Source organism: Bacillus sp. CH140a_4T (genome assembly GCF_008923725.1).
In the GTDB taxonomy this organism is placed as follows: Bacteria; Bacillota; Bacilli; order Bacillales; family Bacillaceae_G; genus Bacillus_A.
The window spans coordinates 8,481-66,151 of record NZ_WBPF01000023.1; the positions used below are offsets into that span (position 1 = coordinate 8,481).

58 protein-coding genes and 1 pseudogene (1 of these 59 only partly in view) are annotated in these 57,671 nt (G+C 35.8%); 19 read left to right on the forward strand and 40 right to left on the reverse strand.

Features of this window, described 5'->3' with window-relative positions:
- The first annotated feature begins 595 nt into the window (after positions 1-595).
- The gene (locus F8162_RS27925; RefSeq protein ID WP_151631816.1) at positions 596-952 is read left to right on the forward strand and encodes a YgzB family protein; all 357 of its coding nucleotides are present in this window, start codon (positions 596-598) and stop codon (positions 950-952) included.
- A 204-nt stretch (positions 953-1,156) separates the two neighbouring features.
- Here F8162_RS27925 and perR read toward each other — a convergent pair whose 3' ends face one another.
- The 6 genes from perR to F8162_RS27955 all read right to left on the reverse strand — a co-directional run bounded on the left by perR (position 1,157) and on the right by F8162_RS27955 (position 5,447).
- Positions 1,157-1,585, reverse strand: coding sequence for a peroxide-responsive transcriptional repressor PerR (gene perR / locus F8162_RS27930; RefSeq protein WP_000237831.1), 429 nt, complete (start codon positions 1,583-1,585; stop codon positions 1,157-1,159).
- 297 nt (positions 1,586-1,882) lie between these two features.
- Positions 1,883-2,338 carry a thioredoxin-dependent thiol peroxidase gene (gene bcp / locus F8162_RS27935; RefSeq protein WP_151631818.1) on the reverse strand — a complete coding sequence of 152 codons (456 nt, stop codon included), beginning with the start codon at positions 2,336-2,338 and terminating at the stop codon, positions 1,883-1,885.
- A 44-nt stretch (positions 2,339-2,382) separates the two neighbouring features.
- A complete protein-coding gene (locus F8162_RS27940; protein ID WP_151631820.1) occupies positions 2,383-2,787 on the reverse strand; it encodes a potassium channel family protein in 405 nt (134 codons plus the stop codon).
- A gap of 72 nt (positions 2,788-2,859) precedes the next feature.
- Positions 2,860-3,645: an ABC transporter permease gene (locus tag F8162_RS27945; RefSeq protein WP_151631822.1), complete on the reverse strand. Its 786-nt coding sequence runs from the start codon at positions 3,643-3,645 to the stop codon at positions 2,860-2,862.
- 4 nt (positions 3,646-3,649) lie between these two features.
- Positions 3,650-4,441 (reverse strand): ABC transporter permease, encoded by a 792-nt coding sequence (locus F8162_RS27950; protein WP_000521523.1) that lies wholly within the window; start codon positions 4,439-4,441, stop codon positions 3,650-3,652.
- Complete coding sequence (locus tag F8162_RS27955) at positions 4,434-5,447, reverse strand: ATP-binding cassette domain-containing protein (RefSeq protein ID WP_144615649.1); 1,014 nt, start codon at positions 5,445-5,447, stop codon at positions 4,434-4,436. The genes F8162_RS27950 and F8162_RS27955 overlap by 8 nt, the downstream gene beginning before the upstream one ends.
- Before the next feature lie 121 nt (positions 5,448-5,568).
- Between F8162_RS27955 and hemL the strand changes: the two genes are divergently transcribed.
- From hemL to F8162_RS27970, 3 genes are all read left to right on the forward strand, one after another.
- Positions 5,569-6,873: a glutamate-1-semialdehyde-2,1-aminomutase gene (gene hemL, locus F8162_RS27960; protein WP_151631824.1), complete on the forward strand. Its 1,305-nt coding sequence runs from the start codon at positions 5,569-5,571 to the stop codon at positions 6,871-6,873.
- A gap of 198 nt (positions 6,874-7,071) precedes the next feature.
- The gene (locus F8162_RS27965) at positions 7,072-11,508 is read left to right on the forward strand and encodes a glutamate synthase-related protein (protein WP_151631826.1); all 4,437 of its coding nucleotides are present in this window, start codon (positions 7,072-7,074) and stop codon (positions 11,506-11,508) included.
- 258 nt (positions 11,509-11,766) lie between these two features.
- Positions 11,767-12,855, forward strand: coding sequence for an aromatic acid exporter family protein (locus F8162_RS27970; protein WP_151631828.1), 1,089 nt, complete (start codon positions 11,767-11,769; stop codon positions 12,853-12,855).
- A gap of 15 nt (positions 12,856-12,870) precedes the next feature.
- Here F8162_RS27970 and F8162_RS27975 read toward each other — a convergent pair whose 3' ends face one another.
- The 4 genes from F8162_RS27975 to F8162_RS27990 all read right to left on the reverse strand — a co-directional run bounded on the left by F8162_RS27975 (position 12,871) and on the right by F8162_RS27990 (position 16,197).
- The gene (locus tag F8162_RS27975; RefSeq protein WP_151631830.1) at positions 12,871-14,631 is read right to left on the reverse strand and encodes an ABC transporter ATP-binding protein; all 1,761 of its coding nucleotides are present in this window, start codon (positions 14,629-14,631) and stop codon (positions 12,871-12,873) included.
- 54 nt (positions 14,632-14,685) lie between these two features.
- Complete coding sequence (locus F8162_RS27980; RefSeq protein WP_000506626.1) at positions 14,686-15,216, reverse strand: DUF402 domain-containing protein; 531 nt, start codon at positions 15,214-15,216, stop codon at positions 14,686-14,688.
- Between the two features lie 250 nt (positions 15,217-15,466).
- Positions 15,467-15,727: a YgaB family protein gene (locus tag F8162_RS27985; RefSeq protein WP_000997582.1), complete on the reverse strand. Its 261-nt coding sequence runs from the start codon at positions 15,725-15,727 to the stop codon at positions 15,467-15,469.
- Between the two features lie 188 nt (positions 15,728-15,915).
- On the reverse strand, positions 15,916-16,197 hold the full coding sequence (locus tag F8162_RS27990; protein WP_000039038.1) for a gamma-type small acid-soluble spore protein: 282 nt from the start codon (positions 16,195-16,197) through the stop codon (positions 15,916-15,918).
- Positions 16,198-16,322: 125 nt separating this feature from the next.
- Between F8162_RS27990 and F8162_RS27995 the strand changes: the two genes are divergently transcribed.
- Positions 16,323-16,547 carry a hypothetical protein gene (locus tag F8162_RS27995; protein WP_151631832.1) on the forward strand — a complete coding sequence of 75 codons (225 nt, stop codon included), beginning with the start codon at positions 16,323-16,325 and terminating at the stop codon, positions 16,545-16,547.
- A 34-nt stretch (positions 16,548-16,581) separates the two neighbouring features.
- Here F8162_RS27995 and mutY read toward each other — a convergent pair whose 3' ends face one another.
- Positions 16,582-17,679: an A/G-specific adenine glycosylase gene (mutY, locus tag F8162_RS28000; protein ID WP_151631834.1), complete on the reverse strand. Its 1,098-nt coding sequence runs from the start codon at positions 17,677-17,679 to the stop codon at positions 16,582-16,584.
- 149 nt (positions 17,680-17,828) lie between these two features.
- Here mutY and F8162_RS28005 point away from each other — a divergent pair, with 149 nt between their 5' ends.
- On the forward strand, positions 17,829-18,809 hold the full coding sequence (locus tag F8162_RS28005) for a metal-dependent hydrolase (RefSeq protein ID WP_151631836.1): 981 nt from the start codon (positions 17,829-17,831) through the stop codon (positions 18,807-18,809).
- A gap of 24 nt (positions 18,810-18,833) precedes the next feature.
- Here F8162_RS28005 and F8162_RS28010 read toward each other — a convergent pair whose 3' ends face one another.
- On the reverse strand, positions 18,834-19,100 hold the full coding sequence (locus F8162_RS28010) for a YfhJ family protein (RefSeq protein ID WP_151631838.1): 267 nt from the start codon (positions 19,098-19,100) through the stop codon (positions 18,834-18,836).
- A 123-nt stretch (positions 19,101-19,223) separates the two neighbouring features.
- On the opposite strand from F8162_RS28010, the gene F8162_RS28015 reads away from it, so the two are divergent.
- Positions 19,224-19,382, forward strand: coding sequence for a small, acid-soluble spore protein K (locus F8162_RS28015; protein ID WP_000517891.1), 159 nt, complete (start codon positions 19,224-19,226; stop codon positions 19,380-19,382).
- A 46-nt stretch (positions 19,383-19,428) separates the two neighbouring features.
- Complete coding sequence (locus tag F8162_RS28020; protein WP_000122093.1) at positions 19,429-19,581, forward strand: YpzG family protein; 153 nt, start codon at positions 19,429-19,431, stop codon at positions 19,579-19,581.
- A gap of 64 nt (positions 19,582-19,645) precedes the next feature.
- Here the strand turns inward: F8162_RS28020 and F8162_RS28025 are convergent, their stop codons facing one another.
- Positions 19,646-19,963 carry a YfhH family protein gene (locus F8162_RS28025; RefSeq protein WP_120341220.1) on the reverse strand — a complete coding sequence of 106 codons (318 nt, stop codon included), beginning with the start codon at positions 19,961-19,963 and terminating at the stop codon, positions 19,646-19,648.
- A 10-nt stretch (positions 19,964-19,973) separates the two neighbouring features.
- Positions 19,974-20,786, reverse strand: a complete 813-nt coding sequence (gene recX, locus F8162_RS28030; protein ID WP_151631840.1) for a recombination regulator RecX — start codon at positions 20,784-20,786, stop codon at positions 19,974-19,976.
- 81 nt (positions 20,787-20,867) lie between these two features.
- On the opposite strand from recX, the gene F8162_RS28035 reads away from it, so the two are divergent.
- From F8162_RS28035 to F8162_RS28050, 4 genes are all read left to right on the forward strand, one after another.
- A complete protein-coding gene (locus F8162_RS28035; RefSeq protein WP_151631842.1) occupies positions 20,868-21,773 on the forward strand; it encodes a TIGR01777 family oxidoreductase in 906 nt (301 codons plus the stop codon).
- Between the two features lie 139 nt (positions 21,774-21,912).
- On the forward strand, positions 21,913-23,043 hold the full coding sequence (locus F8162_RS28040; protein ID WP_151631843.1) for an amidohydrolase: 1,131 nt from the start codon (positions 21,913-21,915) through the stop codon (positions 23,041-23,043).
- Between the two features lie 241 nt (positions 23,044-23,284).
- Positions 23,285-23,842, forward strand: a complete 558-nt coding sequence (locus F8162_RS28045) for a GNAT family N-acetyltransferase (RefSeq protein WP_151631845.1) — start codon at positions 23,285-23,287, stop codon at positions 23,840-23,842.
- A 109-nt stretch (positions 23,843-23,951) separates the two neighbouring features.
- On the forward strand, positions 23,952-24,071 hold the full coding sequence (locus F8162_RS28050; RefSeq protein ID WP_000358484.1) for a YfhE family protein: 120 nt from the start codon (positions 23,952-23,954) through the stop codon (positions 24,069-24,071).
- A 369-nt stretch (positions 24,072-24,440) separates the two neighbouring features.
- On the opposite strand, the gene F8162_RS28055 is transcribed toward F8162_RS28050, so the two are convergent.
- From F8162_RS28055 to F8162_RS29530, 13 genes and pseudogenes are all read right to left on the reverse strand, one after another.
- Positions 24,441-25,607 (reverse strand): diglucosyl diacylglycerol synthase, encoded by a 1,167-nt coding sequence (locus F8162_RS28055; RefSeq protein WP_151631847.1) that lies wholly within the window; start codon positions 25,605-25,607, stop codon positions 24,441-24,443.
- A 412-nt stretch (positions 25,608-26,019) separates the two neighbouring features.
- On the reverse strand, positions 26,020-26,751 hold the full coding sequence (gene pflA / locus F8162_RS28060; protein ID WP_151631849.1) for a pyruvate formate-lyase-activating protein: 732 nt from the start codon (positions 26,749-26,751) through the stop codon (positions 26,020-26,022).
- Between the two features lie 69 nt (positions 26,752-26,820).
- Positions 26,821-29,070, reverse strand: coding sequence for a formate C-acetyltransferase (gene pflB, locus F8162_RS28065; protein ID WP_087979337.1), 2,250 nt, complete (start codon positions 29,068-29,070; stop codon positions 26,821-26,823).
- Between the two features lie 339 nt (positions 29,071-29,409).
- Positions 29,410-30,957 (reverse strand): glycosyltransferase family 2 protein, encoded by a 1,548-nt coding sequence (locus F8162_RS28070; RefSeq protein ID WP_151631918.1) that lies wholly within the window; start codon positions 30,955-30,957, stop codon positions 29,410-29,412.
- Entirely contained in the window at positions 30,950-31,915 is a 966-nt protein-coding gene (locus F8162_RS28075) for an NAD-dependent epimerase/dehydratase family protein (RefSeq protein ID WP_151631851.1), read from the reverse strand. Before F8162_RS28075 ends, F8162_RS28070 begins: the two co-directional genes overlap by 8 nt.
- Positions 31,912-33,156, reverse strand: coding sequence for a nucleotide sugar dehydrogenase (locus F8162_RS28080; RefSeq protein ID WP_151631853.1), 1,245 nt, complete (start codon positions 33,154-33,156; stop codon positions 31,912-31,914). The genes F8162_RS28075 and F8162_RS28080 overlap by 4 nt, the downstream gene beginning before the upstream one ends.
- Positions 33,146-34,693, reverse strand: a complete 1,548-nt coding sequence (locus F8162_RS28085) for a glycosyltransferase family 2 protein (protein ID WP_151631855.1) — start codon at positions 34,691-34,693, stop codon at positions 33,146-33,148. The genes F8162_RS28080 and F8162_RS28085 overlap by 11 nt, the downstream gene beginning before the upstream one ends.
- Positions 34,694-34,706: 13 nt before the next feature.
- Positions 34,707-34,901: a hypothetical protein gene (locus F8162_RS28090; RefSeq protein WP_061685930.1), complete on the reverse strand. Its 195-nt coding sequence runs from the start codon at positions 34,899-34,901 to the stop codon at positions 34,707-34,709.
- Between the two features lie 16 nt (positions 34,902-34,917).
- Positions 34,918-35,319 carry a DUF2642 domain-containing protein gene (locus tag F8162_RS28095; protein WP_151631857.1) on the reverse strand — a complete coding sequence of 134 codons (402 nt, stop codon included), beginning with the start codon at positions 35,317-35,319 and terminating at the stop codon, positions 34,918-34,920.
- Positions 35,320-35,488: 169 nt separating this feature from the next.
- On the reverse strand, positions 35,489-36,304 hold the full coding sequence (locus tag F8162_RS28100) for a sugar ABC transporter ATP-binding protein (protein ID WP_151631859.1): 816 nt from the start codon (positions 36,302-36,304) through the stop codon (positions 35,489-35,491).
- 83 nt (positions 36,305-36,387) lie between these two features.
- Complete coding sequence (locus F8162_RS28105) at positions 36,388-37,629, reverse strand: serine hydrolase domain-containing protein (RefSeq protein ID WP_151631860.1); 1,242 nt, start codon at positions 37,627-37,629, stop codon at positions 36,388-36,390.
- Positions 37,630-37,881: 252 nt separating this feature from the next.
- Positions 37,882-39,384: an N-acetylglucosamine-specific PTS transporter subunit IIBC gene (gene nagE / locus F8162_RS28110; protein WP_151631862.1), complete on the reverse strand. Its 1,503-nt coding sequence runs from the start codon at positions 39,382-39,384 to the stop codon at positions 37,882-37,884.
- Positions 39,385-39,525: 141 nt separating this feature from the next.
- Positions 39,526-39,638, reverse strand: a pseudogene (locus F8162_RS29530) (transcriptional regulator).
- A gap of 69 nt (positions 39,639-39,707) precedes the next feature.
- Here F8162_RS29530 and glsA point away from each other — a divergent pair.
- Both glsA and F8162_RS28125 read left to right on the forward strand, forming a co-directional pair.
- Positions 39,708-40,637, forward strand: a complete 930-nt coding sequence (gene glsA, locus F8162_RS28120) for a glutaminase A (RefSeq protein ID WP_151631864.1) — start codon at positions 39,708-39,710, stop codon at positions 40,635-40,637.
- A gap of 175 nt (positions 40,638-40,812) precedes the next feature.
- Positions 40,813-41,154, forward strand: a complete 342-nt coding sequence (locus tag F8162_RS28125; protein ID WP_000766603.1) for a DUF3969 family protein — start codon at positions 40,813-40,815, stop codon at positions 41,152-41,154.
- A 21-nt stretch (positions 41,155-41,175) separates the two neighbouring features.
- On the opposite strand, the gene F8162_RS28955 is transcribed toward F8162_RS28125, so the two are convergent.
- On the reverse strand, positions 41,176-41,334 hold the full coding sequence (locus F8162_RS28955; protein ID WP_192797682.1) for a hypothetical protein: 159 nt from the start codon (positions 41,332-41,334) through the stop codon (positions 41,176-41,178).
- 115 nt (positions 41,335-41,449) lie between these two features.
- Positions 41,450-42,061 carry a manganese efflux pump gene (locus tag F8162_RS28130; protein WP_151631866.1) on the reverse strand — a complete coding sequence of 204 codons (612 nt, stop codon included), beginning with the start codon at positions 42,059-42,061 and terminating at the stop codon, positions 41,450-41,452.
- 130 nt (positions 42,062-42,191) lie between these two features.
- Here F8162_RS28130 and F8162_RS28135 point away from each other — a divergent pair, with 130 nt between their 5' ends.
- Positions 42,192-42,845: a helix-turn-helix domain-containing protein gene (locus F8162_RS28135; RefSeq protein ID WP_151631867.1), complete on the forward strand. Its 654-nt coding sequence runs from the start codon at positions 42,192-42,194 to the stop codon at positions 42,843-42,845.
- A 99-nt stretch (positions 42,846-42,944) separates the two neighbouring features.
- Here the strand turns inward: F8162_RS28135 and F8162_RS28140 are convergent, their stop codons facing one another.
- The 3 genes from F8162_RS28140 to F8162_RS28150 form a co-directional block, all read right to left on the reverse strand.
- Entirely contained in the window at positions 42,945-44,219 is a 1,275-nt protein-coding gene (locus F8162_RS28140; protein WP_151631869.1) for an acetylornithine deacetylase, read from the reverse strand.
- 108 nt (positions 44,220-44,327) lie between these two features.
- Positions 44,328-45,749 carry an amino acid permease gene (locus F8162_RS28145; protein ID WP_151631871.1) on the reverse strand — a complete coding sequence of 474 codons (1,422 nt, stop codon included), beginning with the start codon at positions 45,747-45,749 and terminating at the stop codon, positions 44,328-44,330.
- A 251-nt stretch (positions 45,750-46,000) separates the two neighbouring features.
- Positions 46,001-46,255 (reverse strand): biotin/lipoyl-containing protein, encoded by a 255-nt coding sequence (locus F8162_RS28150; protein WP_000859483.1) that lies wholly within the window; start codon positions 46,253-46,255, stop codon positions 46,001-46,003.
- Between the two features lie 273 nt (positions 46,256-46,528).
- On the opposite strand from F8162_RS28150, the gene F8162_RS28155 reads away from it, so the two are divergent.
- The 3 genes from F8162_RS28155 to F8162_RS28165 all read left to right on the forward strand — a co-directional run bounded on the left by F8162_RS28155 (position 46,529) and on the right by F8162_RS28165 (position 48,930).
- Positions 46,529-47,932: a sigma-54 interaction domain-containing protein gene (locus tag F8162_RS28155; protein ID WP_151631872.1), complete on the forward strand. Its 1,404-nt coding sequence runs from the start codon at positions 46,529-46,531 to the stop codon at positions 47,930-47,932.
- A gap of 158 nt (positions 47,933-48,090) precedes the next feature.
- The gene (locus F8162_RS28160) at positions 48,091-48,288 is read left to right on the forward strand and encodes a hypothetical protein (RefSeq protein WP_048527886.1); all 198 of its coding nucleotides are present in this window, start codon (positions 48,091-48,093) and stop codon (positions 48,286-48,288) included.
- 297 nt (positions 48,289-48,585) lie between these two features.
- Entirely contained in the window at positions 48,586-48,930 is a 345-nt protein-coding gene (locus tag F8162_RS28165; protein WP_151631874.1) for a DUF4064 domain-containing protein, read from the forward strand.
- A 42-nt stretch (positions 48,931-48,972) separates the two neighbouring features.
- On the opposite strand, the gene truA is transcribed toward F8162_RS28165, so the two are convergent.
- The 6 genes from truA to F8162_RS28195 all read right to left on the reverse strand — a co-directional run bounded on the left by truA (position 48,973) and on the right by F8162_RS28195 (position 54,896).
- Positions 48,973-49,710 carry a tRNA pseudouridine(38-40) synthase TruA gene (gene truA, locus F8162_RS28170; RefSeq protein ID WP_151631876.1) on the reverse strand — a complete coding sequence of 246 codons (738 nt, stop codon included), beginning with the start codon at positions 49,708-49,710 and terminating at the stop codon, positions 48,973-48,975.
- A gap of 56 nt (positions 49,711-49,766) precedes the next feature.
- On the reverse strand, positions 49,767-51,146 hold the full coding sequence (gene rlmD / locus F8162_RS28175; protein WP_151631878.1) for a 23S rRNA (uracil(1939)-C(5))-methyltransferase RlmD: 1,380 nt from the start codon (positions 51,144-51,146) through the stop codon (positions 49,767-49,769).
- A 10-nt stretch (positions 51,147-51,156) separates the two neighbouring features.
- On the reverse strand, positions 51,157-52,020 hold the full coding sequence (locus tag F8162_RS28180) for a DNA-3-methyladenine glycosylase family protein (RefSeq protein WP_151631880.1): 864 nt from the start codon (positions 52,018-52,020) through the stop codon (positions 51,157-51,159).
- 59 nt (positions 52,021-52,079) lie between these two features.
- Positions 52,080-52,862, reverse strand: a complete 783-nt coding sequence (gene pdaA / locus F8162_RS28185) for a delta-lactam-biosynthetic de-N-acetylase (RefSeq protein ID WP_151631882.1) — start codon at positions 52,860-52,862, stop codon at positions 52,080-52,082.
- Between the two features lie 126 nt (positions 52,863-52,988).
- Positions 52,989-54,509, reverse strand: a complete 1,521-nt coding sequence (gene fumA / locus F8162_RS28190) for a class I fumarate hydratase (protein WP_192797683.1) — start codon at positions 54,507-54,509, stop codon at positions 52,989-52,991.
- A gap of 204 nt (positions 54,510-54,713) precedes the next feature.
- Positions 54,714-54,896, reverse strand: a complete 183-nt coding sequence (locus F8162_RS28195) for an SE1561 family protein (RefSeq protein ID WP_000513547.1) — start codon at positions 54,894-54,896, stop codon at positions 54,714-54,716.
- Between the two features lie 214 nt (positions 54,897-55,110).
- Here F8162_RS28195 and yfkAB point away from each other — a divergent pair, with 214 nt between their 5' ends.
- Complete coding sequence (yfkAB, locus tag F8162_RS28200) at positions 55,111-56,238, forward strand: radical SAM/CxCxxxxC motif protein YfkAB (protein WP_151631886.1); 1,128 nt, start codon at positions 55,111-55,113, stop codon at positions 56,236-56,238.
- A 37-nt stretch (positions 56,239-56,275) separates the two neighbouring features.
- On the opposite strand, the gene F8162_RS28205 is transcribed toward yfkAB, so the two are convergent.
- Together F8162_RS28205 and cax are read right to left on the reverse strand one after the other, a co-directional pair.
- Positions 56,276-57,073, reverse strand: coding sequence for a YfkD famly protein (locus F8162_RS28205; RefSeq protein ID WP_151631888.1), 798 nt, complete (start codon positions 57,071-57,073; stop codon positions 56,276-56,278).
- A gap of 81 nt (positions 57,074-57,154) precedes the next feature.
- A protein-coding gene (cax, locus tag F8162_RS28210) for a calcium/proton exchanger (RefSeq protein WP_000482144.1) crosses the window boundary here: on the reverse strand, positions 57,155-57,671 show its final stretch. It continues 539 nt past the right edge of the window; only the last 517 of its 1,056 coding nucleotides appear in the window; its start codon lies off the right edge, out of view; the stop codon is at positions 57,155-57,157.

Genomic DNA, 57,671 nt, shown 5'->3' on the forward strand with positions numbered 1-57,671 from the left:
TAGTTCAAAATGTTATCCGGTATTAGCCCCGGTTTCCCGGAGTTATCCCAGTCTTATGGGCAGGTTACCCACGTGTTACTCACCCGTCCGCCGCTAACTTCTTGAGAGCAAGCTCTCAATCCATTCGCTCGACTTGCATGTATTAGGCACGCCGCCAGCGTTCATCCTGAGCCAGGATCAAACTCTCCAATAAAGTTAGTTTGTCTAGCATCTAAAAATAAAAATTGACGTTTCACGTTGTTTGTTTCGTTCAGTTTTCAAAGAACTACTTGGCCGCTCATTTGCGACTCCCTTATGTTAACATCTTCGTTTTTCGATGTCAACTAAGTTTTTCAATTTCTTTTTTGTCGTTTTCTGCATTTCTGCATCAGCGACGGTTATTAATATATCATGCAGTACATAAAGGGTCAATACTTTTCACAAAAAAAATTTCACATCCCGTTAAATCCTTATAAACATGTTCCAAAAAATCATTATAGTCTCCCTTCATTCTTCATCACACTCCGCATTTCATATCTTATCACTTTATCATGTTTCCGAACGAGTGAAAATTCTAAATTTTATGTTATATTATTGTTATAGGAGCGTGGTGAGAATGAGCATTAAGTATTCAAACAAAATCAATAAAATCCGGACCTTTGCATTAAGTTTAGTATTTATCGGCCTCTTCATTGCATACTTAGGTGTCTTTTTCCGTGAAAACATTATTATTATGACAACATTTATGATGATTGGCTTTTTAGCTGTTATCGCTAGTACTGTTGTTTACTTTTGGATTGGTATGTTATCCACTAAAACTGTACAAATTATTTGTCCAAGCTGCGATAAGCCAACCAAAATGCTCGGTCGTGTCGACGCATGTATGCATTGCAACCAACCTTTAACAACGGATCGAAGTTTAGAAGGAAAAGAATTTGATGAGAAATATAATAAGAAAAGCTATAAATCATAGGTATATATATGTCTACAATGTAACCTTACAAAACTAAACATGAAAAGGTGATTTCTTAACCAAGAAATCACCTTTTCATGTTTACCCTTAATTAAATTAGGTTCCTCACCGAACATTTTAAATCCCCCTGAACCTAACGTAATTCCCATATATAATAAAGAAAGAGGTTGACGTAAAGCCGTCAGCCTCTTTCTTTATTATATATTACGCCTTATGACACTCTGGACAAACGCCATAAATTTCTAAGCGATGACTATTAATAACGAAGCCTGTCGTTTTCGCAGCTTCTTCTTCAAGCTGTTCCAAACCCCCATAAGGAAAATCAACAATTTTACCACATTTTTCGCAAATCACATGATAATGTTGACTTGTAACATAATCAAATCTACTTGAAGCGTCTCCATAAGTTAATTCCTTTACAAGTCCAACCTCTTTAAATACACGTAAGTTATTATAGACAGTTGCAACACTCATATTTGGAAACTTACCTTCTAATGCTTTATAAATGTCATCCGCTGTTGGGTGCGTCATTGATTCCACAAGGTACTCTAAAATAGCATGACGCTGTGGAGTAATGCGTACACCCGTATTTTTCAGCATTTCTAGCGCTTCTTTTAATTCTTCTTTGACCACCGTCATGCACCCCGATTCTATACGGATTATTATTTTATAATTCTTATAAAGAGTGTACTCCTTTTCTTATAAATCGTCAATATTTCTACTATAAGTATGTGGTTTATTTTTGTATATAGCCTTATTCTTATATATCCTTCCCCATTTTCTATACATTTACATAGAAAAAAAGTGCGACATAATCGCACTTGGAATACTATCATCTGAGGAGGTATGCCCTACACTTCACTTTATGTAAGACGATAAAATATGTATAGACACTCGCCTTACTTATATATATTTATCTCCACAATGCATTTACTTTATATAAGAAAGAACATCTTCAATATGTCCCTTCACTTTCACTTTACGCCATTCTTTTACAAGCTCACCGTCTTTATTAATAAGGAATGTAGAACGTTCGATTCCCATATACTCTTTCCCAAAGTTCTTTTTCAATTTCCAAACATCGTACAATTCTGCCACCTTATGATCTTCATCTACTAAAAGTACAAATGGAAGCTCATGCTTCTCAATAAATTTCAGATGTCTGTTCGCTGAATCAGGGCTTACACCAAGAATAACTGTATCTTTCTCTTGAAATAATCCATATGCATCTCGAAAATCACACGCTTCAGTTGTACACCCTGGAGTCATATCTTTCGGATAAAAATATAGAACTACATTTTTACCACGAAAATCAGCTAAGCGAATTTGTTCCCCGCTACTTCCCTCTAATGTAAATTCTGGAGCCATTTCTCCTACTGTGATCATTGTTATCACTCCTACTCTTTTCTTTTACTATATCAAATGCTATCTTATTTTTCATTGTCTATTACAGACCTCATTACAAAAGCAAACGGCAATGTATATCCAATTAACGCTTCTGCAATCGCAATCCATCTCCCTATTCCAATCGGAGCTATATCACCGTACCCAACGGACAATAAAGTAACTGCGCTAAAATATAAGCAAATTTCTACAAGTTGAAAAGATTGAGCATGCAAGCTTTCTCCATCTTCTTTCAAAACTACAAAGCCCATTTCTTCTAATACAACATAACTTAACCCAAACGCAATCAGTACCGTTGTATAAATTAAAAATAAGGAGGCTAAATTATACAACGAAAAGAAACGCCTAGAATCTGAATATGAACTCCATAACAATTGGACACTTCTCAAAATAGCAACTGCTGCAATTAATAGAATAAATCCCCATAACATGTCCTCCACCTCATTTTATATGTATGAGATGGCCATTGGATTTATCCCTTAGAAACAAACAAGCTTCTATAATTAATTCCCAGCACCACGGTACCTTTTTACCCCTTGATTCCAAAGAGTGATTGCAATCGTAAAACAGATAACACCAACGAATGGTGTTGCAAACGCATAGCTATTCCACTCTGTTTTCCTTAAAAAGTATGCTGCCGGATACACTCCGACAAACGCAAATGGTAAAACAAACGTTAAAATGAAGCGAATCACACGGTTATAAATATTAACAGGATAGCGACCATAGTTACCTATGTTATACATTAGCGGCATAATTGAACTTTTTGCATCCGACCAAAAACCAAGGCTCGCAAGCGTAACAAATATCCCTCCATATACAAGTGCTCCTCCTCCTACCATCAGTAAGAATAAGAAGAAATCGTACCAGTAAAAAGATAATTGTAGCTCCACTGCTGCATATCCCATTACAATCATTCCTGTAATCGCTCCAATTAAAGATTCGAGTTCCATTCTTTCTAATATAATTTGAAATAAACTATGAATCGGTCTCGTTAATATACGATCCATTTCCCCTTTAATAATGTAACGATCATTAAAATCCCATATGTTAAAGAAAGCTGAGAAAATGGCAAACGGCACTAAAAAGAAACCATAAATAAAGATGACTTCTTCTCGACTCCAGCCTTTTAATGCTTGCGTATGCCCAAACACAACGAGAATAAAGATTAAATTAACAGCCTGCAGTGCTAAATCAGAAAGTAATCCAACGATAAAATCGCCCCGATACTCCAATTTTGTTTTTATATATTGGCTTGCATATTGCAAAAATAGGTTTATATATATCATCTCATCATCCCCCTTGTACAATTAGACGTTTTCTCGCCGTTCTCCACATGAGTACAATTGGAATAATAAGTACAATTGCCCAAATTACTTGGAATAATAATGCCTCATACAATTTACTTCCTTGTATACCTTCTGAAAAAATCATACTCGGAATATAACTAATGGCCTGAAACGGTAAAAATACCATTGCCTTCTGAGCCCATAACGGATAAAAACTAATTGGTAATAATAGACCTGAAAATAAATCAATAACAACACGTTTTGCATACATAATTCCACTATTATTAAATAGGAAGAACGTGAGCATTCCCGTCATTAAATTAATTTGTGTATTAATAATAAAACTAAATATTAAAGATAAGAAGAAATATAACCACGTTTGAAAATTCGTTGTAATTTGCAATGAAAATAATAAGGTAACGATAACCATACCTGGAATTGAAAAGAAAGCAAAACGAAATATTCCTTCACCGAGACCTTGCATCACTTTCATCCCTAAATAGTTATATGGACGAATCAGTTCTACCGCTACACGTCCTTCTTGAATTTCCATCGCAATTTCCCTGTCAATATTATTAAAATAAAAGGCACGTGCCATCCACGCAATTGCGATATACGTAGTCATTTGCGAAATAGATAAACTTTCAATATTCTCTTTTCCGCTATAAATTGCTTGCCATAAAAAATAATACGCACCGATATTAATCGTATAAATTAAAATCCCGCTATAATAGTTTGTACGATACGCAAGCATCATTAAAAAGCGAATCCGAATCATTTCAATGTACTTACCCATGTTTAATACCTTCTTCATAAATGTTACGAATAATTTCCTCTGTAGACACTTCGTTAATTTTTAAATCTTTAATTTGAAAGGCTTGTACTACTTTAGAAATAAGCATTGAAATGATAACTTCTTCATTCGGTATTTTTGCAACCCACGCGTTTTCCTCTTTCGCTTTCGACCAAACAACATGACTATCTGGCATAACCATTGATAAAGCCTGATAGGAAACTGGTGCAATAAATTGAAAATGTATTTCCTTCTCTGCTCCCCACTGCGTACGAAGATTATTTAAAGAACCGTCATACATAATATTTCCTTCATCCAGCATGATAACACGCTCGCATAAAGCTTCAATATCCGTAATATCATGGGTTGTTAATAAAATTGTTGTTTTATAACGTTCATTCATTTCTTTTAAAAATTCACGTATTTTCAATTTCACAAGAACATCTAGCCCAATTGTTGGCTCATCTAAAAATAATAACGGCGGATTATGAATTAATGCTGCCGCTAATTCACAACGCATTCTTTGACCAAGAGATAGCTTTCGAACTGGCTTATCTAATAAAGGACCAATATCTAACGTTTCAATCACGTGCTCCATATGCTCTTTATACTGAGCGTCTGATACACCGTACACTTTTTTTAATAAACGAAACGATTCTTGCACAGCAATGTCCCACCAAAGCTGTGAGCGTTGACCGAAAACAACACCAATTGTTCTTACAAATTCTTCTCTCTGCTTATGTGGGTTCATCCCATTTACTAAAATGTCTCCTGATGTCGGAGTCAAAATCCCCGTAAGCATTTTAATTGTTGTTGATTTACCGGCACCGTTCTCACCAATATACCCAACCATTTCACCTTGTTTCACAGTAAAAGATACGTCATTTACTGCTGGTACTATTTTATAATTACGATTTAATAAATCGCGAAATGCACCCTTTAAACCCGGACGACTTGAATAGGCTGTAAATTCTTTACGTAACCCTTGTACCTCAATTACCGATTTCATAACCGGACCCCCTTCCTAAATGTCACAACGAATAGTTTACCCAACTGCCTTCTCTATCACAAACAATACGTCTTTTCGAAAAACATGTTAGAATAATACATAGATTTTTGTAAGGAGATGAATGGTAGTGAAATTCACAAAGTCAGAAGCATTACATAAAGAAGCTTTAGAACATATCGTTGGCGGCGTTAATAGTCCTTCTCGTTCTTTCAAAGCAGTTGGCGGCGGCGCTCCTGTTGCTATGGAACGTGGAAAAGGTGCTTATTTCTGGGATGTAGACGGAAATAAATATATCGATTATTTAGCAGCATACGGTCCTATTATTACTGGACATGCTCACCCGCACATTACAAAAGCAATTACAACAGCTGCTGAAAATGGTGTACTTTACGGAACACCAACAGCACTAGAAGTAAAATTTGCAAAAATGTTAAAAGAAGCAATGCCTGCATTAGATAAAGTCCGTTTCGTAAACTCTGGTACTGAAGCAGTAATGACAACAATTCGTGTCGCTCGCGCTTACACAGGCCGCACAAAAATTATGAAATTTGCTGGTTGTTACCACGGTCATTCTGATTTAGTACTTGTAGCTGCTGGATCTGGTCCTTCTACTCTAGGAATTCCTGACTCAGCTGGTGTACCACAAAGTATCGCACAAGAAGTTATTACCGTTCCATTTAATAATGTAGAAACTTTAAAAGAAGCATTAGATAAATGGGGACATGAAGTAGCAGCTATCCTTGTAGAACCGATTGTTGGAAACTTCGGTATTGTAGAGCCAAAACCTGGCTTCCTTGAGAAAGTAAATGAACTTGTTCATGAAGCTGGCGCACTAGTAATTTATGATGAAGTTATTACTGCTTTCCGCTTCATGTACGGCGGTGCTCAAGACTTACTTGGCGTAACACCAGACTTAACAGCGCTTGGTAAAGTTATTGGCGGCGGACTTCCAATCGGTGCTTATGGTGGTAAAAAAGAAATTATGGAACAAGTTGCCCCACTCGGACCTGCATATCAAGCTGGTACAATGGCAGGAAATCCTGCTTCTATGGCATCTGGTATTGCTTGTCTAGAAGTTCTTCAACAAGAAGGGCTTTATGAGAAATTAGATGACCTTGGTGCAATGCTTGAAAAAGGAATTTTAGAGCAAGCAGCAAAACATAATATCGATATTACATTAAACCGTCTAAAAGGTGCTTTAACTGTATACTTCACAACAAATACAATTGAAGATTACGATGCAGCACAAGATACAGATGGTGAAATGTTCGGTAAATTCTTCAAGCTTATGCTTCAAGAAGGAGTTAACTTAGCACCTTCTAAATACGAAGCATGGTTCTTAACGACAGAACATACAAAAGAAGATATTGAATATACAATCGAAGCTGTAGGCAGAGCATTTGCTGCTTTAGCAGACAATAAATAATCTCGTCATTAAAAGGAAAAAAGAAAGCACATCTTTCTTTTTTCCTTTTTTCTATTTCATAAATTCCTTATTAATAGTATAATTATTCATAATTATCTGTTTAATTTTCTTTTATATCCTTACTATCTTTGTATACAAGGCTGCTCACACCTTAAATAGTAAGATTATTCAAACTTCAATAAGAGGGGGGATTGACGGATGCTCAATAAAACAAATACATGGACACCGTCTTTATTTCGAGATTACAGAAATGCAGAACATGATGCGTGTGGAATCGTTTCCGTTATGGAGAAACGAAAAATTCCTACAAAAGAAAACATTGACCTTTGCATACAATCACTCGTCAAAATGAACCATAGAGCTGGTTTCATTAATGGTGAAGGGGATGGAATCGGCATTCACATTGATGTACCAAAAGCACTTTGGAGTGAAAAACTAAAAAGTAGCGGATATAATCCAACGATCGTGGATCATCCCCACTTTATCGTTGGACATTTTTTTCTAAACAAAAACGCAAATGTAGTTAATTTAAAAAATCATATTCGTACACAACTAAACAACGAAAACTTTGCAATTCTTTTCGAAAGTGACAATGTAATAAACTCCGATGCACTCGGTCCACTTGGTAAACAAGAAGAGCCTTTATTTTGGCAAGTTGCCCTTATCGCTGAAAATGCACTTAAAAATATTGAGCAAACATTATTTTCAGTAACGATAAAAATAGAGGAAAACGAAGCGATTCATGTTGCCTCCTTAAGTCGTGATCATGTTGTATATAAAGTTCTAGGTGCTGGTGATACGCTTGTTGCCTATTACAATGATTTACAACATCCGCTGATCGCTTCAACTATGACACTAGGACATAATCGCTATTCTACTAATACATTATCTAATTTTTTTCGTGTACAACCATTTAGCATTCTCGGACATAATGGTGAAATTAACACAATTGCAAAATTACGCGATCAAGCTAACATGATCCATGTTCCACTTACTGCTGGGGGCAGCGACTCCCAAGATTTAAACCGCACCTTAGAAACTCTACTTGTTCAATACGACTACAGTTTATTTGAAGCAATGGATATACTATTCCCACCAATTATTAATGAAATTAAACTTTATGAACCACATTTACAAGATTTATATATGTATATACGTGAGGCATGGGGCCATTTTGCACAAGGTCCAGCTGGTATTATTTCACGTTATAAAGATGAAGCTGTTTTCAGCGTTGATTCTCTTGGACTACGACCAGTATGGAAAGTAGAGACAGCGAGTTCTTATGTTTTCTCTTCTGAACCTGGAGTTGTATCACCAACTGAATATGTAGCAGAACCGAAACCACTCGCTCCTGGAGAAAAGGTCGGATTAAAATGGAATGAACAAGATGAACTTGTTCTTTATGAATATGACAAATACCAAACCCAAGTATACGAACGTTTTAAAAAGCGAGTTGATACTAAAGATTATCATTTAAACTTATCTATCCCTGAAACGAAAGAAGTCCCAGGATTATGTAATTCTATGCAAGTTGAAACGAAGCAATACGTTGCTTTTGGATGGGACCGAGAACATATTCAGCTTCTTGAACAGATGGCAACAAAAGGCGTTGAGCCCATTCGCTCACTTGGGCATGACTCACCACTTGCCGCACTGGATACCGATAGACGAAATATCGCTGACTTCATTAAGGAAAGTGTAGCTGTTGTTACAAATCCAGCAATCGATCGCGATCGAGAGGTCGAACACTTCTCCACACGAACGATACTTGGAGAACGCCCAAGTTTATTAAGTGGTGCTAAACAACCATTTGTAGTTGAGATGCTGTCCCCAATTATTTTAGAAGGAAGTGTAGCACAATCTATTGCAGAGGAATTACACACAATTACGTACGAACAACTTATAGAGCTATTCAATACTCATAGCGCTATCGCTACAATCTCTGCTACATTCAGTCCGGCTGAAACTCTACAACACGCCTTAAATCGAATTAGTTCTGAAGCGATAACAGCCGTGAACGATGGAGCTTCCCTATTATTAATAGACGATGCCAATGCTCATCTAAATGGACAGTTATGGATTGATCCGCATTTAGTTACCGCTAAAGTACATCAAGTATTAAGTGAAAATAAATTACGCCGAAACTGCTCTCTCGTTATACGTTCCGGTGCCCTTCGCTCCTTACATGATATCGTCACACTGTATGGATTAGGAGCAGATAGTATGAATCCATATTTATTATTTGCAACCGTAAATGATGGGACAAAAACACCCATTACGAATTTATATCATGCACTTAATAAAGGACTAGAGAAAGTCATTTCAACAATTGGAATTCATGAATTACGCGGTTACGGTCGCCTCTATTCTTCTATCGGATTACATGAGGAAATCGCAAATATATTACAAATTACGAATTTCTTCGGTTCAAATAATTTAGCTTTCTCTCTCGAGTCACTTGCTGAAGACGCAAAAATACGAGCAGATGATTATAACAACCCTAAAGTTAGAATGCGAAAATCTTTTCATATATTCCCGCGAATTTGGAAAGCAATCGGTGATGTCGCAAAAGGAAACGCTTATGATGATTACCGTGACAAGTTAAGTGAACTAGAAGAAAATAACCCGATCGCAATTAGACACCTTGTTCAAACGAAACAAACAAAACATGTAGTTCCCGCTGAAGAAGTGTCCATCAGCATTCAAAATCATGATTTACCATTTATTATTAGCTCTATGTCATTCGGTTCTCAAAATGAAATTGCCTTTCGTTCATATGCAGAAGCGGCCGATCAGCTAAATATGATTAGCTTGAACGGTGAAGGCGGCGAAATTAAAGATATGATCGGAAAATATCCACATACACGTGGACAACAAGTTGCATCTGGGCGATTTGGCGTAAACGCCGAACTACTAAATTCATCAAACTTAATTGAAATAAAAATCGGGCAAGGAGCAAAGCCTGGTGAAGGCGGACATTTGCCAGGCTCAAAAGTAACAGCAAAAATAGCTGAAGCACGTAATGCTACAATTGGCTCAGATCTAATTTCACCTTCTAACAATCATGATATTTATTCCATTGAAGATTTGGCTCAAATGATTACAGAAATTAAAACGGCTAATCGACTTGCGAAAGTAGCTGTAAAAGTCCCTGTCGTCCCTAACATTGGAACAATTGCTGTCGGTATCGCAAAAGCTGGTGCTGATTTTATTAACATTAGCGGCTTTGATGGTGGTACAGGAGCTGCACGTATTCACGCCTTGCAACATGTAGGGCTTCCTGTAGAGATTGGCGTGAAAGCCGCTCACAATGCTTTATTAGAAGCAAATATGAGACATAAAGTAGAGATTTGGGCTGACGGTGGTATTCGAAGTGTGAATGATGCCTTAAAAATCATGCTTCTTGGGGCAAATCGTATTGGATTTGGTACATTATCCATGATTGCAATCGGCTGTACAACTTGCCGCGGATGTCATCTAGATACTTGTCACGTTGGAATTGCAACACAAATTGAGTCTGAAGCTCAGGCGAAAGAACACGGATTACGCCGCTTCGTCCCGCGCGAATTAGAAAGCGCCGTTGCTGGATTATTACATTTATTCACCACTTTTGGCGTAGAACTAAAACGATTAACAGGAAATCTTGGTTATACAAATTTACAAGAAATTGTCGGACATTCCGATTTATTAGAACAAGTTCGAGGCGAAAATTTATTAGACTTATGTAATTTACTACAAACGATAGAACATCCATCTGTTCCAAAAACGGAACAGATGCCGGAAAAACAATTTGAAACAGCTCATTCCCCTCATTCAAAAGAATTAGTAGGCGTTGGCGTAGAGCAACGCGTTATGGGTGGTCTAGAATCTTGCTATCGCGTTCGTAGTAAATTATATGAAGATACAAAGCTTGAACCACTTACATTAAAGTATATGAATGGCTCTATTCCTGGAAATGGATTAGGCGCTTACAATAGTGAGAACTTATTTATACACGTAAATGGCGGCGCACAAGATGGTATTGGTAAAACCTCCTTTGGTGGTGGTATTTATATAACGAAAACAAAAGGAAAAGACGGCATATATTATAACGGTTCTGTCGGAAAAGGTTTTGGATATGGTGCACAAAAAGGAGCGCTATACGTTCAAGGTAACGCCGATGCTCGCGCTGGCATTCGCCTCTCTGGAGCAGACATGATAATTGGAGGACGCATGACAAAGCCACTCCGTGAAAAAGAACAAGGAAATATAGGTGCATACTCTAATATTAAAGGTTTCGCTTTTGAATATATGACAAATGGGCGAGCGCTTGTTTTAGGGGATCCTGGTCCATGGATTTGTGCTGGTATGACTGGCGGTGTTGTTTATTTACGTCATGATGCAAACTCGGGTTTAACAGAACAGGCCTTAAAAAGAAGAATCGCAAAAGGGGCAAATGTTACATTACAACCAATTAGGAAAAACGGCGTGCAAGATGTGACTGAGTTATTGCTAGATTATATTCGTGTATTAAATGAACATGAGCAATACGAGGAAGTTGCTTTAATAACACCGTTACTCGATGATATGCAGCACCAGTTTTTTGAAATTATCCCGAAAAAAGAGCAAGCTGACCCATCTATCTCAACAGAGTGATATACCTAACTTTCATTTTCAAGAATAAATTGACGAAGTACACTTCTCATAGTAATCTATAGTAACAATTTGAAACCTGCTGAAATTCAGCAGGTTTTTTTACTAAAAATTGATGTTTAAAAAGAATTAGGAAAAAGTATAAATGAATCTTAATTTCTTATTAACGTCACTAAAATATCACTTGCTAACATATTGTAATGAATGTATAGTATCATGTTGTACATTCACTATGACAAGAGAAAGGATCTTATTAAGGGTATGAAACTTGGTGCTCGCATTTTAAAAACGGGTATTGCCATCACATTAGCTTTATTTGCTTGTATTTTACTTCAATTACCGAGTCCGGTATTTGCGGGAATCTCAGCTATCTTCGCTGTTCAACCGTCTGTATACCGCTCGTATTTAACTGCACTTGAACAAATTCAAGCAAACGTCATTGGCGCGGTATTCGCTATCGTATTTGCTACTGCTTTTGGACATAATCCTTTTATTATTGGATTAACATGTATATTAGTAATCGCACTTACACTGCAATTACGATTAGAAAACACAATATCAATTGCTTTAGTAACAGTTATCGCCATTATGGAGTATCAGGGCGAAGATTTCTTTAGTTTTGCCTTACTTCGCTTTGCGACGATTATGATTGGAATTATTGCGGCTTCACTTGTAAATTTAGTGTTTATGCCGCCAAAATACGAAACAAAACTATATCATCGTATCGTTGATAACACAGAAGAAATTGTAAAATGGATTCGAATGAATAGTAGGCAAGCTTCTGATTTTACAACGCTAAAAACTGATATTGATCGTATGAAAGAAAAAATGATCAAATTAAACCATTACTATTTGCTGTATAAAGAAGAAAGAAGCTACACGAAAAAAGTAAAATTCGCAAAAATTCGTAAGCTCGTTTTATTCAGACAAATGTTAGCGACGACAAGCCGTGCTTTAAGTACGTTAAAATCATTACATCGTACTGAAAATGAACTGCGCTATATGCCAGAAGAATTTCAGGAATCTATCCAAAACGAACTTGATTCATTAACCCATTATCATGAACAAGTTTTATTAAAATTTATTGGTAAAGCAAAAAAACAACAATCCGTTGAAATGCTTGATGAAGTTGAAACAGGTAAACAAGAATTAATTGATATCTTTATGGATTATCAAAACAAGGACGATGAGGAAGCGTATAAAACATGGCTACACCTCTTCCCTCTTATTTCTGCCATTATTAACTATAGTGAAGAAGTAGAGCATTTAGATTTACTTGTGGATAGCTTCTACACATACCATAAACCAGAAGCAGAACTCCAAATCGAAGATAAAAAAGAAGACGAATAAAGAAAACAGCTCCTTTTACGCTAAAGGAGCTGTTTCTGTTATATGTTGAAGTTGATATAAATTGTAATAAAACCCTCTTTTTTTCATTAATTCTTCATGAGAACCTGTTTCTTTAATTTCACCATCTTCAATGTAAATAATTGTATCCACATGCGTAATCGTCGCCAATCGATGTGCGATTATGATCGTCGTTCGATCAGCAGCTAACGTCTGAAGTGCCTGCTGAATATACCGTTCATTTTCTAAATCTAAAGCGGAAGTCGCCTCATCTAATATAAGTAACGATGGATTCTTTAGAAACACTCGCGCAATCGCTACACGTTGCCTTTGCCCACCAGATAACTTCACACCGCGTTCCCCAACGACAGTATCATAACCATCAGGTAACTCTATAATAAAATCATGAATTTGCGCAGCTTTAGCAGCTGAAATCACTTCTTCCTCTGTAGCTTTCGGATTTCCATATAAAATATTTGCCCCGATTGTATCACTAAATAACAAATTATCTTGCAGTACAATTCCAATATGACTACGTAAATTTCTCATATTGTACTTTCTGACATCTATCCCATCTACATAAACTGTGCCTGAAGAAACATCATAAAAACGCGGAATTAAACTAGCAAGAGATGACTTCCCTCCCCCACTCGCTCCTACAAGTGCTACCTTCTCTCCCGGCAACATAGTTAACGAAAGGTTATGTAATATTTCTTTTTCATTCGAATTGTAACGAAAAGATACATTATCAAATATCACTTCACCATTTAATTTTGTCGTTTGTACCGCACTTGGTACATTCACAATATCGTATTTCTCATCTAACAATTCAAACACTCGATCCATCGATGCGAAAGACTGTGTTAATGTTGTAGAGGAATTAACAAGGCGACGAAGTGGACTATACAAACTATCCATATATCCAACAAAGGCAACCATAGTCCCTAACGTTAACTGCCCCTGAATCACTTCATATGCTGCAAAACCGATCACAAGTAACGGACCTAAGTCTGTTAACGTATTTACTGCCGAAAACGTCCTTGCAGTCCAACTCGTATGCGTTAACGCTTTCGTTAAAAATTCATTATTTCTTTTTTCAAACTGCTTACCCTCATACTCTTCTAATGCAAAACTACGTGTCACCTGCATTCCTTGAATACGTTCATGTAAATACCCTTGCATCGTTGCTAACGCTTGTGAACGCTCTTTCGTCAATTTTCGAAGACGCCCGAAAAAATATTTCACTGCCACTACATAAATAGGTAAAATTAATAGCGCAACAAATGTCAATTTTACATTCATAGAAAACATAACAATAATAGCGATAGCAATTGTTGCCGTATCTAACCAAACATTCATCAAACCAGTAATTACAAAATCCTTCGTTTGTTCTACATCATGGATTACACGTGAAATAATTTCCCCTGTTTTTGTGTTCGAATAATAGCGTAAACTCAACTTTTGCAAATGACCAAAAATATGTTTTCTCAAATCATATAGTATTGTATTTGCGATACGCTGCGCGAAATATTGACGATAATATTCAATTGGCGGTCTTATTACTGCAAAAATAAAAAAGGCAATCCCAACGGCTGTTACTAATTGGGATGTTTTATCTTGAAGTGATCCTCCACCTTGAATTACATCATCGATAATATATTTTAATAACCACGGCATAATAAGCGGAATGCCGAATTTAACTAGACCAATCATAATCGTAATAGCAATAAGCCATCGATATGGTTTAACAAATTGCAAATATCTTTTTATACCTTGCACATAATCCCCCCTCTAATAGGACAAACCTGCCGGGAAATCCCCTGCAGGTTTGTTTTAATTTCTGTACATTAAATATCTTTCATACCACATATCTACAAAATCTGGCGCGAATGGCCCTTTTCTTTGATGAATCCATTGTGTTAATTGTGCTACATTTCGTTTTAAAATAGTATCAATAACAGGTGGATACTGCATAATTTGACTATGCTTTTCATACTCATCTTCATCTAAAAGCGTATATGTCATATCTGGATATACTTTAATATCTAAATCATAATCAATGTACTTCAATGCTTCAGAATCATATGCAAAAGGTGAGCCTAAATTACAATAATAATATACTCCCTCTTCCCTTAGCATCCCAATCACATTGAACCAATAGTTTGCATGAAAATAACAAATTGCTGGTTCACGAGTAATCCATGTTCGGCCATCTGATTCTGTCACTACTGTACGATCATTTGCTCCGATTACAAGACTCTGTGTCCCTTTTAAAATTGTTGTCTCTTCCCACATTCTATGAATGGAGCCATTATGTTTATAACTATGTATTTGTACTTTTTCTCCTTCTTTGGGAAATCCCATATATGCTCCCTTCTTTCAACTGCAAATGCCCTTTGAGCTGCATTCACTTTTTTTCTATTATAACTTTTTTGTCGAAATTTTAAAACTAAAGCGACAAGACTCTATTTTTCACACTGAATACTATATCCCTAATCTTCTTAGGAGACGGGGCCTTCGCTGAATGATTTACAAACGAGGAAATGGGAATAGAAAAAGCCCTTCCTTATTTCTATCTAAAGAAGGGCCTTTCACCGGAAGGTAACAATATGCGTTACCCTAAATTCGAAATCATTTTTTCAGTTTCAAAAGATTGAATCACACTATTTGTTTGCTCTTCAAATTTCTCATGCAACAGTTTTAACGCTAATTCTGTTCTATATATTTCTTGGCGGATAAAATGTAATTCCTTTTTATCGCACGTATCCTTTTCGCTCATTTCAATTTGCTGATATTTCTCTAGATGAGCTTGTAACTTTAACAACTCATCCATCGTTTCCAATTGCTCTCCTACCAACTTATCAAAATCGTTCATTACTTACCCCCTTTTAGATTTATTCATCAGTTATTATTTCTAATTACATATTTCTAATCTTTAACTTCCTTCTCCTTTGACTACATTTGTTGACTTATTAGAAGTTATGTCGTTCGCTTTCTTTTCATTACAATGACCCGCACACAAAGAAAACACTTCTCTCGAATTGGAGAAGTGTTTTTCTTTCATTACTCGTTTGAACTAGAAGATTGTGATTGTTTTGCAGCTGATTGTGCATTTTGTTTTTTCACAGCATGCACGTCTGTTTCAGTTGCAAATTCTGTACCATAACTAGCGTTTGCACTTTGTGCACCAGAAGCTTGTGCTTTCTTTGCTTCTGATTGTGCGTTCGCTTGTTTTACTGCTTGTACATTTGTTTCAGTCGCAAACTCTGTACCATAACTAGCATTTGTACTTTGAATGCTAGCACCAGAAGTTGCCTTGTTATAACCTTGTTGTTTTTTACTCATCTTTCTCACCTCCACAACCAATAATGTAACCAATTCACTTAGAAACTATCCGTAATTTTCTTTTTAAAAATTTTCGCATATATCTCTCATCACTCATTAAAACTATAGAACATGGAGGTGGAAATATGTATATAGGACGCGACATGACTGAACTAACGATGGTTTCAAAAAATGAGTGGAAAGAAGATGAATTAGCTTATTTTCATCATTCATTACAACAGATTCTGCCTTATTTAAACGCAGAAGGTCAAAGTATTTACAAAGAAATTGTAATAGAAATTGAAACAAGAGGCGGCTTACAAGAAGGTGAGGCTAGTTGGACTCATGGGACAAAAATTTCTTACGATTAAAAAAGTGTTCCCAATCTAGGGAACACTTTTTTATTTATTGCATTGTAATTTTCTCAACGCATTTCTCATAAATCGTACGATGCGATTTCGAGAAAGGTAACTGCTCAAATACTTCTTTCGATACAAATTTCAATGTATCTGTTTCAACAATATCACCAGTTACTTTTCCGTAAAAGACGAATATATCCCAAGTGCGATGTGTAAACGTATGTTGCACATTCATTGCGTATTCTTCAATAGAAATCGAGAGCTCAAATTTTTCTTTCATATAATCTGTAAGCTGCTCTTTTTGATTCCGAATCCCTTCCCCAAGTTCAGTATTTGGAAACTCCCACATGTTAGCTAACAATCCGGTACTTGGACGTTTATTAATGACGTAACGACCATCCTCTGTTTGAAGTACCCCCGCAACAATTGGTACCATTGTAGGAGCCTTCGCTTTACTTTTTACTGGTAACTCCTTTTGAACACCTTCAGCATATCCCCTGCAATGCTCACGTACAGGACAAAGTAAGCATGCTGGATTTTTTGGAATACAAATTAGTGCACCTAATTCCATCAAACCTTGATTAAAATAAGATGGATTTTCAGCCGAAATAATTTCACGCACAATCTCTTCAAACACTTTCCTAGTTTTCGGTTTTGCAATATCATCCCATACTGATAAAATGCGAGATAATACACGCATAACATTTCCATCAACTGCTGGCTCTGGTATACCATATGCGATACTTAAAATAGCACCTTTTGTATAGGGTCCGACTCCTTTTAATTTTTCAATTTTTTTTACATCACTCGGTACTATCCCGCCGTATACTTCTTTCACTTCTTTTACGGCCGCATGTAAATTTCGTGCTCTAGAATAATACCCTAAACCTTCCCATGCTTTTAACACTTCTTCATCATCAGCATTTGCCAAAGCTTCTAAAGTAGGAAACTTCTCCATAAAATTCGCGTAATATGGTTTTACAGCTTCTACCCTCGTTTGCTGCAACATAATTTCTGAAACCCAGACACGGTATGGATCTTTATTTTTACGCCACGGTAAGTCGCGTTGTTCTTTTTCAAACCAACCAATTAAATCATTTTGAAACTGCTCTATGTTAAAATTATTTAATATTTCAAGTGTCAAACTTGATCCCCCTCATTTTTTTGCATATAAGTACTATTATAAAGATTTTAGGAAAAAATTTAAGTAAGATGACATAGGAAATAGAAGGCAAAGGACTTGAGGTATCGAATAAAAAGAGTTACATTAATAAAAAACGGAGGTGTATTTCTATGGACACAGCCACTCACCTTGTTATGGGCGTTACTCTAGGCAGTTTGGCCACGTTAGATCCAGCCATAGCACAAAGTGATATTGGGCCACAAGCAGTTATGCTCGCTACAATTGCCGGTTCCAATATTCCTGACATCGATACAGTTTTAAAATTGCGTAATAACGCTAAATATATAAGAAATCATCGCGGGATTACTCATTCCATTCCTGCAGTGATTCTTTGGTCATTCCTTATAAGTGGTATCTCTTTCGCCTTCTTTTCAGACGCTCCATATTTGCATCTACTACTTTGGTCATTTATTGCCGTCTTTCTTCATGTCTTTGTAGATATTTTCAATGCCTACGGTACACAGGCATTACGGCCCTTCACAAAAAAATGGGTAGCACTCGGCATCATTAATACATTTGATACCGTCATTTTCTTTATCCACCTACTCGCGATTGCTTGTATGCTCGTAGGTTCCCATAAAGGGTATACTGCCTTAGCAGCGTATATATTGATGATTGTTTACTATATCGGACGGATTATGATGCATAGAAACATACGTAGTGTCGTATATAAACGTTTCAATCATGTGGAGAAGATAATCATTTCCCCTTCTTACAGATTTTATCATTATCATTTAGCAATCGTTACAACTGATTATTACTACGTCGCTAGATGGCATCGTGGTAATATCATGATATATGATAAGTTCGACCGTATACCGTTCCCAAATAATGCTATTATGCGCGCAGCTAAACAAGATGAAAACATCTCAGCATTTCTATCTTTCTCCCCTGTATATCGCTGGGACATTTTCGATTATGATCATTATTACGAAGTTCGCTTCATTGATTTGCGCTATCGCAGTAAAGATTATTATCCATTCGTTGCAATCGTTCAACTCGACCACAATTTAAATATTATTAATTCCTATACAGGATGGATTTTTAGTGAAGAAAAACTTCGAAAAAAGCTGGAATTACTTCCACATTAAAAAAAGCGACTTAAGTCGCTTTTTTTAATGTTTCAAATGGTCTTCTTGATTGATCAAATGGCTATATTTTGGATTATTTGTACGCATTTCATGAAGGCGACCTCCATGATTATTAATCCATGTTCGTACCACTTGTTCAGTCATTTCATCACCTTGATAACGACCTGATTTAGCATAAGTTGTTTGAAAGTCTTCCCACAATAATTCAACCCACGCACGAGCTTGTGCGTAAGAAAGTTTTTCATTTTTGCCTAATAATTCTTTTGTTAATGTTTCGTGAATATCATTCATGTTCTATTCTCCTTTTACCTATTTATTCCCTTAATTTCTAAAGGATAGTTTCTTCTATTTTGCACATTCTATAAGTGATACTTCTTAAAGAGGTATCAACTGATGATGAGGAGGGCGTTCGCAATGGGTAAACAAGCCGAATTTTGGTCTGAGTCAAAAAACAACAGCAAAATCGATGGTCAGCCGAAAGCGAAATCACGCTTCGCTTCGAAACGACCTAACGGCACAATTAACACGCACCCACAAGAACGTATGCGTGCTGCAAACCAGCAGGAAGAATAGTACAGGTACAACCTAAAAAATTAACTTCCTACACGAGGTGATAAAGATGAGCTACCGTGATCGCTTAGATAGTCGTTCTGAATTATTTAACCATACGTGGACTCGTCCGAAACATGCAAAAGCGCAAGTTAACGGACAGACGCAACAAACCCAGTCTCTCATTATATTGGCGAATGAATGTAAAAAACGCCAATTTTAAAATTTCCTATCTCCTGTAACGCCTACCAAAGATGAAAACCAGAGAGATATTCGCTCTCTGGTTTTTATTTTTCTTGCAATAAGGAAATCGGTATTCCAATCTCTTCATTATCATTTTGCTTATGTCCCCAAGCAAATACCCCATTGAAATACGTAATTTCAAATAATATACCAGGTTCTTCTACCAATTCATATGTCTCACCAATATGGAATTTGTTTATGTCAGTCATATAAGCGCGAGCCATTGCCATCTTTCGCATTAATACATCGAACTCATTTACAATTCCAAGTTGCTCAGCTTTTATTGCTTGCTCTTTCAAAGTCCCAATTTCTTCCCTCAGCTCATATGGTGTCATTTCACTGTAGCGCTTTGGCATATTCATCTTATTCCCCTCATCCCTCTTCGCGTTTCATCTGCAAAAATATCTCTATCTCATCCATAGAGAATCCTTTGCGATATAACGCTTGTTTCATCTTATTTTCGAATGTCCATCCATCATACTTCTTATATTTCTCATAATATTTATTCCCATGATAGTGTAACGCTTCTTGTTGCTTTTCGTCATCTTTTTCGTCTTTCAATTCTTCCAAACAAATTTGAATCACATCTCTAGAATATCCTTTACGAATAAGCATTTCGTCTAACTTTAGCTTCATTTGTAAAAAGGAATGCTTTTGATAAGACCTTTTCTTCTTTTCTATAAGAAGTAAAGCATTCTCAATTTGCTTTTCCTTCGGATATTCTTCTAAACTATGCGTAATAATTAGATCCTGTACACCTTTATTTAACAACTCTCTTTTAATAACAGTGGGACCCTTTCGATTCACATTACTTTGCGTTCTCGTATATAAAACAGCGTACTCTTTATCATTAATATACCGGTCATGTAATAATTTCGAAACGACTTCAGAGATGATGGCCTGTCCCACTTCTTTTTTTCGTAAAAAATCTTCTATTTCTTGTTTCGTTCTCATTTGATAGGATAAATAGGAGATTGCTTGTAAATATGCTTTTTGTACCTCTTCATTGTACAAAATATTTCCTAACGCTATTTCATCAATTTCTAAGCCCTTTTGTAATCCATGTTTTATTAAGATTACTTCATTCACACTAAATCCGTACTCTTCACCTTGACCTTTATCAATATAAATATTAAATCGTTCTTTCGATCGTTTTTGCACTTCTATTTTTGTAATGACAGCCATACTCTCACCTCTCTATTATTTTAACATAGTCAAAGAACGTTTTTGCTTTTCAAGAATATATATAATGAGGAGGAAATAATTTTGAGAATCGCAATTTCTGGTGGTACCGGCTTTATCGGTAAATACCTTTCTACTTTTTTTATTCAAAAAGGATATAATGTTTACATTCTTACTCGAAACAAAACTATTGAAACTTCCCACCCTAACCTTCAATACGTACAATGGACACCAGATTTACAAACATTCCCCCTCTCCTCTATTGATGTAGTTATTAATCTAGCTGGAGAGTCTATTAATAGTAGATGGACAAAGAAACAAAAAGCCTCCATTTTAAACAGTAGAATTCAAACAACAAAAGGACTCATTAAACAATTGCAAACACTCCATGCAAAACCAAACACATTTATTAACGCAAGTGCTATTGGATACTATGGAACGTCTGAAACCGAGTCTTTTACAGAACAGCATGAGATTCCTGGAAATGACTTTTTAGCAAATACAGTATATTCATGGGAACAAGAAGCATCTAAAGCACGTTCTCTCGGAATACGAACAATCTACGCAAGATTTGGAGTCGTATTAGGTGCAGATGGAGGAGCTCTTCCAAAAATGCTACTCCCCTATCAATTCTATATCGGAGGTACAATTGGCTCTGGAAACCAATGGTTATCATGGATTCATATAGACGATGTCGTTCGCCTGATTGATTTCATCATACACAAAAAAGAAATTGATGGACCGCTTAACATTACAGCTCCCCTCCCTATAAGAATGAAAGAATTTGGAGAAACCATTGCAACTATAATGAAAAAACCTCATTGGTTACCTGTCCCTTCATTTATGCTTCACACTTTACTTGGTGAGATGAGCATACTTGTACTAGAAGGGCAACATGTATTACCTAGTAAAGCAATTGAGCATGGGTATGAATACACATTTTCGGCAATAGACCATGCATTACAAAATATACTTTTGCATACAATGTAGTACTTCTAAAACACAGTTTTACAGGGGCCCTTTCAAAACTTTTATTTTCTAGAATCCGGAGCATTATTACACAAATAATCTTTCAGTTACTTTCCCTTAAATTCCATTAACATTATAAAGTAACAGAAATGAGGTACCTATGAAAATATTGCTCAAGCAAGCCATTGTCTATCCTATTACATCCCCAAAATTTCAAGGGGATGTACTCGTTATAGGGGAACGAATTGCCGAGGTCAAGCCTACCATTCAACCTACTCAAGATATGACAGTTATAGACGCGCGTGCTCTTCATCTCTTACCCGGATTTATTGATGTCCATACTCATCTTGGTCTCTATGATGAAGGTACTGGTTGGGCTGGCAATGATGCAAATGAAACATCTGAAGTTTCAACACCACATATCCGTTCTTTGGACGGAATCCACCCTTTTGATATTGCATTTCAAGATGCTGTACAAAATGGCATCACAACTGTTCACGTTATGCCAGGAAGTCAAAACATTATCGGTGGTACGACTTGTGTAATAAAAACAGCTGGAACTTGCATTGATCATATGATTATTCAAGAGCCTGCTGGCTTAAAAATTGCCTTTGGAGAAAATCCTAAAAAAGTCCATAGTAATGGAACAAAAGAATCCATAACACGTATGGGAATTATGGGATTACTTCGGGAATCATTCTATGAGGCACAGCATTACGGACATGAAGCTGATTTTCGAATGCTTCCTATCTTAAAAGCATTACGCCGCGAAATACCCGTACGTATCCACGCTCACCGAGCAGATGATATTAGTTCTGCTCTACGCTTTGCAACAGAATTCAATCTCGATTTACGTATTGAACATTGTACAGAAGGACACTTTATTGTTGAAGAACTTTCGAAACACAATTTGAAGGTTTCAATTGGCCCCACTCTTACACGCCGTTCTAAAATCGAACTAAAAAACAAAACATGGGATACTTACCATATATTATCGAAAAATGGAGTAGAAGTTTCTATAACAACCGATCACCCTTATACACCAATTCAATATTTAAATGTTTGTGCTTCTGTCGCAGTAAGAGAAGGATTAGACGAAAAAACGGCACTAGAAGGAATCACTATATTTCCAGCACGAAATTTACGTTTAGAGGATAGAATTGGAAGCATTGAGGTTGGAAAAGACGCTGATCTCGTGTTATGGACTCATCATCCTTTCCATTATTTAGCCAAGCCTGTACTAACCATGATTGACGGAAAAATAATTTACAAAAAAAATAAAAAAAACTAGTTTATTTTTTTGACTAGATAAAGTATTATACGATTATAAACTGAATGAAACCATAATCAATTTGTGTCGTGATTATCATTTTCAAATTGATGAATGGGGAAGGCAAATGGTGCGCCACCAGCGTTAGAAACTGGTTCTAGTGGGTTCGATTCCCACCCCGAAATTTTTTAAAGATTGATATAAAAATTTCGAGGGTGGGGTGTTTTTTCGTCATGCTACCCTCGTGTGAGGAGGAGTTAGTATGTTAAAAAAACGCGACTTACACGACAGCCACGTTCTATACGAGTTAATGGTGGATCCAGCTGTCTTCCCTTTTGTTCGTCAAAAGGCTTATTCATATGAGGAATATTTATTTTTAACAAAGCAAACGATTGAAGCTGAGGAGCGTGGGGAATTAATTTCACGCACAATTTTAGATGAGTGGGGTAACCCTATCGGAACAATTACTTTATTTGATGTGCAAGAAAAAGCCGGATTCCTTGGAACATGGCTTGGCAAACCTTATCATGGAAAAGGCTATAATAAATTGGCAAAAGATTCATTTTTTAGTGAACTTTTCTATGAATTATATATTGAAACGATCTTTATGCGTATTCGCAAAATAAATATTCGCTCTATTAAAGCTGCAGAAAAATTACAATACGTAAATCTAGCAAACGAAACAAGAAAAGCCGTTTATGATGAAATTAACGCAAATGAAGAAGTCTATAACTTATATGAAATCCCAAAAGATCAATATACACTTGCTACAATGCGAGATACAACGTTCCAAGATGCTCATCAATTAAAAGAAGCGTAATCTAAATTTTTAGAAAAAATAATTAATCATTGACATTTTGCATATACGTATATCACCCCATGTCTTTGGAAACGATAGATAGTGACTTTAGAACACGAGGTGATTTGTAATGGATAAAAAGAAACGTGACAAAGCAAAAAACACATTATCTAGTACACAAGAGGTTCTCTACCAACGAGAATTTCGCAAAGCAGATCGCGCAGCGGGTTATCGCTCGAAAAGTATTTAAAGTGAGAATGAATAATTAGAAGTTTTCCCCCCTAATTATTCATTCTCATTACATATTTTTTCTACGTGATAGAATAGACAAAAAAGTTCCTTATAAAAAAGGAACCTTTTTTGTGTGGATAATGTTATCCACACAATTTATAGAATTGTGAATAAATTCAACGAATCCTTCACAAGTTTATATGTTGTAACGCATAGTAAATGTTAGAATTGTGGATAGTTTTCTAAAAATTGTGGACAATGTGGATATAGTTGTTAATATTTCGACTTTACTGTTTAATGCAAGCGCAATCTTCATGTGGATAAGTTATTACTTTATCTTATAAAACAATAAAGAACCCTCTTTAAACATATAAAAGAGGGTTTCATATTAAGTAAATAATTGTGCAAGAGCAGGTGATTTAATAGGTATATGATTCGGTTCTACATGATTTTCTGCCAAAATTGTATCCACAATATGACCAGCTGGCTCCGGACGATAAATGCTTTTCATCGCTTCTTTCATTTGAAGAAGCTTCATATCATCTTGTAATAACGCCTCTGTTTTTGCAAAAACCTCACTATCATCACGAATGACAACTGCAGCTCCTTTTCTTTCAAAGTACATCGCATTTTCATTTTCTTGTCCTGGAACAGGCTTATATAAAATGACAGGTACTTGCAATGCTGCCGCTTCACTTAACGTAATACCGCCTGGCTTCGTAATCATACAAGAAGTAACACGGAATAATTCATCAATATGTTCAACATAACCAAATACTTTTAATGCATCAGGATTTTTTTCCTGTACCCCTAATAATTCCTGTTTTAACGCTTCATTTTTCCCACAAACGACAACTACTTGTAAATCCGGTACTGACATAAATGATTGGCATAGTTCTTTTACACTTCCTAATACCCCATGAGCACCTGCTACAATTAGTAAAATCTTTTTATTCTTACATAACTGATATTTATTATATATAATGTCTGGATTTATCTTCAGCTCAAAACTACTACGAATCGGAATTCCAGTTTCAACAATTTGCTCCGCATGCACACCAATATCAATCATAATTTTTTTCACGTGATCAGTTGCTACAAAATAACGATCTACTTCCCGATGAATCCATATTTTGTGCACACAAAAATCCGTTAATACATTATACACAGGAATTGAAATACCTGTTTGCTTTTTTAACTCTGGTACAGCTATGATCGGAAAAGTATTAATAACAATATCCGGTTTCTCCGCTTGTAAAAGTAATTTCAAACGTTTTCTTCCAAAGTTCGCATACCAAGATGCTATTTTTTTATCATAAATTTTTTCTACGCCATAATAAAACAAGCGGTATAATTCTTTTCCTATTGTATAACTTTTTAAATATAAATATTTTGTAATATCGGTTATAACTGGATGTGATTCTCCGAACAAATCGCATACAATTACATCTTTAATTCCTTTTTGGCGAAATGTTTGTTCTAATGTTTTCGCTACTTGCACATGACCATTACCGTAATGTGCAGTTAATATTAAAACCTTGGGGTTTTTTATCAAACAAATCCACTCCTAGCTTATTGTTTCTCCATATTGCATATACGACAATAGGAAAAACATTTTCCTTAAAAATTACATAAACAGATTCTAATACTTCTCTTTCAGCTATGTACCTGTCGTGGATATGCAAAGCATATAAGATTGACCCCTTAATCCTATCTGTGCTCATATCTTTACATTATACTTTCCTATAAGAGCTTTCGCAATAACTTACAAATGTTCTCTATTCCATGATACTCACTCTTTTACTTCTTAATTCTTTTTACTATTTTGATTTCCCTTTACAATTATGTAAATTTCTCCACTTATTCCTTACAAAAATATGGATATTCTATTTTCAGTATACTCTTTTCAATATATATACTCTAGGTTTTATTGTAAAGAAAGCAAAAAGCCTAACCCAATATTTGGATTAGACTGCTTGTAAAATATGTCTTGCTTGTTCTACATTTTTTTCAGTAGGTGGTTCTACATTCGCAAGTGGATACTTATGTCCAAGTGCCTCCCATTTATATACACCAAGCTTATGGTATGGTAGCACTTCAACTTTCTGAACATTAGACAGCCTTTGAATAAAGCTAGATAATTTTTGTAGATCCTCTTCATCATCCGTAACACCAGGAACTAATACGTGTCGTACCCAAATCGGTTTATTTTTATCCGATAAATAACGAGCAAATTGTAAAATATGTTCATTTGGTTTCCCTGTTAATTTACGGTGTTTCTTTGAATCAATATGTTTCAAATCCAATAAAACTAAATCTGTGTAATCCATTAAAATATCTAGCTTATTTTGGAATTCTGGTTCTTCAGAATAACAACCACCCGAAGAATCAATTGTTGTATGGATTCCAACTTCCTTACATTTCTTAAATAATTCAATTAAGAAATCTAGCTGTAATAATGGCTCACCACCACTAACTGTTATACCGCCTCCAGAAGCTTCAATAAAAGGAAGGTAACATGTCACATCCTGCATTACTTCTTCAACTGTTATTTCTTTTCCTTTACCGATCTCCCACGTATCAGCATTATGACAATATTGACAACGTAATAAACACCCTTGTGTAAATATGACATAACGAATTCCTGGGCCATCAACAGTACCACAAGACTCTACAGAATGAATTCTTCCTTTTACCATGTTACTTCCTCCTTTATTGAAACAGCCTCCCTCTGCTATTTATAAAATACAGAGGGACACTTTTTTCACTTACATGCTTTCATGCATTGTACGGTTAATTACATCAATTTGCTGTTCACGAGTTAGTTTAATAAAGTTTACAGCGTAACCAGATACGCGAATTGTTAATTGTGGATATTTCTCAGGATGTTCCATCGCATCCATTAATGTTTCACGATTAAATACGTTAATATTTAAGTGATGTCCTTCTTTTACTGCATAACCATCAAGCATTGATACTAAGTTACGTACTTGTACATCATCTTCTTTACCAAGTGCTTTTGGAATAATAGAGAACGTATTAGAAATACCATCTTGTGCATCTTCATATGGTAATTTAGCTACAGATAATAATGAAGCTAATGCACCTTTTGTATCACGGCCATGCATTGGGTTCGCACCTGGTGCAAATGGTTCTCCAGTACGGCGACCATCTGGAGTGTTACCAGTTTTCTTACCGTATACAACGTTAGATGTGATTGTTAAGATAGACATTGTATGAACAGAATTTCTGTATGTTTTATGTTTACGAAGTTTATTCATAAATGTTTTTACAAGATTTACAGCGATTTCATCTACACGGTCATCATTGTTACCGTATTTAGGGAAATCTCCTTCGATTTCAAAGTCAACTGCAATACCGTTTTCATCACGAATTGGTTTTACTTTTGCGTGTTTAATTGCACTTAAAGAGTCTGCTACTACAGATAGACCCGCGATACCTGTTGCCATTGTACGAAGAACATTTGTATCATGAAGTGCCATTTCAATACGTTCGTAGCTATATTTATCATGCATGTAATGAATAACATTTAATGTGTTTAAATATAGACCTGCTAACCATTCCATTGTCATATCAAACTTACGCATAACTTCCTCATAATCTAATACTTCAGAAGTAATCGGTGCATACTCAGGACCAACTTGTGCTTTAGATTTTTCATCTTTACCACCGTTAATCGCATATAGTAATGCTTTTGCTAAGTTTGCACGTGCACCGAAGAACTGCATTTGTTTACCAATTCTCATTGCAGATACACAACAAGCAATTCCGTAGTCATCGCCGTAGTCAGCACGCATAATGTCATCATTTTCATATTGAATTGCTGATGTTTTAATAGACATTTTCGCACAGTAGTTTTTAAAGTTCTGTGGTAATTGTTTAGACCAAAGAACTGTTAAGTTTGGTTCTGGAGCTGGTCCTAAATTATCTAATGTATGCAAGAAACGGAATGAGTTCTTCGTTACTAATGGACGACCATCTAATGCCATACCACCGATAGACTCAGTTACCCAAGTTGGGTCACCAGAGAATAATTCATTATAATCAGGTGTTCTTGCAAATTTCACAAGACGTAATTTCATAATGAAGTGATCCACAATTTCTTGTACTTCTTCTTCTGTTAAAGTACCGTTTGCTAAATCTCTTTCAATATAAATATCTAAGAATGTAGAAGTACGTCCAAGACTCATCGCAGCTCCGTTTTGCTCTTTAATTGCTGCAAGGTATGCGAAGTATAACCATTGGAATGCTTCTTGTGTGTTTGTTGCTGGCTTAGAAATATCAAAGCCATGAGAAGCAGCCATTTGTTTTAGCTCTTGAAGTGCACGCATTTGCTCAGATAACTCTTCGCGTAAACGCATTGTATCTTCGCTCATTACACCGCCAGTTAAATTCAAATCAGCTTTTTTCACTTCAATTAAATGATCAATACCATATAATGCTACGCGTCGATAGTCACCGATAATACGTCCACGTCCGTATGCATCTGGAAGACCAGTAATTACACCTGATTTACGAGCCGCTTTCATTTCTGGCGTGTATGCATCAAATACACCTTGATTATGCGTTTTTCTCCAATCTCTAAAAATACGACTAAGTTCTTTATCCATTTCGTATCCATAAGATTCACAAGCTTGTTCCGCCATACGAATACCACCATATGGTTGTAAAGAACGTTTAAATGGTTTTTCAGTTTGGAAACCGACTACTTTTTCAATATCTTTATTTAAATATCCTGGTTCATGTGATGTAATAGAAGAAACAATTTTTGTATCCATATCAAGAACGCCACCGTTTTCACGTTCTTTCGTTGTTAAATCCATTACTTGATCCCAAAGTTGTTTCGTTGCTTCAGTTGCTCCCGCTAAGAAAGATTCATCCCCTTCGAAAACGTTTACATTATTTAAAATGAAATCGCGAACATCAATCTCTGCTTTCCATTTTTCACCTTTAAAGTTTTCCCATGCGTTTTTAACATTTTCTAATACTTGAGTCATCCTAATCTCCTCCATTTTTGATTAGTACAGGACTAAGATTTTTTATATAACAGCTTACACACTTAGAATACTACTTTTTTGCGAAAGTGAACGAAATAGTTGTGACATGTTTGTGAAACGTTGAGCAAACTACTATATGCATAGTGTTAACTTCAATTAAAAGTCTTTATAATTAACCCTTTCCTTAATTGTATTTTTTTGGTATCCTTATATACGAGTCCTATTTTGTAATACAAGAACAATACCCATTGTAGAGCTGTAATACTCTTATCCCCTAATCTGTTATAGTTTTTATAACAGAACAAAAAAGTGTACATATGTTGTACACTTTTTTTGTTACTACTCTAAAACATCTCTTTTTCTATTCCCATCATAGAATCCACCACGACTACCTTCTAATACAATTAATTGCTCTAATCCTTCTATATGATCACCTATAATTCGCAAGACAGCTGGAGGATGACCTATTTTTGCAAAATGTTCACTGGGACGAATACGGTTCATCTTATCGACCTCTACACGACTTACACACGCAATCTCGAATCCTGACAGAATAGCTTTCACTTGGGCTACACAAGGTGAAAGTAAAGATCTATATCCGATTTCTTTCAAACACTTATGACTAAACGCATTCGGTACAGCAATAAGTGAGCCTACTCCTAGATCTTTTCTATCACAAGCTAAATTTAATGCATATTTAAATGCAGTTACAAGGTGAAGCGGTACTCTTAAATCTAAATAATGATTTAGATTATTTAATGCGACATCCACTCCATCTGCAATAGCTTTTGCGAAAGGATATAATTCCCTAGCTGGAATAACAAAGTCACCGTCTATAAACAGCACAATATCCCCTTTTGCAAAGTAAGTTCCAAGTGAACGCCCTACATCGTTTCCAAGCGCTTCTTTATATACAATTGTTGTTGCTCCCTTTTCTTTTGCAATCGTTGCTGTTTGATCAGACGAACCATTTACAACAACGATAATTTCAAAAGGTTCAATTTTTCGAAGTTCCTCTATAACATTTCCAATTGTTTTTTCTTCATCTTGTACAGGAATAATGACCGATAATTGCTTTCCTTTATACAATTTAGATGTAACGCCCCATCCTTGATAAAGATCTTCGAAATCTAAAGTATGATAAACACTATCTCTTTTCCTATTGCCATCATAATACCCTCCGCGCTCATCGCTACCTACTATTCGCTCCGCTACAGCTTCTATATGATCACCTATCATCCGTTTTTCAGATTGCGAAAGACCAGTGCCATACGCAGCATGCTCAGTCGGACGAAATTTATTCGGGGTAATAACGTCAATTGCACAATGACGACTAATTCTCCATTTGCTTTGTACTAGGCGTAAATGAGCCACAATAGGATTAACAAAACATTCATATCCAATACTTTGAACAACCTCTCTCGTCAACGCATGAGGTACAGATAATAAAGAATCAATTTTTAACTCTTCACGCTCTAACATTGCATTTAATATTTGACGCCATACTGTCACGGAGTGCGGTTTTTGTTTCTTTAAAAATAATGCGTCCAAATTATTTAAAACGATGTCGGCCTGATCATGTAAAATTGGATTCAGGAATAATTGTAATTTTGAAGTTGGAATAGCAAAATCTCCATCTATAAACAGTAGTACATCACCTATCGCGTGTTTTGCGCCGACTGCACGTCCAACATCGTTCCCTAGTAGCTCTGTATACTTGATTACTTTACACCCTAAACGATCAGCAACCTCTTCAGTACCATCATTACAGCCATTTGCCACTACAATAACCTCTACTGGATTTAATCCTTTTACCGATTGAATAACGTCTGAAATCGTATCTGCTTCATTACATACAGGTATAATAATCGATAGCGACTTAGCCATTGTTTTCTTCACGAAACCACTTAATAGTTTCTTTCAATCCTTGTTCCCACGTTACTGTCGCTTGAAATTGAACAAGTTCTCTTAATTTCGTTACATCTGGTCTTCTATTTGGAATTTCTTCAAAGCCATGTGGATATACCTCTTCGAAAGGAACTTGAGCAATCTTTGAAGAAGATTTCGTTAGTTTTTTAATTACTTCTGCTACTTCTTTTATACTCTTTTCGTTCTCAGAACCTATATTAATAATCTCACCATTTACCTTCTCATCCATCGCTCGAATCGTTGCCTCTACCGCGTCACTTACATACGTAAAGCAACGTGTCTGCTTTCCATCTCCATATACGAGAATGTCTTCTCCTTGCAGGGCCGCACTGATAAATCGTGGGATTACCCCTGCATACGGACCATCTTTCGCTCTTGGACCATAAATATTAAAATAACGAACAATCGTTACAGGTAAACCTTCTAAAGCGTATCCTAAACATAATGTTTCTTCTAACGTTTTACAGATTGCATAACTCCAACGTATTTTAGAAGTTGCCCCGTATAATCGATCCCCCTCTTCAGAGAAGGGTGGCTTTGCCTTACCATATACTTCTGAAGTAGACGCAAAGACTACTTTCTTCTGTCCTTTTAGCGCTGCTTGTAAAATGTTTCTCGTTCCATCAAAATTCGTTTCAATAAGCTCTATACTCTTTTCCATTGTCGTTTTCACACCTAAAATTGCTGCTAAATGAAACACTACATCATGTTGGTTTACTAATTCATAAATAGAATTTTTATCTAAAACGCTTATTGGAATAACCCGAATTTCTTTCATTAACTCATCATGATATTTATTTTTCCCTTTATAAAAGTTATCCACAATCGTGACTTCATTTCCTCTTTTCACCAGTTCTTCAGCTAGATGTGATCCGATGAATCCTGCTCCACCTGTAATTAAACATTTAGCACTCATACACTCACCTTCTTTATAATTCCACGTGTATCTATCACTCGCTTCATTCCTTTAAAAAGCTTCCAATCGATATTAGAGTGATCAGTTAAAATTAAAATACAACCCGCTTGTTTCATAGCTTGTTCATCCAAAGAAACAGATTGATACACTTTATCTCCAAATTTTGCAGAAGAAATATATGGATCGTGATATTCTATCTCATATCCTTCTTTTATTAACAATTCAATAATTGGTAACGCCGGTGATTCTCTCAAATCATTTACATCTTTCTTATACGCAATTCCTACAATTAAAACTGATGCAGGTGATTGCACCATGCCTTTTACTTTCCGGACTACTTTCTCTGGCATTTCTTCATTAATCACATGTGCTGCTTCAATTAATTGACTAATTGCTCCATTCTTTTTTATTCTCCATTGAAAATATAAAGGGTCTACTGGAATACAATGTCCTCCTATTCCTGGTCCTGGCCAATATGGGGTAAATCCAAACGGTTTTGTAGATGCAGCTTCAAGCGCCTCATAAAAATCAATTCCTAAACTTTCACATAGTGTGTTTAACTCATTTACTAATGAAATATTGACTAGGCGCTGAATATTTTCAAATAACTTACACATTTCCGCTACTTTCGGAGAACTAACTGGAACAACTACATCGAAGATCGTGCTATATAAATCCTGTACTTTTTGTTTGCATTGCTCAGTTTGTCCACTAATAACCTTTGGAATATCCTGAACGGAATATTGACTATTAGCTGGATCAATTCTCTCAGGGGAATATCCAATATAGAAATCTTCTCCTATCTTTTGGCCTGCTTGAGAAATAATCGGAATAATGACTTCCTCAAGTGTGCCTGGATATGTGGAGCTTTCGAAAATGAAGGTTTGTCCTTTTTGAAGGTTTTGTTGTATATAATGCGAAGCTGAAATGAGGGCACTTAAGTCTGGTTCTCTTTGTTCATTAATTGGAGTCGGGACTGTGACAATAACATAATCACTATTTTGAAAATCAGCAATACCTTGATCTGGTGTATTTACTATTAATTTTTTTTTAGTCAATAAACTTTGTAACAATTTAGAAGAAACATCCGGAATATAACTTTCTCCTTTTATAATGGATTCTATTTTTCTAGTATCTTTATCTAATCCAAGTACTGTATGTCCTCTCTCTGCAAAATGGACTGCCAAAGGAAGACCAACATATCCTAATCCGATAATAGCAACTGTACTACTAACATTCATCTGTATTCTCTTCTTCCTTTCTCAATTGTTGAATTATATTTCTATCCCGCTCTCCATCTGTAAAGCTCCCGCGTTCATCTGTGGATTGTAATAAATGTGCAATTGCCTCAAGTTGATCACCAAAAATACGGTCAAATGCTGGAATGCGCCCATTTACAAATCCATGTTGCTCTGGGCGTACTCGATTTGTTTTTATAACATCTACAAATTCTACCGCTGTAATAGAGAATCCCTCCAAAATAGCTTTCATTTGAGCTAACGGTGGAATGATAAGAGAATCATACCCTATTTTCTCTATTACCTTTTTATGCATAGCATGTGGTACTGCCGTTAATGAGTTATTCCATAAATCTGGTCGTTTCGCTACCAAATTCACAAAATATTTTCCCATACTAATTGGATCTGCCGGATGAAACGTATCTAATAAACACTGTAAATCATTTAATGCCACATCATATCCATCTTCAATAGCATGTAAAAAGGGAATTAGTTTTTTTCCTGGAATAACAAAATCACCATCGACAAATAAACAAATATCGGTCGTGGCATGCATAGCTCCTATCGCTCGGGCCACGTTATGCCCGAGAGCTTCCTCGAATTCAATAACGATCACATTCTCTAACTTTGCTTGTTTAATTGTCTCAATATCAGCTCCATTCGCAACCACTATAATTTCATCTACACCGGCTTTTTTTACTTCTTGTATAACAGATCTTATAGTCATTTTCTCTTCTGATACGGGGATAATGGCACTATATTTCGCTTTTTTCTTTTGTAATACAACTGGTCTATACTTTCCTATAAACCCTCTATCCCTATTTCCTTCCGAAAAACCACCACGCTTACCATATATTTCGATTACATATTGCAAAGCACGTAAATGATCTCCCATAATACGACTAGTCGCTTTCGGATAAGGAGAACCGGGTGATGTACCAGTATGAACAGGACGCACTTTATTTGTATGAATAACATCGACCGAAGCCATATCGACAATATCTACTCCTCTAGACATCGCCATCGCTTGAAACAGTGCTGGATCTGCTAAATTCCACCAACCAAATTTCTGAATAACTTCCCTACTCATTGCATGTGGAATTGCGATTAAAGATCCAACAACAAGCTCTTTTTTATTCAAATAACGATTCAACATACATTTGCTAACTGTCGTATAATGCGGTCTCATCTTTAAATAAACGGACCATGTTAAATTATTCACAACAATTTGGTGACCTTGCTGAATTCCTTTTACGAAACGTTGCAGCTCTTTACTATCAATGACAATGTCACCATCTAAAAACAAAACAATGTCACCTTTCGCTTCTCTTGCTCCAATTGCCCGTCCAACATCATTGCCAAGAGAATATTGATAATAAATGACATGGCAATGTTGTTGTAGCGCTATTTCTTTCGTCCCATCTGTCGATCCATTATCTACTACGATAATTTCATAAGGTTTCAATTTCTCTACTTCTACTAAAACTTGTGATAAAGTACTCGCTTCGTTATGAACTGGAATAATAACTGATACTCTCATACTTGTATCACTCTTACCCTTCCAAGCGAACATAAGAAATAATAGGAATACGCACAACTACATCTTCCGGTGGTCCATAAGATGGAGAAGTCCGAACACTTACTGCCCCGTCCGTCACAGATAACAGAATACCTGCAACAATTTCGGCCGCTGTCACAACTTGCACTAGCTCACCAACATGGTTACGCAATTCATCAGTAAATAACATATATAAGTCTCCTTTCTTACGCTTCTTTAATTGATATAATACTTGTAAATGGTAATAAAACTTCTGTCCCTATTCCTTCTTGCAGTGTTAAGAAATCATCCCCAACCGCTACAATCACACCCGTTAACTGTCCAACCGTTACAGTAATTTCAACGTTTTTACCTAAATATTGCTTTGCAATTTCTTTAAACGGTGATGCATTACATTCTTTTAATATGTTACAAATAATAGATTGAAATTGACTTGATTCAATAAATTCTTCCGTAGCTTTCTTTGAATTTCTTTGAATAAACCTTGCGAAGTTTTGCGAAAATAAAAGCCGTTCCACAGCAGGTAATAATTTGTCATCTAAAAAATAGCTTAATTGTCTATTAAATAATCGGGATAATTTATGCCAATATTTTTTGAACAGACACATACACTTCTCCTCCTATTATTTTTTAAAATATAAAAATTACATTCATACATCTTAATGTATACAAAGCAGGCTTTTTTTGTGATAGGTAAGGCATACATTTTTCAAAGAAACAATCTTTTCTAGTCACATAAAAAAGATAGATGGTATCCCATCTATCTTTTTATATATTTTAATTTTCAATTGTAACAATGGCAGCTACGCTATAATAAACCGCTTGTGGTAATTCTGCTTGTTCACTTATAGAAGCTGTAACAAGAGAACCACCGCTTGCTGAGAAATACTTAACAGTTTCTAACGGAATACCATCTTCTTTCACATCTATATTTGTTCCATCTCGCCAATCTATTTTCTGCATTGTTGCTGAAAGGTCCCCAGTCACTTTACCAAATTCTTTACCATCCACTCCTAAAAAGATCCATTCCCACTTTGTTAAACTTAGTACTTGTTTCAATTCTCCAATTTTCTTTCCCTCTACATCGGAAAAAATATAGAAGTTGCATACTCCCATCTTCTTTTGAACACGCAACAATCTTTCTCCCGAGTGATTATATAAATAAAATTGTTGCTTATGTAGTCCCTTAACAAAAAAAGAAAGTACAGCTTGCCATACACGTTGCATAACAAAATCATACTCTTCTTTTAAAAAACCTACTGCACTACCATCTAATCCAAAGTACGTTATTACTTGAAATACTCCTACCTCTTTGCGAACAACAAATTTTTGTTGCTCCAATAATTCAGAAGTCTCTATATTATAATTTTCCTGTTTGAGCATTTTTGATCTTCGTTTTTCTATAAAGCTATATATTAATAATCCAAATGCCGGTAGTACAACACCTATTAATTTCAGATTTTCTTTCTGCGAAGTGAATAGCGTCCCTTTTTTATATTCCATCAATAATGCAATTGCAACGATAATCCATACAATGACAGATACAAAAAAAATGCGTTTTGCATTACGTGCGTGATGCCTGTGTATACTCATATCCCTCCCCCTTTTCCATTTTTTTATTATCTCATTGCACATGCACTTCCTCAATAAAAAAGACTATCCAAAAGGATAGCCTCTTACACTTCAATATTTCGCAACATCGTGTAAATGTCGTTATTCACTTTACCAAATGATTTAATGTTATTTTGAATGTTAGATAATAAAACAACATACACACTTCCGTTTTTACTAAATCCATTTAAACAATTCCATCCTGGCATTACACCGTGATTCGAATAACTTCCTGGGTCTATGTACCATCCAAACCCGTAATCTTTTTTTCCGCCCGTAAACATTTGATCATAGCTCTCTTTTGAAATTAACTTTCCAGAGAAGAGCGCTTCATTAAATAAATATAAATCATGTGCACTTGTATATATATCACCGCAACCATATAGTTGTGACATACTTGGAATATTCGGTGTTGTCATATTGTTATTTACTATTTTATAACCTGTCGATGGAAACCTTGTTTGCTCTAACGCTTTACCGAAACCAGAATGTTTCATACCCACAGTAGCAAAAATATGTTGTTTAATATACTCTTCTAACGGTTGTCCACTTACCTTCTCAGCGATGTAAGCAAGTATCGAATAGTTCGAATCGGAATATTTCCATTTCTCTCCTGGACTCCCAACACGCTTTTGCTTTCCTATTCGTTTTATCAATTCTTCATGAGAAATATCCTCTGTTCCCTGCTCATACTCTGGAATTCCTGATGTATGTGTTAATAAATGTTTTAACTGAATCCCATTCCCTTGAGGGAAATCTGAAATATACTTTGCAACCGTATCCTCTACGCTTAATTTATTTTGATCTTTTAATTGCATAATAGCAGTTGCTACAAACGCCTTTGAAATAGATCCAATATAAAAAGTTGTCTCTGAATTATTCGGTACTTGTTTCTCTTTGTTCGCCATACCGTATCCCTTATTTAAAAGAACTTTTCCGTTCTTTACAATAACAGCCGTCCCGCTAAATCCTACGTTTTGTAAATATTGATCTAATTGAGCGTTTTCATTAATTTCTTGAGGTGGTCCCTCAGCAGGCTTCTCCACAGCTTGCGCTTGCTTCACTTGTTCTTCCTGCTCTTTTTGTTTTTGTGCTTCTTGCTTCTTTTTTTCTTCTTTCTTTTTTAGCTCTTCTTGTTTCTTCATTTCTGCTGCTGCTTTTAAAGTTTCTTCTTTCTTATTATCCGCAACAATTTTTGTATACATGAAATATACAACTGAAAATAGTAAGACGAGAATGATTGTTCTTTTTATGTATACAATCGGCCGACGTGCTTTCCCATTCGCATTATTTTTTTCCTGATCCATGATTGCTTTTTTCCCCTTACTCAACAATAATTTACTCCCTCTACTAAAGATTTTTTTTAGTAGATTATGGATACTCCATTCTATGTCATCCCTACTTTATCACGCACTGCACATATTACCAACCTATATGTATAAAAAAGAAAAAGAAAATTTATAAAAGTAAGATTGCTATTAAATTGTTAACAAAAAAAGAGGATATCCTCTAAAAAATTGATGTTATCAATCTTTTTGGATATCCTCTTATCTCATTATTTATACGTGTTTTTTCATATCATCGGCAACAGATTCAACATTTGTACCTACGATAACTTGGACACTCGTGTTACTTAATTTCATAACACCTTTTGCACCCGCACGTTTTAATGCTGCTTCGTTTACTTGACCAGCATCTTTCACTTGTAAGCGTAGACGTGTTGCACAGTTATCAATAACTGTTAAGTTTTCTTTTCCACCTAAAGCTGCTACGTAAGTTTCACCAATTGAACCTGCAACTGGAGCTTCTTCACCTTCAGCTAGTTCCTCTTCGTCTTCACGACCAGGAGTTTTTAGGTCGAATTTCTTAATTAAGAAGTAGAATACAACGAAATAAATTACTGCGTAAATTAAACCGACTCCCGCGAGTAATACTGGTTTTGTTGCAATACCGAAGTTTAAGAAGTAATCGATTGCACCGGCACTAAATGTGAAACCATCGTGAATGCCGAGTGTTGTTGTAATGAATAGAGACAGACCTGTTAATACAGCATGAATACCATATAATACTGGTGATAAGAACATGAATGAGAATTCAATTGGTTCTGTAATACCAGTTAAGAATGAAGTTAATGCTAGACCACCTAACATACCTGTAACCATTTTACGGTTTTCTGGTTTAGCAGCCGCAATCATTGCGAAACATGCTGCTGGTAAACCGAACATCATAACTGGGAAGAAACCAGTCATAAACATACCCGCTGTTTTATCTCCTGCAAGGAAGCGAGCAATATCACCATTTACAACATTACCTGCTGCATTTGTAAAGTCACCAAGTACGAACCAGAAGTATGTGTTCATTACGTGGTGTAAACCGATTGGAATCAATAGACGATTTAATAAACCAAATAGACCTGAACCAACTGCACCTAAATTAACAATTCCATGAGCTAATGCATCGATAGCATTTTGAATTGCTGGCCAAATTTGTGCGAATAGAATTCCTAATAGTAACATCACAACCGATGTAACAATCGGAACGAAACGTTTTCCAGCAAAGAACCCTAACCATTCTGGAAGTTTAATCTTATGGAATTTATTATAAAGAAGTCCTGCTATAACACCGACAATAATACCACCTAAAACTTTCATATCCACTTTAGTCGATAATTCGGCTGCCTTAGATACCTGTGTCATTGTATCTGCAAGCTTAGATGGATCTACATTAGCGCTATTACCTATTAAATCTTGAACTTTGCCTAATTTATCTTGTAATTCTACAGTAGAATATCCCTTACTAAGTGCATCAATACTGTTTTTCATAACTAGATAACCAATTGCACCTGCAAGACCTGCTGCACCACTACCATCAACTGAAAGACCGATTGCAATACCAATTGCAAAAATAAGTGCTAAATTATCAAAAACTGCTGCACCGGCCTGTGCCATAACAGGAATATCAAATACATCTGGTTGCCCTAAACGAAGCAATAATCCTGCTGCTGGTAGTACGGCGATTGGAAGCATTAATGCTTTACCAATACGTTGTAGAAACTGCAACATTTTAATTCCCCCTATCAAATTTATGAAATCGTTATCATTATAAGTACGCCTTAGAAAACGCTTTCTATTTACATAACCATAATAACATATAGTTGTATAGATGTGTAGTTTTTATTTTTGAATTTTTTATGGATAAATCTCCTATTTCCAAACTGTTATATAAAAGGAAAATTATCCTTTTTAATATAGAATACTCGAAACGAAATACCTACTATAGAACATGTAACTTTCGTTTTATCATTCCACTTTTTCATGTTATTATTTATTTCCGAGCATATCGGGAAAAGTAAACGTAGTTAATTCGAAATAGGAGCGTTGGTACTATGCAGTGCATTGAAACAAACAACTTACAACAGTTGTTAGAACAAGTAAAACCATATACGAAAAAAGGAAAGCTTGCTACTTATATCCCCGAACTAGGAAATGCAAATCCAGATGATTTAGGGATTGCCATTTTCCATAAAGAAACAGAATACATCCATGCTGGCAACTCACAGACACTATTTACTCTTCAAAGTATTTCAAAAGTAATTACACTTGCACTTGCCCTTTTAGATCGTGGTGAAGAATATGTATTTTCTAAAGTTGGAATGGAGCCGACTGGCGATCCATTTAATTCTATTATTAAGTTAGAAACGACAAGTCCTTCTAAGCCACTTAATCCAATGATTAATGCAGGAGCACTAGCTATTACAAGCATGTTAGCAGGAAACGATAATGAAGCAAAAATGGAGCGCATCCTTCATTTTGTACGTGAAATAACAGATAATCCTACTATTAATTATTCTTCTAAAGTTGCCAATTCAGAATTAGAGACAGCTTACTTAAACCGTTCACTTTGTTACTATATGAAACAAAACGGAATTATCGATTGTGATATTGAAGAACTTATGGATTTATACACTCGTCAATGTGCAGTTGAAGTAAACTGTATCGATTTAGCACGTATCGGCTTAATTTTTGCGATGGATGGCTATGATCCATATAAGAAAAAACAAATTATCCCTAAACATATTACAAAAATCTGTAAAACATTTATGGTTACATGCGGTATGTATAACGAGTCTGGTGAATTTGCGATTCGCGTTGGTATCCCCGCAAAAAGTGGTGTAGCTGGTGGCATTTTCGGCTGCGTAAAAGGAGAAATGGGAATTGGTCTTTTCGGACCGGCTTTAGATGCAAACGGAAATAGTATCGCTGGTTTTAAAATTCTTGAACTTCTTTCTGCTCAAGAAGGATGGAGCATTTTTTAATTCAGAGTTATCCTGCTATACTAGCAGGATTTTTTCATTTCATAAATACCTTAATTTTATCTGCTATCAATCCCCTTACAAAAACCGTACTGAAAGTTTCTCTATATCATGCATATTTGCTCCCCTCTCCTGAATAGTATAGTACAACCTAGCGCTATATGTGGAGGTGCGAAAGATGAAACTAATATTTCAAATGGGAAAACAGCCTGTTCTTGAAAAAACAATTCTTCTTTTTATATTGAGTATTGTAGAAAGCCTAAAGTTAAAAGTGGTTTCACTCGATGAAGCTCACCGATACATATTCAATTTAGAAGTACTTGAACTACTAATGGATCGAAACATCGATGATCAAGTACTTGAACTTATTCATTTCGGAATGGGACTTGAAGACATTCATCATGTACTTCCTGAAGAACTTGAACATACGATCGAAGAATTAAAGTGGCTTTGCATTCAAGTTTTAAGTGAATACAGCATGCACGAAGAATCTGAACAACTAATTGAAGATATACGCTAAAAAGCACCTATGTAGGTGCTTTTAATGTTTTTTCAAACTATTTTTATACGTCTCAATATTTACTGGTAGCTCTTCCTCTTCTAAAGTATGTTCATTTACATCTTTATGAACGAACGCACCTTTAGGCTGTTGATGGTCATGCCCTTTTTTCTTATGATCAAATGCTTTTCCTCGTCCCATACGGATCCCCCTTTCTTTAAAAGAAATCCGTATTAGTATGGAGAAAAGTACGTCGATATATGCAATCCTTTGCCGTATTCCCAAGGAAATACTCGAACATTGTTTTCTGTTCTCCTTACAACAGCTGATCAATTCCAATAAGAATTAATAGTACACCCGCAATAACAGTAGCCCATTTCCCTAAGTATTCTGCTAAAAATCGTTTTCCTACATACGTAAAACCACTAATACAAATAAAACTAAACACCCCAGAAATAGTTGCTGTAAGCCATAGATTCAAGTTTGTTACCCCAGCATCAAATCCACCTGCGATATTATTAATAGACAACGCAATCCCTAAAACAATTGCTTCTGAAAAACTAATTGTTTTAGAACCATCAAAATCTGCTTTTTCTGGATCACGTAAAATGCCCATAAGTATATTACCATCTTTAGAACCTACAGTATTTCTTTGCCCCAAGAAAGGCTGGCACAAAACGAATACACCGATTATACCTAAAACAATTGCTCCAATTAGGTTTGCAGTAAACTCTGAAATAAATAGCGCTATCCAGTTCCCCAAAAAGCCAGCTAATAAAGTAAATAAAAACCCAAAAAATGCGATGATAAAATTGTTAAGCCACGAAATTCGAATTTTACGAATGCCATATGCAATCCCAACACCTGCATTATCTAAATTAGAAGCAATCCCGATTAAAAAAATTGAAAATAGACCTGCCGTACTCATAAACAGCCACCCCTTTTTCTCACTTTTCCATGCATATTATGAAAATGTTGAGCAACTGTGCCTGTCTGTTTCATATACATGTAATAAATGCTCAACATTTTTTCAACAATAAAAAAGGAGTGCCTTCACTATGCCTAAAGAAAATCCAAATGAGCGGCTTAGTACATTAATAAAAAAACTTTTAAAAGAACGTGCCTTATCCATGCGCCAATTAGGAATGCTTACAAATATTGATCCCGCAACAATCTCAAGAATTATGAATGGTAAACAACCACCAAAACAAAAACATCTACAAAAATTTGCAGAATGTCTGCAAGTTCCACCCCAATTGTTATTTGATGAAATGTATCCTGATTCTCCTCACATTAATAAAGAAAAGACGGATATGTACACATCTCTTGATACAATTCAGCAAACGCTGCAATCCTCTAACTTATTCGATTTCGACTATACAACAACTCGCGTAAAACAAGAACTTGAAAACTATGAACGCTATGCTCAGACAACAGAAGGTGAAAAACGTATTCATGAAAGTTTCGCGAGCAAGCTAGAACAAATTGATAGCGCTGGTCCTTTCATTGAGCAATTAACGGATATGTATCAACAATTTTGCAATGAAACGATTCGAAAAGACGAGCGGGCAGTTCTCGGAGGCGCATTATTGTATTTCATTTTATCAACAGACATTATCCCCGATTATCTCTTTCCGATTGGCTATTTAGATGATGCAATTGCTGTTGAATTAGCGAAAGAGAAATTAATTAAACTAAAACGAAAGACATAGAAATATAAAGAACTATTTCAGTTGTTTCTGTTCAACCCTGAAATAGTTCACTAAAAAATCGTACAAGTATACATACCTGTACGATTTCAACATACTAATCTATTTTTTCGTATGACACCATTCATATATAAACGCTGTTATTACTTTTGTAAATTCAATTAACTGTTCTACTTCAACTTTCTCATTTATTGAATGAGCTTCTTCTAATGTACCAGGTCCGTAAATAACAGCTGGAATATGAAATTCACTAAACCAACCACCGTCCGTTACCGTTGCAGACATATCTAAAATTGCATTTTTAGATAGAATTGATTCGTGTACTGAGCTAAGCGTTTTTACTGCTGCATGTTCACTATCCACTTCTAAAGAAGGAAAAATTTCGCCACGATCCACAATCATTGATTCTCCGCCCCACTTAAATTGTGGTGGATTTTCACTTAACCATGGATCGGCAGCCGCTACTTTCCCAATAAATTCTTCAATTTCTTTTATTATTTGTTCATGTGTTTCATTCGGATAGAAGTGCACCGTTATCCATAATCGGCACTCATCCGCAATAAACGCTGCATGCCGTCCGCCTTCAATAACAGCTGGATTAATCGTTGTTGTTCCAGATGGATAGCCTTCATATGTTTTCATGACTGCCCAATGACGCTCTAACTCTTGTAAACTTTGCACAACCTTCATCATTTTTTCAATCGCACTCGCTCCGAATAAACGTCCTCCAGCATGAATCATTTGCCTGCGGGTTGCATCATGAAACGTCTGAGGGCTTTTCACAGTAATCCATCCAGTAATTACGCCACCCTGCCCTTGCATACGCAAATCACTCGTATCCACTACGATTGCAAAATCAGCATCATAACCTCTTTTGCAGCATTGAAGTGTACCTGCCTCTCCAACTTCTTCTCCAATTACGGATTGAACGATTAAATCTCCAGGTAATTCAATGTCGGCTTCTTGTAAAAGCTGAATAGCAAATAGTGCCCCAGCCAGTCCACCTTTCATATCTGCCGCACCCCGCCCAACTAACCAACCATCTTTTATAAAAGGCTCAAACGGATTAGTCTCCCACGCCTCATCTGCTGACACTTCAGCTACATCCATATGTCCATTAATAATAAGACTTTTATGTGTGTCACTTTCTATTCCTTTTTTCATCCCAACAACGTTCGGGTCATTCGGATATACATCCCATTTATCTACACTAAAATTTCGTTTTCTTAGAAAATGGGCAACAAATTCTTGCGCCTCATTTGTATTTCTCGCCGGCGGTGCTGGTGTTTCAAAACGAATTAATGTTTTTGTAAGTTCTAGTAATTCCTCTTTCCTTAAATCTATTTGTTTTAACAGCTGTGAAACTTCTTGCTTCATCGCTCATTCCCCTTTGCATACGTAGTATGTTCCCAGCTTTATTTTCACAAAAAAAGAGACTGTTTACAATTTTACAGTCTCTTTTTTTAGCATAAGTTTCTAATATATTTATAAACTTTCTGCCTCTGTTGTATTTGCTTTTTTAATATGTTCTACCTTACGTGCCCTATTTCTTGTCGCACGGTAAAACAGTAAACAAACAATCATAAATGGAATACCACAATATAATGCCATTCTTTGTTCTGGAATAAAAGCCATACCAACAATTACTGTTACATTTAATACTAACGCAAGCAATGGTACGAATGGATACAGCGGTGTTTTAAATTTCAAGTCCTTCACATCCCTGCCCTGCTTAATGTATGACCTTCTAGCCAATAAGTTAGATAGAGCAATAGATGCCCAAACTAATATCGCCCCGAACCCGGCAATAGAAAGTAGCCATAAATAAACTGTATCTTCCGCATAAATACCTGATAGTAATGAAAGGCAACCTACAATTGTACTTACAATCAATGCATAAATAGGAACACCATTTTTAGATAACTTACCGAAAATTGGACTAATCATTCCTTGATTAGACATAGACCATAGCATACGAGAAGTTGCATATAATCCTGAATTCGCAACGGATAGAACCGCTGTAATAATAACGAAATTGATAATATCAGCTGCATAAGGAATACCAATTTTATCAAAGACAACTACGAATGGACTTTCTATCACTCCTGCTTGCTGCCATGGGAATAATCCCGCAAGAATGAAAATAGATAATACAAAGAACACAAGTATACGCCAAACTGTATTATTAATTGCCTTCGGGATCGTTTTCTCTGGATTTTCACTCTCTCCAGCTGCAATACCAACTAGTTCCGTTCCTTGGAAGGAAAAATTAACTGCAATCATCGTAATTAAAATGGCTGATAATCCATTTGGAAACACCCCACCATAATCAGTAAAGCTAGAGAACATCGGTGCTGGTTCATTTCCTTTCATATCTAGAAAACCAAACATTGCTGCCCCGCCTAAAATAATAAATGCAATGATTGTAATGACTTTAATACTTGCAAACCAAAATTCAACTTCTGCAAAACTTCTTGAAGATAACGCATTAATAGCAAAGAGAAGCACCGCAAACACTACACACCAAATCCATGACGGTACATCAGGAAACCATCGTTTCATTAAAATACTAACTGCAATCAGTTCAATACCTATCGTAGCAGACCAGTTTAACCACGACATCCATCCAACTACATAACCCGCTGCAGGGGAAATGTGCTTCGTAGCATACGTTTGATAAGATCCTGCGTCGGGCATCGCAACAGCTAACTCTCCTAGACAGAGCATCGTTAAATACATAACAAACCCTCCAACAAGATACGCTACAATCGCTCCTCCAGGCCCAGCTTCATGAATTGTATACCCAGACCCTAAAAAAAGACCGGTACCAATAACTCCTCCAAGTGCAATCATAAATATGTGCCTGCTTTTCAATTCCCGTTTTAATCCTTGGTTTTGATCCATCATATAAATCCCCCCTTTTTCCTTTGGAAACCCATTTCATGTAAGCGTTTTTAAAATCATTCATAATAAAGTGAAACTTTAATCAGTGGGGATTTTCTTCATCCCCCACTGATTATTAGTTGAACCAATCGGGCTTTTATGGGCAGTTGATCCCCCATCTAACTTCTTTGCTTTCGCTGAATTTTGAGGTGGGGGGTCTTACTGCCCATTAATGCGGGATAAAAATAATTATTGAAAAGAGCAAAATACATAGATTAATCACTACCTGTTATTAAAAGATCATCCCTCACTGTTATTAATAACTTTTTATCAGCGATAGCTTGTCCTTCTACTACTTCTAATGATTCGATATACCCACTGATTCCTACCTTAATTTCTACTTTCTGTTTATCTATTGTTTCAATTAACGCTAATTTCTCCCACTCGTATACGTATGAACTTTCCGCAACAAATAGCTTCTCTACTTTCCCGTAACAAGGACTATACACGCCTTCTATAACCGTCTTCACTTTATAAACTCCTCCTTCTTATTAATTGCTACTGAAACGTTGCATATCCCTCCTTTAGAGATTTCAACTATTATTTATGCAAAATGCGTACCAATCTCCAATTCCTATTTAAAATGAAGGTTTCTCAAAAAAAATCTTCATAACCGCAAAATTTTTCTATCATTTTAGAAGTTTTAAAAGGAAAATAGCAAAAAAATTTTGCGATTTTATAAGAATTTTAATAAAATTATAAAAAGTCAGTCTTCATAGGGTGAAATGAGGAGAAGATAATCTATGCGTACAGAAGAAATTAATTTTAAACAGATCATTGAAATGAATATGCTATATGAAACTTTACTCAATGAGCTCGATATCGGGATTCATATTATTAATGAGGAAAGTAAAACGATTATCTATAACCGCAAAATGATGGAAATTGAATCAATGGAACGCTCAGATGTGCTATATAAAAGTCCTTTAGAAGTATTCGCATTTGAAGAAAATAAAAATAGTACTCTTATAGAGGCATTAAAATTAGGAAAAACAAACAAAAATATAAAACAAACGTATTTTAACAATAAAGGACAAGAAATTACGACGATTAACAACACTTTCCCTATAATAGAAAACGGAAAAATTAAAGGCGCTATTGAAATTTCAACAGAGATTAGCCATTCCAAACAAACAATGAAAACGAACCTTTCTCGAAAACAAAATAATAAGTTTACCTTTGATCACATAATCGGTGATTCTAGTGCTATTCAATCCGTCATTACAGAAGCAAAGAGAGTCATTCGCACATCCTCATCCATACTTCTCGTAGGAGAAACAGGAACCGGTAAAGAACTATTTGCACAAAGCATCCATAATGAAAGTCAGCGTTCAACAAAACCATTTATTTCACAAAATTGTGCCGCCATACCTGATACACTCATGGAAAGCTTATTATTTGGTACGAACCGAGGTGCATTTACAGGAGCCATCGATAAAGCTGGTTTATTTGAAGAGGCAAACGGAGGCACTTTATTATTAGATGAGATCAACTCATTAGGTCCAGCTCTTCAAGCGAAGTTACTACGAGCTATACAAGAAAAAACAATACGAAGAATCGGAGGCACACAAGAAAAAGAAATTGATGTTCGTATTATAGCAACTATTAATGAAGATCCTCTTGAAGCTATTACACACAATCGATTACGGGAAGACTTATATTACCGATTAAGCGTCGTTACTTTATGTCTTCCGCCTTTACGTGAACGAAAAGAAGATATTCCTGATCTTGTGCAGCACTTTATCGAAAAGTACAACATTCAATTTGGACTTGGCGTAACGGATCTAGATGTACATGTAAGAGAATTTTTGTATGCATATGATTGGCCTGGAAACGTACGAGAATTGGAACATATCATTGAAGGTTCGATGAATTTAGTTGAAGATGAAAATATCATTACAGCGTTTCATCTTCCCACTCGCTTTCGTGAACAAATAAAAAAAGAATTCAATATGCAACCTTCCCTAACTAATAACGATGCTGATACACCTAAAACGTTAAAGCACACAATAGAGGCAATGGAGAAGAACTACATCAATCAAATTCTGAAAGAGTACCACGGTAATATCTCACAGGCTGCAAAGTTTTTGGGATTAAGTAGGCAAAACTTACAATATCGAATTAAAAAATTGCATTTACACATATGAAATGAAGTGAAGCTTTAATCTGTGGAGGTTTTGTCCCCCCCTCACCAATTGGACTTTTATTGCCTGTTAATGCAGAATAAATCTGCTTCCAATTGTAAATATAAATTGGTAAAATATGCTACAATAAACATATAACATACTAGAAAGGAACGATATATATGAGTAATGATAAAAGATTAAAGTTATTACAATACTTAGCCTTCTTCCCTACCCTTCTATGTATGATGCTACTCATTAACATGAATACCTATCCTTATGCAAAGCTATTAGCAACAATTAGCGGTTCCTTTGCAGCTATTATGCTTGCTGCTTTTTGGAATTTGAAGATACGTATGAAGAAAGAGAAATCTTCTTAAACCGACAAAGTTAATTATCGTATTTAAACACGAGATGTTTACTACTCTCGTGTTTTTTCTTTATATTCCCTCTACCTCAAAACTTAATTTAAAATTGATTATATACAGAATAAATACTCTTTCACTCCATCGACAAATTTCGACATTCAGTATTCATTATGTTTGTTATCATATAAGTTCTAAATCTGACATTTCAACATAATTGAAGATTATTTATATAAACTTCAATTATGTTTGAACTAACAAATTATGAGTTGGATGAAAAAGCTAATAGATATTTTTTAAAAGGTGGTTACTATGAAAAGAACAACAGAATTTGTATTAGGACTAATCGGTGGTATATTCGGGATTTTATGTGCATTTATCGCTTTATTTATCGGCGGCGTCGGAGCAGCAGTTGAAGCTGACGGAGCCAATCAAATTATTGGCTTAGGCTGGGCTGCTGTAGCTCTTTCAATTTTAGGAATTGTTGGATGCATTATGGTTAAAAGTAAAGCTAAAGCAGGTGGTATTATGATGACAATCGCTGCTATTGGCGGATTTATTTGTATTTCTGTTATTTACTTATTACCCGGTGTTTTATTATTAATCGGAGGATTAATGGGGATTTTCCGAAAAGATAAAACGGCTGCATCAGCATAAAAAAAGCACTCACATGAGTGCTTTTTTTCATATCCATATCTTTTAAAACTCAACATTCTCCAAATACAAACCACTCGCCTCAGCAAGACAATTAATTTGATTACGTTGTTTTTCCTCTAAAATATTTGGGATTGCGTCCGCATCTAATTGTCCTAATCCAACTTCAATTAATGCTCCAACAATTTTGCGCACCATATTATGAAGGAATCCGTTACCACTTACTCTAATTTGTACGAATCCTGCCTCTTCCATCACTTCAAGTGTATATACTTCTCGAACCATAGACTTTTTCTTTGATTTCGCATTTGAAAAAGCAGTAAAGTCATGTGAACCAACTAAATGTTTCGCAGCTTCTTTCATGTTTTTCACATTTAATTTTTTATTCACGTGCATGCTGTATTTACGCATAAACGGATTCGTATGCTCTTCATTCCAAATTTTATAAAGATATGTTTTTGCTTTAGAATTGTAACGAGCATGGAAGCGATCTTGAACTTCTTCTACGTTCGTAATGCTAATATCATTTGGTAAATATTGATTCAAATATTTTTTCACTTTATGTTCCACTAACTTCTCATCACTTTGAAAGTTAGCAACTTGATTCAAAGCATGCACACCAGCGTCTGTTCTACTACAACCGATAATTTCAATTTCTTTTCCGACCATTTCAGATATGACACTTTCGATTTTTCCTTGAATCGTATTATCGTTATTACCTAGACGTTGCCATCCTTTAAAACGTGCACCATCGTACTGAATCGTTAATTTATAATTAATCATTTTACTCTCCTTCATAGAAAATATTCCCTCATATCGTGAGGGAATATGAATAAACTTTACTTTCTAACAAGCTTCACTACATTTTCTACATGAGCTGTATGTGGGAACATATCAACTGGTTGTACATATTCCACTTCATAACTCTTCATTAATGCTTGTACATCACGTGCTAATGAAGAAGGATTACAAGATACGTAAACAACTTGTTTTGGTTTCACTTTTAAAATTGTTTCCAGTAATTTATCATCGCAACCTGTACGAGGTGGATCGACAACAATTACATCTGGACGCCATCCTTCTTTTACCCATTTCGGTAACCATTGTTCAGCTTTACCTGCTTCATATTTCGTATTTGTAAATCCGTGACGCTTCGCATTTTTTCTTGCATCTTCAATCGCTTCTGGAATTACATCCATACCACGTACTTCCGCTGCATCATTTGCAAGCCAAAGACCGATTGTACCAACACCACAATACGCATCTACAATCTTCTCATCGCCTGTTAAAGCAGCTGCTTTTTTCGCTTCATCGTATAAAACAACCGTTTGTTCTGGATTTAACTGGAAGAATGCACGTGCTGATAATTCAAATGATAAATCACCTAGTGTTTCTTGAATTACTTCTTTTCCAGCTAATTTAAATGTTTTATCACCGAAAATAACAGATGTTTTACGCCAGTTTACATTTTGCATAATTGATTTTACAGCTGGCATCTGCTTTTGTACTTCTGCGATAAACTGCTCCTTATTTGGCAGTTCTTCTTTTGTTGTAATAAGTGTAACTTGTACTTCCCCTGTTTGCACTGCAGTACGTGTCACAATTGTACGTACTAAACCTTTTTGCTTTTTCTCATTATAAATAGAAACATTTAATTTTTCTAATATACGTTTTACAACTTTTGTCGCTTCATTCGTTGCTTTATGTTGAATCATACAGTGAGCAATATCAATTAACTGATGTGAGTTTTGTTTATACAGCCCTGTAATAACCTTTTCGTCTTTACGTCCTACTTGTAATTGACTCTTATTACGATAATGCCATGGATTTTCCATACCAAGCGTTGGACGAATTTTTTCTTCCAAACTGTTGTTCATATACTTCTCAAATGCTTGTACAACGATATCACGCTTTTGATTTAATTGTTCTTTATAATCTAAATGTTGCAGCTGACAACCGCCACACTCTTCATATACCGGACATGGTGCTTTCACACGATGCGGTGAAGCTTTACGAACTTTTTTCACTTTCGCTTCAGCGAAGCCACGCTGAATTTTCGTTGTTTCTGCAACAACTTCTTCCCCTGGTAATGCCCCTGGAATGAAAACAACTTGTCTCTTAAAATAACCAACGCCTTCTCCGTTAATCCCAAGACGTTTAATTGTCACAGGAAACGTTTGACCAACTTCCAACTTACTCTCATGTTGCTTTTGTATCATTATTACACCTCTACTCTATACTTTTCCATAAATATAACGCTGCATAACTGCAGTATGGTTCACACTCTTGTTTCACTTTTTCTAAAAATGCATCATCAGGTTTATCATCTAATTGAAATACACCTTGCACTGCACGCTGAATCCCAATGTCCGCTTTCGGAAACATATTTTTCCGTCCAAGCCCAAACATTAAAAAATTTTGCACTGTCCATGTACCAATCCCCCTAATTGGTAACAATTGTGCTGAAACCTCTTCTTCCGCCCTGGTTTCTATACTCGCTAAATTTAATGTACCGCTGACAATACTTCGACCTAATCCTACTATATATTCAGCCTTTCGCTGACTAAACTTCTGCTCTCTCAATTCCTCTATTGAAATATTTGCTACTATTTCTGGAGTGGGGAAAAAGAATACACCGTTCTTCTCTGTTCCATATCGTTTCACAAACTTTTCTGTTAACACAGTAGCAAATTTCAAATTTATTTGTTGATGAATGATACAGCGAAGAAGACAAGCAAAATAATCAAACTCTAAAATAATTGGAGTATAAGCATATGTTTCAAATAGTGGACGTAATGATGTGTTTAAAAAATGAGTTTGTATATCTTGAAACGGTTCATTCCAATGAAAAATGGCTCTCATTCGTTTCATGACTTTCTCTGGATCTCCTGTCTGACTAGAAATCCAAAACTGTGGATTTTGAACAGTACCAATCCCTTGCAAGCGAACAACAATCTGTTCCTCGTCTATACAAATCGGGACATAAATAACTTTCTCATCTAATTGAATGACGTTAAGAGGATCAAAAGATAAACGTTTTAACACTTCTTCAAAATGATACGGATACTCCAACGTAACATGTTCGCTCCACATACGTTTCCCCATCCTTTTTACACATCATTATAGCATGAGAAAACCGCAAGCATACATGCTTACGGTTGATTGCTTTTTACTAAGTCATCTAGACTTTTAAAATCATACCCTTTCTCGCGCAAATCATCAATGATTTTTGCAAGTGCTTCTGCATTATCTTTTGATATTGCATGAAGTAATAAAATAGATCCTGGATGAATCATCGTCATAACATTATTATGCGCATATTGCCATCCTCTTTGTTCATCTACTTTCCAATCTAAAAATGCAAGTGACCAAAATACATTATAGTAACCCATTTCTTTCGTAAGAGCTAACGTTCTTTCACTAAATACGCCGCGCGGAGGACGTACATATTTCACTTCTTTTTGCCCAGTTACTTTTTTAATTTCTTCCGTTACACTCGTTAATTCTTCACGAAGTTTCTCATCATTTACCGCTGTGAAATCAGGGTGACTCCACGAATGGTTTCCAATAATGTGTCCTTCATCCTTCATTCTTAACAATAAATCTTTTTGTGTTTTAATGTAATGCCCCGTTACAAAGAAAGTGGCTGGTACTTTTTTCTCTTTTAATACGTCTAAGATTTTCCCTGTGTATCCATTCTCATATCCATTATCAAATGTTAAATAAATATCTTTTTTCTTCGTATCGCCTAAATAAAAACCGCCATTTTTTTGTAGTAAATCTGTATATAACTTTCCTGCATCTGGTACTGTTTCATTTTTAGGACGCGGAATCCCCCAGTTATGTGGAGTATTTGTATAAGCTAATGCCGAAACTGGAACAAGTGCCATCATAATTGAAAAAATGAGACCGATATATAACCATTTATATTTCATAAATAGTCTCCTTTCCATATATAATCGTACTTGTAGTTTCTGTTGCTGTGCATTCTTTCATGCTGAACATGTTTTTCTATATATACCAAAAAAATGCATCTCGAATGATTCGAGATGCATTTTTGTTTACTTAAATACTGGCTCTTTAAAACTAGCTAATTTTTCAAGTGATGTTTTATCAACATCTGCATGTAAGCTATTACCATGAGAATCCATCGTTACAACTGCTTTAAATCCTTCGATACGTAAATGCCACATTGCCTCTGGAATACCAAATTGTAAGAAATCAACATCTTTTACTTCTTTAATACATTCAGCATAGTATTGTGCTGCACCGCCAATTGCATTTAAATATACACCACCGTGTTCTTCTAAAGCTGCTAATGTTTTCGTACCCATACCACCTTTTCCAATGACAGCGCGAATACCGAATTTCTTCATAATATCGCCTTGGTACGGTTCTTCACGAATACTTGTCGTTGGACCTGCCGCTTTAATTTGCCAGTTTTCATTTTCATCTTTCACGACAACTGGACCACAGTGATAAATAACTTGTCCCTTTAAATCTACTGGACAATCGTTATCCATTAAATGCTTATGGATTGCGTCACGACCTGTATACATCATGCCATTAATTGTTACAACATCACCAACGCGAAGTTCACGAATTTGCTCTTCTGTAATTGGTGCTTGTAATACAATCTCACGTTGCTCTGTTTTTTCTTGTGCTTCTTGCTGAAGTGTATCGTCACCTTCTTGATATAGCCAATCCATAATTTCACCTGTTTCAGGGTGGATTGTTACGCCAAGGCGGCGATATGCCCAGCAATTATATGCAACAGATACGTAGAAGCTAGCTGGCAGACGGTTATACACACCAATTTTACAACCAAGTAAAGTTGTTTCTCCGCCAAATCCCATCGTACCAATGCCAAGCTTATTCGCATTTTCTAATACGTACTCTTCAAGTTTTTGTAGCTCTGATACTGGATTGACATCATCTAATGTACGGAATAATTGATTTTTTGCTAATTCGTAACCTGATGTGCGGTCTCCCCCGATACCAACACCAATTACACCTGCACTACACCCTTGACCTTGTGCTTGATATACTGCATGAAGAAGGCATTTACGAATCCCTTCTAAATCACGGCCAGCGCGTCCAAGTCCTTCTAATTCACACGGTAAGCTATACTGAATATTTTTATTCTCACAGCCACCGCCCTTTAGGATTAAACGTGCATCAATATAATCTTTTTCCCATTGTTCAAACTTAATAACCGGTGTACCTGGTCCTAAATTATTTCCACTATTGTCTCCAAAAAGAGAATCAACAGAATTGGGACGAAGTTTACCATCTTTTGTCGCCCGCTCAAGCGCATGATAGATAGCTTCCTTCAACTTTAGTTGATTCACACCAACTGGTGTATAAATTTTAAACGTTGGCATCCCTGTATCTTGGCAAATTGGCGAGATGTTATCATCAGCCATTTTAATATTATTCGTAATTGTGCCAAGTGCCATCGCAGAACGAGTCCCTGCATTTTCTCGTTCTTTCGCTTGTTGAATCGCACGACGAACATCTTTCGGTAAGTTCGTTGACGTTTCAACAATTAGTTGATACATGCTTTCTTGAAGCTTTTCCATTGTTACTTCCCCCTCAATTGTGAACGCTACCAAAACGTTATGAAATGAAAATTCCATTATTATATTCTTCAGCTCTTTATTTATCCCGCTATTTGCGGTTAAATGAAATTTTTCACAACTTGATTATACCTTTTTTTCTACCGTCCTTCTATTATCCATACAGAAAAAGGCTGCCAATTTTACATTGGCAGCCTTTTTAATATATTATTCGTCTTTTTTAAATTGCTCACATTTTAATTCTAATTCATCTAACATCGCAAGAAGACGATCTACATCTTCTAACTCTACTTCTTCAGGTTCAATTGTATCAATTACTTCAATGAACATATTTAAACGTTCTTTTAAATATACTAATTGTGAATCTTTATCTTCAATTGCTTTTCCCATGAAGGCACTCTCCTTTTAATTCGAGTTGCTTTTATTATACCGCAAAAATGATTGTTATGGATATGTAATTTCATCAATTTTGTCACAGTCATTCATTCAAATGTAAGCCCTCTCTCTTTTTCCCAAAAAAAAGTTTCACTTTATAAAAAGTACATATTCTTCTATTATAGAGAATGGACAAATTGTTATTTCAATAGTCAAAGGAGTATTTCATATGACGATATCACAAAAAATGAAGCCGATTACTCCTTCTTACGATCCATGGGAAGCGTATATGGACCTTGAAGAGTACGGCAAACTACTATTAACAAACGTTGAGTTTACAACGACAACGTTATGCAATATGCGTTGCGAGCATTGTGCTGTTGGTTACACATTACAGCCGAAAGATCCAAATCCGCTTCCAATGGAGCTTTTATTAAAACGATTAGATGAGATTCCTCATTTACGTTCTTTAAGTATTACTGGCGGAGAACCAATGCTTTCAAAGAAATCCGTCGACAACTATGTAACACCACTCTTAAAATACGCCCATGAAAGAGGCGTTCGCACTCAAATCAACTCAAACTTAACTATAGATTTAGCACGTTACGAACAAATTATTCCTTATTTAGACGTATTGCATATATCTCATAACTGGGGAACAATCGATGACTTCGTTGAAGGTGGATTTGCAATGATGGAACGTAAACCTACTTATGAACAACGTGCAAAATTATTCGAAAGAATGATTACAAATAGTAAAGCTCTATCAGATGCCGGTGTACTCGTATCAGCCGAAACGATGCTGAATAAACGAACTCTACCGCACATGGAACATATTCATCGTCAAATTGTCGAAGAGATGGGCTGTAAACGTCACGAGGTTCATCCAATGTATCCGAGTGATTTTGCGAGCAATCTAGAAATTTTAACAAAAGCTGAAATTCGTGATGCAATTGAGCATTTACTAGAAATTCGCGATGAAAATGTATGGATGTTATTTGGGACTTTACCTTTCTACGCTTGTAGCGATGACGAGCGAGACATCGTCACATTTAAGAAATTACAAGAAAGCAAAAATGTAACAGTTCGTAACGATCCAGATGGCCGTTCTCGTTTAAACGTTAACATTTTCGATGGAAATATTATTGTAACTGATTTCGGTGATGTTCCTCTTCTAGGTAACGTACAAACAAACACACTACAAGAAGCGTATGACAAATGGAGTGCTTCAAAAACAGCAAAATCATTAAGCTGTCACTGTCCTGCAGTAAAATGCCTCGGACCGAATGTTCTTGTAAAAAACAGCTACTATCCAACAGAAGATTTCTTATCAAAAACAGCAAATATTACATTATAAATAAAAACGTCAGCTTATAAGCTGACGTTTTTTCATATTATTGCGAATGAGAAGAAGAAATGAATTTAAAATACAAATGATCATGAATTGGAATAGCAGCTCCGATTCCTTGTGAGGTAATATTTTTTACAACAAGCCTTTTTTGATTTCCTTTTAACACAAGGTACACTTCTCCAAACGTTACTTTTCCTTTTTCATTTACCGCTGGTGTATAAGCATATAAATATCCAAGTTGACTCGGGCTAATATTATACACGCGCTCATGTCCGGTACCATAACCAATAGTCGTTTTAAATGAAAGTGGCAATTGTACTTTTTCAAGTGCTTTGAGAAGCATCATTTTTTTCACATCTGCAGCATCTTTCATATCTGCTGTTAAATCGCCTTCAACCGTCTTTTGCGTTTCTTGCTTATAGCGTAGCGGATATAAGCGATCTCCTCCGCGATTATCGTACACATTGCGATTTACTTGTTTATATTCCCAATTAACCGATGTATCCACCGATTCATAATTTAAAGCCCATTGACCTAAATAAATCTTCGCTCGGTACCCTACCGCAAGCGGCGCATTCGAAATTGTCGTTTCATTAAACATTCGAATTAAGTCCGGATTTTCAATTTTAATATTTGCTGTTTTCAATAGTTCTTGAGCAAACTTACTCGGCTGTAAACGCGGTAAATCTTGCGCATCATTTGGAAACGTATTGTCTTTAGAAATATTTAAAACAGATGAAGGCATTTTTGTTTCTACCGTTGTCTTTGCAAAACTCATGTTAGGAAATAATAGAATAAACGAGACCATAGTTGAGAGACATATGCTGTATACTCGTTTCACCTGTCTGGCTCCTTCCTACGTAAAGGTATATATACTACTTTGTTTATTGTGTTCTCTCAATACAATTGTTATGCCTATTTTTCATAATAAATAAAAACCAATTCCCATAATGACATACGCTGCTAGTAAAGTACCGCCTTCAAACCAGTTTGTATCTCCATCATTTGAAATTGCAATCGTTAAGAAAACAGCTGTAATCATAGAAACAAGTTCTGGTATTGTAAATACTAAAGGCATCCTTTGCGTAAAGAACATAGAAAGCAGTACTAATACAGGAGCAACAAACATGGCAATTTGTAACGTAGAACCTATCGCAATTTCAACTGCAATATTCACTTTATTTTTATACGCCATAATAATTGCAGATGCATGTTCCGCTGCATTCCCAACAATTGCAACGATAATAACCCCTATAAATAACTCTGACCAACCAAATGATTTTGCAACTGTCTCAAATGTATGCACGAGCGCCTCTGACACATAAGCGACCGCAATTGTCGCTATTGCTAAAATGAGTAGTGCTTTCCCTTTCGACCACTCCGGTTCTTCCTCATGAGCTACTTCATCACTTTTATGTTGATATACACCGCGGTGCGTA

Bases quoted from the DNA above. Each gene is read 5' to 3' on its own strand.
- F8162_RS27925 (WP_151631816.1), top strand. From the start codon at position 596: ATGAGCATTAAGTATTCAAACAAAATCAATAAAATCCGGACCTTTGCA.
- bcp (WP_151631818.1), bottom strand. From the start codon at position 2,338: ATGATCACAGTAGGAGAAATGGCTCCAGAATTTACATTAGAGGGAAGT.
- F8162_RS27940 (WP_151631820.1), bottom strand. From the start codon at position 2,787: ATGTTATGGGGATTTATTCTATTAATTGCAGCAGTTGCTATTTTGAGA.
- F8162_RS27945 (WP_151631822.1), bottom strand. From the start codon at position 3,645: ATGATATATATAAACCTATTTTTGCAATATGCAAGCCAATATATAAAA.
- F8162_RS27950 (WP_000521523.1), bottom strand. From the start codon at position 4,441: ATGGGTAAGTACATTGAAATGATTCGGATTCGCTTTTTAATGATGCTT.
- F8162_RS27955 (WP_144615649.1), bottom strand. From the start codon at position 5,447: ATGAAATCGGTAATTGAGGTACAAGGGTTACGTAAAGAATTTACAGCC.
- hemL (WP_151631824.1), top strand. From the start codon at position 5,569: ATGGTAGTGAAATTCACAAAGTCAGAAGCATTACATAAAGAAGCTTTA.
- F8162_RS27965 (WP_151631826.1), top strand. From the start codon at position 7,072: ATGCTCAATAAAACAAATACATGGACACCGTCTTTATTTCGAGATTAC.
- F8162_RS27970 (WP_151631828.1), top strand. From the start codon at position 11,767: ATGAAACTTGGTGCTCGCATTTTAAAAACGGGTATTGCCATCACATTA.
- F8162_RS27980 (WP_000506626.1), bottom strand. From the start codon at position 15,216: ATGGGATTTCCCAAAGAAGGAGAAAAAGTACAAATACATAGTTATAAA.
- F8162_RS27985 (WP_000997582.1), bottom strand. From the start codon at position 15,727: ATGAACGATTTTGATAAGTTGGTAGGAGAGCAATTGGAAACGATGGAT.
- F8162_RS27990 (WP_000039038.1), bottom strand. From the start codon at position 16,197: ATGAGTAAAAAACAACAAGGTTATAACAAGGCAACTTCTGGTGCTAGC.
- F8162_RS27995 (WP_151631832.1), top strand. From the start codon at position 16,323: ATGTATATAGGACGCGACATGACTGAACTAACGATGGTTTCAAAAAAT.
- F8162_RS28005 (WP_151631836.1), top strand. From the start codon at position 17,829: ATGGACACAGCCACTCACCTTGTTATGGGCGTTACTCTAGGCAGTTTG.
- F8162_RS28010 (WP_151631838.1), bottom strand. From the start codon at position 19,100: ATGAATGATATTCACGAAACATTAACAAAAGAATTATTAGGCAAAAAT.
- F8162_RS28015 (WP_000517891.1), top strand. From the start codon at position 19,224: ATGGGTAAACAAGCCGAATTTTGGTCTGAGTCAAAAAACAACAGCAAA.
- F8162_RS28020 (WP_000122093.1), top strand. From the start codon at position 19,429: ATGAGCTACCGTGATCGCTTAGATAGTCGTTCTGAATTATTTAACCAT.
- F8162_RS28025 (WP_120341220.1), bottom strand. From the start codon at position 19,963: ATGAATATGCCAAAGCGCTACAGTGAAATGACACCATATGAGCTGAGG.
- recX (WP_151631840.1), bottom strand. From the start codon at position 20,786: ATGGCTGTCATTACAAAAATAGAAGTGCAAAAACGATCGAAAGAACGA.
- F8162_RS28040 (WP_151631843.1), top strand. From the start codon at position 21,913: ATGAAAATATTGCTCAAGCAAGCCATTGTCTATCCTATTACATCCCCA.
- F8162_RS28045 (WP_151631845.1), top strand. From the start codon at position 23,285: ATGTTAAAAAAACGCGACTTACACGACAGCCACGTTCTATACGAGTTA.
- F8162_RS28050 (WP_000358484.1), top strand. From the start codon at position 23,952: ATGGATAAAAAGAAACGTGACAAAGCAAAAAACACATTATCTAGTACA.
- pflA (WP_151631849.1), bottom strand. From the start codon at position 26,751: ATGGTAAAAGGAAGAATTCATTCTGTAGAGTCTTGTGGTACTGTTGAT.
- pflB (WP_087979337.1), bottom strand. From the start codon at position 29,070: ATGACTCAAGTATTAGAAAATGTTAAAAACGCATGGGAAAACTTTAAA.
- F8162_RS28070 (WP_151631918.1), bottom strand. From the start codon at position 30,957: ATGGCTAAGTCGCTATCGATTATTATACCTGTATGTAATGAAGCAGAT.
- F8162_RS28075 (WP_151631851.1), bottom strand. From the start codon at position 31,915: ATGAGTGCTAAATGTTTAATTACAGGTGGAGCAGGATTCATCGGATCA.
- F8162_RS28080 (WP_151631853.1), bottom strand. From the start codon at position 33,156: ATGAATGTTAGTAGTACAGTTGCTATTATCGGATTAGGATATGTTGGT.
- F8162_RS28085 (WP_151631855.1), bottom strand. From the start codon at position 34,693: ATGAGAGTATCAGTTATTATTCCAGTTCATAACGAAGCGAGTACTTTA.
- F8162_RS28090 (WP_061685930.1), bottom strand. From the start codon at position 34,901: ATGTTATTTACTGATGAATTGCGTAACCATGTTGGTGAGCTAGTGCAA.
- F8162_RS28095 (WP_151631857.1), bottom strand. From the start codon at position 35,319: ATGTGTCTGTTCAAAAAATATTGGCATAAATTATCCCGATTATTTAAT.
- F8162_RS28100 (WP_151631859.1), bottom strand. From the start codon at position 36,304: ATGAGTATACACAGGCATCACGCACGTAATGCAAAACGCATTTTTTTT.
- F8162_RS28105 (WP_151631860.1), bottom strand. From the start codon at position 37,629: ATGGATCAGGAAAAAAATAATGCGAATGGGAAAGCACGTCGGCCGATT.
- nagE (WP_151631862.1), bottom strand. From the start codon at position 39,384: ATGTTGCAGTTTCTACAACGTATTGGTAAAGCATTAATGCTTCCAATC.
- glsA (WP_151631864.1), top strand. From the start codon at position 39,708: ATGCAGTGCATTGAAACAAACAACTTACAACAGTTGTTAGAACAAGTA.
- F8162_RS28125 (WP_000766603.1), top strand. From the start codon at position 40,813: ATGAAACTAATATTTCAAATGGGAAAACAGCCTGTTCTTGAAAAAACA.
- F8162_RS28955 (WP_192797682.1), bottom strand. From the start codon at position 41,334: ATGGGACGAGGAAAAGCATTTGATCATAAGAAAAAAGGGCATGACCAT.
- F8162_RS28130 (WP_151631866.1), bottom strand. From the start codon at position 42,061: ATGAGTACGGCAGGTCTATTTTCAATTTTTTTAATCGGGATTGCTTCT.
- F8162_RS28135 (WP_151631867.1), top strand. From the start codon at position 42,192: ATGCCTAAAGAAAATCCAAATGAGCGGCTTAGTACATTAATAAAAAAA.
- F8162_RS28140 (WP_151631869.1), bottom strand. From the start codon at position 44,219: ATGAAGCAAGAAGTTTCACAGCTGTTAAAACAAATAGATTTAAGGAAA.
- F8162_RS28145 (WP_151631871.1), bottom strand. From the start codon at position 45,749: ATGATGGATCAAAACCAAGGATTAAAACGGGAATTGAAAAGCAGGCAC.
- F8162_RS28155 (WP_151631872.1), top strand. From the start codon at position 46,529: ATGCGTACAGAAGAAATTAATTTTAAACAGATCATTGAAATGAATATG.
- F8162_RS28160 (WP_048527886.1), top strand. From the start codon at position 48,091: ATGAGTAATGATAAAAGATTAAAGTTATTACAATACTTAGCCTTCTTC.
- F8162_RS28165 (WP_151631874.1), top strand. From the start codon at position 48,586: ATGAAAAGAACAACAGAATTTGTATTAGGACTAATCGGTGGTATATTC.
- truA (WP_151631876.1), bottom strand. From the start codon at position 49,710: ATGATTAATTATAAATTAACGATTCAGTACGATGGTGCACGTTTTAAA.
- rlmD (WP_151631878.1), bottom strand. From the start codon at position 51,146: ATGATACAAAAGCAACATGAGAGTAAGTTGGAAGTTGGTCAAACGTTT.
- F8162_RS28180 (WP_151631880.1), bottom strand. From the start codon at position 52,020: ATGTGGAGCGAACATGTTACGTTGGAGTATCCGTATCATTTTGAAGAA.
- pdaA (WP_151631882.1), bottom strand. From the start codon at position 52,862: ATGAAATATAAATGGTTATATATCGGTCTCATTTTTTCAATTATGATG.
- fumA (WP_192797683.1), bottom strand. From the start codon at position 54,509: ATGGAAAAGCTTCAAGAAAGCATGTATCAACTAATTGTTGAAACGTCA.
- F8162_RS28195 (WP_000513547.1), bottom strand. From the start codon at position 54,896: ATGGGAAAAGCAATTGAAGATAAAGATTCACAATTAGTATATTTAAAA.
- yfkAB (WP_151631886.1), top strand. From the start codon at position 55,111: ATGACGATATCACAAAAAATGAAGCCGATTACTCCTTCTTACGATCCA.